The sequence below is a fragment of the Exiguobacterium antarcticum DSM 14480 genome, from assembly GCF_000685865.1.
Lineage (GTDB): Bacteria > Bacillota > Bacilli > Exiguobacteriales > Exiguobacteriaceae > Exiguobacterium_A > Exiguobacterium_A antarcticum.
This window is the reverse complement of the sequence record NZ_JMKS01000003.1, coordinates 1,210,191-1,266,661: the sequence shown is the minus strand read 5'-3', so window position 1 is coordinate 1,266,661 and position 56,471 is coordinate 1,210,191. Positions and strand designations below refer to the sequence as shown.

The window sequence follows — 56,471 nt, the reverse complement described above, 5'->3', positions numbered from 1 at the left end:
ATCGACCGGTCCGTATAGAGAAGGGAACCTTCCGCACCACGTGTCACGGCGAGTAACCGAATTGGATATTCCGCTAATAATTCAGCGGCCCCTTCGTCGAGATTGGTTTGCCCCGTCAAAAAAGTCAGCTCTTCTTCTGCCAGTTTGACGATTTGCGCATCTGGTAAGACAGAACGAATCGTCGAACGGGCGGCATCTAAATCAGCCCATAACGATTCCCGTAAATTGGGATCGTACGAGATGGGGACATTCTGTTCTTTAGCCATCTCGATCGCGCGACGCGTGGCTTTAACCGAATCACCGGAGATCAAGGAAATCGACCCGATGTGTAACAAGTCGGCCTCGTCAAAGGAAGCAGGTAAATCTTTTTCGTGAAAACTCATATCGGCGCGATACGAATTGATGAATTCAAATGATCGTTCACCATCCGTTGCATTCGTGACGAGCACAAGTCCTGTTTTGTTCGCCGAATCAAAGACAAGATGGTCCGTTTTGACCCCGTAATGATGCAGGGTATCTTTTAAGAAATGTCCCATCGAATCGTCACCGACAGATCCAAGGAAGTAACTGTCTGCACCGAGCCGCGCTAAACCAACGGCGACATTTGCCGGAGCGCCACCTGGATTTTTTTGAAAGGTCAGATTGTCCGCATCTAAGGGGATTAAATCAATCAAGGCTTCGCCTAAACTAAAGATTTTCATAAGAATCGCTCCTTTTCGAAATCAGGTCGGATCCGTTCGACATGAAGGGCCATATAGCCGACTTCAGAAATCGGAACCGTCGTCTGTAATTCTTGCTCGAGCCAGCTTGCCATTTTTTCAGCACACTGAAACGCGTCGGTGTATCGTGTTTTGACCGCTTCTAAAATGACGTCGTCCATGTCGTGTAACGTTTGTCCTTGTTCAATCCGTGCCAAGACAAGTTTCATGTGGGTAAAAAAACGATAGTAGGTCATCGAGGTCGTCTCGATGGTCTGACCAAAAAAAGCTTCAATCTGTTCACGGAGTTCATTTAATAAGGTAGCCGTCTGAAGAGCCGTTGCCATATTCGGATGACGCTGACGGGCATTGTACAGGTGCAGGGCAATGTTTGCGGCTTCTTCTTTTGGCAAAGAAACAGCAAGTTGATCTTCGATGTGGGAGACCGCCCACTCCCCAATCTGGTACTCAGCGGTATAAAGCAAACGGATTTCTTCCGCTAACCGGTTGTGGACGACTAACTCTTCTCGAGCCAGACGGACAGCATGGGCGAGGTGGTCGGTCAGACTGACATGAATGTAGTCATGAAACGGTGTTTTGAGTTCCCCTTCTGCATAGGAAATGATCTGCTCCGACAAATCGATGATGTCGAGTGGGGTCGTCGTCAAGATTTCTTTGAACTGCTCTGCATTTTCAAAAGAAGGAATAAACATTTTTTCGATTTTCATCGGATCAACGGGATCCTTTTTCTTTTTACCGAAAGCAATGCCTGCTCCCATGATGATTCGTTCCTGACCGTGTTCTTTCGTAACGATGGCGTTATTGTTGAGGACTTTATAGATGATCAGTCTGCCCACCTCCTTTCTCTTTTCATTATAATGGTAATCCATGAATTAAGAAAACCAACAAATGCGACCCGAAGAGGACGCTCGACGGGTCGCACCATATTCGATTAGGCAGCTAAATCGGTTTGTTTTTGTTTCCGAGCATCAAGACGCATCAAGATGACTGTCGCGACAAACGCGGTTGCTACAGCGATTGCAAAACCAACCAGATAGTTGATTAAATTCGAAGCACCAAGTGGAGCGACGATGGCGATCATCGGAATACCCGTCAGACCGTAGGCATTTGCTGCGACTTGCGTCAAGACGACGTAACCACCGCCGATGGCACCACCGATCGCGCCGCCGATAAATGGTTTACCAAGTCGAAGATTGACCCCATAGATGACCGGTTCCGTAATCCCGAGGAAAGCGGAAAAAGCAGATGGCAGGGCGAGTGCTTTTAACTTCACGTTTTTAGTCATGAAATAGACAGCAAGTCCGGCGCCACCTTGAGCGACGTTTGCCATCGACCAGATCGGGAGCAAGAAGTTTTTACCGATACTCTTATCCGCGAGTAGTCCGGCTTCAATCGCGTGGAAACTGTGGTGCATTCCTGTGATGACGATCGTCGAGTAGAGACCACCAAACAACAATCCAGCGAAAACGGAGAATTGTTCGTAGAAGAAGACAAGAATGAATGAGATCCCTTTTCCGAGCAACGTACCGACCGGACCGATGACGATCAACGCGAGGAAACCAGTCACAAGAATCGTGACGAACGGCGTCACGAGTAAGTCAAGCGTTTCAGGTGTCCGTTTGCGGACCTGTTGTTCGATTTTTGCCATGACCCAAACCGTCAGGAGAACAGGGAAGACCGTTCCTTGATACCCGATCAATTCGATGTTCATTCCAAGGAACTTCATCACTTCCGGTTCACTGTTTCCGAGTGTCCACGGGTTCAGCAACGACGGGTGCGTCATGATGCCACCGATGACGGCACCGAGGTACGGATTCGCTCCGAACTCGCGTGCTGCCGAGAAACCAATCAAAATAGGTAAGATGATAAACGCGGAAGACGAGAACATATCGAGCAATTGAACGATGGCGGAGTCACCGCTGACCCAACCAAATGCTTTGATCATTCCGAGTAGCCCCATTAACAGACCGGCAGCGACGATTGCCGGAATGAGCGGCACGAAGACATTGGATAACGCACGGGCAAGCCGGGCGAATGGATTTAATTTTTGAGCAGCCGCTTTTTTGACGTCGAGCGGTTCTTCACCGTCTACCTGGACGCCCGCAAGCGGAGCAAATTCAGCAAAAACCTTATTGACGGTCCCTGTCCCGAAGATGATCTGGTATTGACCGGAACTGGAAAAGGCACCACTGACGCCGTCTAAATCCTCGAGGGCTGCTTGATCGACTTTTGATTCATCATGTAAGACAAGACGAAGACGCGTCGCACAATGGGCTGCTGTAATGATGTTTTCTCGACCACCGACTAACTCCAACACACGTGCCGCTGTTTGTTTATAATCCATGCTGATTCCTCCTTCAGGAAAGGTGTGCAGAGAGGACAGGTCACAAAAAAAGGCAAGACCGAACAACACCTCTAGAAACGAGATGCTGAATCGGTCTTGCCAGCCGTACTGTCACAATCCGCACTATTTACTTGTTGCCCTCATCATAAGGAGAAAAGAAAGCGTTGTCAACCGTTAAATCGGTTCTTTTTGAATGGAAATATCGACTTCGACCCCAAAGTGATCGGAAACGACAGGGGCGAAGACACCGTCAAAGACGACACCGACCCGGTCTACGTCAATTTTTCGGTTCGACAGAACTAAATCAATCCGTAACCCTTTTTGATTTTCTTCCCAACCATCGATTTTTCCTTCGACGGTCTCGACGCCGACCGTTTCTTGTGCCAATAAAAAGACATCATGAAGTCCACGCTGCATCATATAATCGTACCCTGTCCCACGCTCGAGCGCATCATTATTGAAGTCCCCTAAAAACAAGGTCCATTCGAGGGGATCCATCCGCGCAATCAGATGATTGAATTGTTCGCTGAACGGTTCATCCGCATCTTCCCACCAACCGAGGTGACACGAGTTGAATGTAATCTGGGTGCCTGCGACATCGATCGTCGCCCGGACGATTTTTCGGGATTTCCAATCCATCGTATCTTGACTCCGGCTGATATAATACGTATCGGATTTTAAAATCGGATGTTTCGTCAGGATGGCGAGACCTTCCTCGTAGGCATCATATCCGATATGCGAAAAGTCCCAGACGAAGGAATAGTTCATCCCTTGCTCGAGCAGTGCCTGCTGAATCAAGTAGACGAAATTATCTTCTCGAACGTTATCGTAGAGAATCGGGGTATCCATCAGCTGACTGACTTCCTGTAAGGCAATCACATCGTAATCCTGTTGAATGATTTGCGTGACGATTTGATTCAATTTATCGAGTTGCTGTTCTTCTTGCCAAGAATGGCAATTTAACGTGAGTAATCGCATCTGTTGTTCCTCCTGATTTTCAATAAAGAAAGGTGAAACTCATGATGAGCTTCACCTTTTCTTATTTACCCTAATTGTTTTGGTTTATGCGCCGATTCGATCTTGGATATCAGATTTCAAGACATCCGCTTTTGGACCGTAAATGGCTTGCACGCCATTATTTTTCAGGATAAGACCCAGTGCACCATTTGATTTCCAATCGGACTCAGGTGCAACGAGGTTTGGATCTTTCACCGTGACACGCAAGCGTGTCATGCAGGCATCCACTTCCTCGATGTTTGCTTGACCACCCAGTAACCCGATGATGCGTGCTGCTTGTGATTGATCCGTCGTTGCAGCAGCTTCGTTCGAAGCTTGAGCACCGTCAGCCACAACTACGTCATCGAGGTAGTTTCCGTTACGCCCCGGTGTCGCATAGTTGAACTTTTTGATGACGAAACGGAACGTAAAGAAGTTCAAGAAGAAGAAGAAGATACAGACACCGATGAAGCGGATCAGGTCACCCATCAGACCGGCTTTCGCAATCAGCGGAATCCGTGTCAACAATTCGATTGCCCCGAATGCATGGATCCGAAGATGCATGACGTCAGCCAGCGCAAAGGCGACTCCCGTCAAGACAGCATAGACGACGTAAAGGACCGGTGCGATGAACATGAACATGAATTCGATCGGCTCTGTGACACCCGTCAAGAAGACAGCAAGACCAGCAGATAAGAAAACCGGTTTGTATGCTTTCTTTTTATCTTCGTCAACAGACATGTACATGGCAACCGCGACACCGATTAAAGAAGCAAGTGATGTGACGACTTGGCCTTCTTTGAAACGAGCTGGAACGACACTGTTGATTAAGTCATTGTAACCTTGTGTGTTGCCCGCTTGTTTTAAGTTGACGAGATCGGTGATCCAGGCAAGCCAGAGCGGGTCTTGACCAGCGACCGTCGAACCTTGTGCAGCACCAGTTAAAATTTTATACGTACCACCAAGTTCCGTGTAGTTCATTGGAACTGTCAACATATGGTGGAGACCAAACGGTAAGAGGAGACGCTCAAGCGTTCCGTAGACGAATGGTGCAAGGATGGGAGCTGTATCACGTGAAGTGGCGATCCAGCGTCCGAAGTCATTCAGTAACCCTTGAACGAACGGCCAGACGAGTGATAAGGCGAATGCTGCAACGACTGATCCACCGATGACGACAAACGGGACAAACCGTTTTCCGTTAAAGAAGGCGAGGGCATCCGGTAATTTACTGAAGTTATAGAACTTGTTAAACAGTACGGCTCCGAGGAAACCGGAAATGATCCCGACGAATACTCCCATATTCAGAGCGGGTGCACCAAGAACAGAAGTGAAATAATCTTTCACGATTAAGTCAGAACCAAGCAATGAAGTGACGGTTGCCTTTGGATCAGCAAGCATCGTTGAATTGACACCAAAGATCGCACCTGTGACACGGTTGACTAAGATGAAGGCGAGCAAAGCAGCAAAGGCTCCACCAGCCCGTTCTTTTGCCCACGATCCACCAATGGCGACCGCAAAGAGCACATGGAGGTTAGTGATGATGGCCCAACCTAAATCCTCAACGATTCTTGCAATCGTTTGCATCAATGCAAGATCACCGCCGTACATCCCGATCAGCTTCCCGATTGAAATCATGATTCCAGCAGCCGGCATGACTGCTATGACTACCATTAGTGCTTTTCCTAGCTTTTGCCAGAAATCAAATGAAATCTTATTTTTCATGTGTCTCACTCCTCTATGTAGCTATTATTTATCTAATTAGTGCAAACAATGTAAGCGATTAATGCAACCGCTTGCACTTAGAATTGTAAGCGATAACTTTTTAAAAAGCTAGTCCTTTTTTATGATTTATCTGAAATAATATTTCATATCATGAATAGTACGAAAGAGAGAGGTGTTGAAAAATAAAAATCGGGAATAAGTTAACAGGAACAAAAGCGGAGAAGGGTGTGCTTAGAAAAGGAGACGGAATCATGAGTGAAACGATAAGTCCGCTTGCGAATTATGGAGAACGGATTCGCACATTACGTGAGCGACAGGACATCGATCTCGAGCAGTTGGCTGAATTGACAGAGACGACACCGGAAATGATGGAACGGATTGAGCGGAGCATCGCCCATCCTTCATTCGCGATGATCGAACGGCTAGCAAAAACACTTAATGTCCCTTACGATCATTTACTGCGACATATTTGGCCCGCAAAGATGATCCGTCAGCAGGAAGAACGGACAAAAATCATTGATTTACCGTCTAGTTAACGAATCAAAAAATCCTCCTTTGCCATACCGGCAGAGGAGGATTTTTGAGGACTTAACGGTTGTCGATCGTTTCTGGATATAAGTCGTGATTGAAGAGGCGATGTTCTGCCATCTGCTCATATTTCGTATCAGGTTTTCCATAATTGTAATACGGATCAATTGAGATGCCGCCACGTGGTGTGAACTTACCCCATACTTCAAGATAACGGGGTTCCATCAGTTTGACGAGATCTTTTCCGATGACATTGATACAGTTTTCATGGAAGTCGCCATGATTACGGAAACTAAATAGATATAGTTTCAGTGATTTCGATTCGACCAATTTTTCGTCCGGGATATACGAGATGTAGATCGTCGCAAAATCCGGTTGGTTTGTAATCGGGCAAAGGCTAGTAAATTCAGGTGCATTGAATTTGACGAAATAATCGTTTTCCGGGTGACGGTTCGGGAACGCTTCAAGCACTTCCGGTTGGTATTCAAAAATGTACGGGACGGACTTTTGACCAAGTAAGGACAAATCGTTTAAATCTTCTGGACGCATAATTAATCTCCTTAGACGCCACGGTCGTTCGCGAAAACGAGGGCATGTAGTTGGGGTAAGACGCGGGCATGATTAAATCGTTCATCGTCTGCAACACGTTCCCATAAAGTTTTTAAGCCGGATAACATCCGTGGTGCAATCGTACCTTGTTCCGCCGGATCCGGATTACCGAGTGATAAATAAAGGGTCTTCAAAGCATAACGTTCGGAAATGGCAGCAGCAAAATCGAGATCGGACTCATCGAAGATCACGATTTTGACCGCACGCTGTTGCTCCGGTAAACGTTTAAAGAATACATCAAGACGATCATAATCAACCGTCATCCCACTCGAAGGGGGTTTTGGACTGATCGTGACGTCTTCGATATCGAGGACCCAGTTTTGCCAATACGAGCCTTGTGTTTCGACGGACATCGTGATGCCACGTGTCTTCAGGGCATCAACGAGTGTTCCGATTGACGCGTGCAGTAAGGGGTTACCGCCCGAAATCGTCACATGACCGTAAGAACCGAGAGCGTCGAGTCGTGTGAGGATCTCTTCTGCCGTCAGGAGATCAGGTTTTTCTGATCCGTCCCATGTAAAGGCAGAGTCACACCAAGCACAGGAATAATCGCAACCACCCGTTCGGACGAACATCGTTTTTTGACCAATCGATCGTCCTTCCCCCTGAAACGTCGGACCAAAGATTTCAAGGACTGGCATCTTTGGTGTTTTTTTTAGTTGAGTCATGACTCAAGCATCCATTCCCGGCGGACTTCGGCAAAAGCAGTGGGTGTTTCATACAACTTGACGAACTCGACACGCAGACCACGTTCGTCCGGGAGATGTTTTCCGAGTGTCTCGAAGATCCAAGCCGACATATTCTCAGCCGTCGTATTCATGTAAGGGAGAGACTCGTTCAAGTACCGGTGATCGAGTAACGGTTCAAGGTGTTCCTTAAAAATCTTTTTCAAGTCCCCAAAGTCGAGTGTCATCCCACGGTGATCCAAAAATCCGCTGATTCCAAGATCGACATGGTACGTGTGACCATGGAGGGCACGGCATTTTCCATCATAGTCATACAGATGGTGTGCTGCATCAAACGTCAATTTTTTGACGATCATGACACGTGATGTTGTATAGATAAGCGAGTCGCCCGTCGGACGCTCGACCGTTTCCGGTGCTTCATAGTTGAATTTCATGTATGTTGAACCTCCTCGATGTAGGCATCTAAGCCTTTTTTCCGTAATTCACAGGCTGGGCAATCGCCGCAACCATCCCCGATGATTCCGTTGTAACACGTCAATGTCCGCTCGCGGACAAAATCAAACGCGCCGAGTGAATCAGCTAATGCCCATGTTTCTTTTTTATCGAGCCACATGAGCGGAGTATGAATCACGAATGGATAATCCATCGCGAGGTTAAGTGTCACGTTTAGTGACTTGATGAAGGCATCACGGCAGTCCGGATAACCGGAGAAGTCGGTTTCACACACACCCGTAATGATATGGCGAATCCCACGTCCTTTTGCGAGGACAGCAGCGAAAGACAGGAATAGATGGTTCCGTCCATCTACAAACGTAGAGGGCAGTCCATCTTCGTTTGTCGTGATCGATTGTGAGTGGTCAGTCAAAGAATTACTCGTTAATTGACTGAGGAGCGAGAGGTCGAGCTCATGGTGTTTGACACCGAGTTCAGCTGCGATGGTGCGGGCGACATCAAGTTCTGCCGCATGACGTTGTCCATAGTTGAAGGTAACGACTTCGACTTCGGAATAATCCTTGATTGCCTGAAACAGACAAGTCGTCGAGTCTTGACCACCACTAAAGACGACAAGAGCACGTTCATTTTTCATAGTTTACACTTCCCATTCCTAGTTTTTGTGACGGAGGAGGTTACGAACTCCGGAGACATAGTCTCAACTATTCACACTAGCAGAAGCTGTCTGAAAAGTCGACTGACAATCAAGGGTTTTCTAAGACAAAAAACACCCTTGAACGAAAACCGTCCAAGGGTGGAGAAATCATAAAGGATAATGGTAATACCGTTCTTTGACAAGCAAGTCACGGATGTTGGAGTCTTCCGAGATGACTTTCATCAAACCACCTGTTTGTGAAGCGTGCGCGTGGAGAGCTTCGATTTTTTGATCGGTGTAAGCACTGACATCATGGATGAAAGAACCTTCGCCGAGCTCATCTTTTGTATTGTTGGCGAACGCAACCGCTAAAAATTCCGGACGGTCTGCCTCATCGATTGCCCGTAGTGCCCGAACGACAGCACGTGCTGTCGCTTCATGATCCGGATGGACAGCATATCCCGGATAAAAGGAAATCAAGCGAGTGGGACGAGTTTGCTCAATCAAACGACCGATGCGTTCCGCAAGCATCGCTTCATCTTCGAATTCGACCGTCTTGTCGCGTAATCCCCACATCTGCAAATCAGAAATCTTCATCTTTTCGGATGCAGCGATCAATTCACGTTTTCGGATCGTTGCCAGTTGTTCCCGATTGGTAAAGACGGGCCGTCCCATGTTGCGTCCCATTTCACCAAGTGTCAAACAGGCATATGTGACGGGGCCGCGGTTTTCAGCATGCTCGATAATCGTTCCAGCTGAGCTGAACGCTTCATCATCCGGATGAGGGAAGATGACGAGGAGATGATCCTGTTCATTATAAGCCATCATTCTACCTCCTCTGCGCCTTGCGCGAATGGTGTCGGGCTGAGTTCAAAGGCGATTGCGAGACGTCCTTCGATATCATGTCCCGCAATCAAGAGCTGATCACCTGCGAACTCATAATCGGTCAATCCTTCTCCGTACAGCCAACCGTGCGCGAGTTTCAACCCGATTCGGTACGGACCGTTTCCGGTGATCAATCCACGTTCATAGATGATTTCAGCATTACGGAAAAACATGCCGGCGCTGTGGAACGTCGGATCCTGGTGCGTCGCGTAAGCCCCGTTCGTCGTTTCGACGTGTACGTAAAGTGGTGTGTTGGCGTACTTGTCGATGTAGTCTTGAACAGCTGTTAAATCAAGTGCTTGCATAGTGTTTCCCCTTTCGTATACAGAAAGAAGTCCGCGAATGGTTGCGCGGACTTCTTGAGCGATTAAGACGTTACTGTACGATGAGCAGCGTGGTCAGTCGGACCGACATATTCATTCAAACGGAATGAATGACGAATCGCAGATGTGATAAACGATTTCGCTGTGCGGACCGCTTGTTCCACAGAAGCTCCTTTTGCGAGTTCAGCCGTAATCGCAGCAGAGTAGGTGCATCCTGCTCCGTGCGTGTACGGTGTCTCAATGCGCTCGTCCTCAATTAGGATAAACTCTTTTCCATCATAAAGCACGTCAACTGCTCGCGGATGATCAATCTTGCTGCCGCCTTTGACAAGTACATATTGTGCCCCTTTTTCATGAATCCGAGCAGCTGCTAGTTTCATCTCATCAATCGTCGAAGGAGTTTTCCCGAGACCGGATAATTGACCCGCTTCGAAGACATTCGGTGTCACGACTGTTGCGAGTGGTGTCAGGATGTCGCGTAGCGCGTTAGCCGTATCCGGGTTCAAGACTTCATCTTCCCCTTTACAGACCATGACCGGATCGATGACGATGTTTTGAACACCAGATGATTTGATTTTCTCGGCAACGACTTCAATGATTTCGACAGTCGGGAGCATACCCGTCTTCATCGCATCTACACCAATTCCTCCAAGGACCGTATGGATTTGTGTCCGGACGAGTTCGGCATCGATTGGGTAAACCGCATGGTGCCAAGCGTTGTCAGGATCTTGAGCAACGATGACGGTCAACGCATTCATTCCGTAGACTTCAAGTTCTTGGAACGTCTTTAAATCAGCTTGAATACCCGCGCCGCCACTCGTGTCAGAACCGGCAATCGTTAAGGCTTTACGTTTTGTCATGTGGAATTCCTCCTAAATAAAATCAGCATGTCTTCTTGCCATCAATCATAGCGAATTATGGACAAAGCGACAACTCCAGGAGCTTAATCGCTATGGAAAAATCCCCATCTAGTCGTGCTAGATGGGGAGTGGGTATTATTTAATGAAAAGGAAATCGAGGATGTAGTAAATGAGCGCCGCTACTGCCATTGAAATTGGAAGAGTGATGACCCATGTAATCAGCATCCGTTGTGCGGTACCCCATTTGACACCTTTTTTCCGGTGTGATGTACCAACACCAAGAATGGCGGAAGAAATGACGTGTGTCGTTGAGACGGGCAAGTGAATTGCTGTTGCACCAAAGATGATGGCAGCAGACGTTAAGTCGGCCGCAACCCCGTTGACAGGACGGATTTTCATGATCTGTCCACCGACGGTTTTAATGATACGCCATCCACCAACTGATGTCCCAAGACCCATCGCGATCGCACATGATAATTTAACCCAAAGTGCTACGTCGTGATCTGTTTGGTAACCGGATGAAATCAGAGCGAGCGTGATGATTCCCATTGCTTTTTGGGCATCGTTCGTTCCGTGTGTATAAGATTGAAGGGCTGCTGTCGCAATCTGCATATGACGGAAACGACGATTCGTCTTCGCCAGATTTCCCTTCTTAAAGACCACTTTAAAAATACCGTAAACGATAAAACCAAGCGTAAAGGCAAGAATTGGTGAAAGGATTAAAGCTTGAATAATTTTTAAAATTCCTTTTGCTTCGATACCACCAAAACCAACAGAAGCGATTGCAGCACCGGCGATTGAACCAATCAACGTATGCGAAGAACTGGACGGGATACCGAAGTACCAAGTCAAGAGATTCCAGGCGATGGCTGAGAGTAAAGCAGCGATGACGACATAACTACCGTGCTGAAGTGTTGACGGATCAACAATATCACTAGAAATTGTTTTGGCGACACCAGTAAACGTAATTGCACCTAAAAAGTTCATCGTCGCCGCAAGGATGATGGCGTGACGTGGTTTCAAAGCACGAGTCGACACCGAAGTCGCAATCGAGTTCGCTGTATCGTGGAAACCATTAATGAAATCGAAGCTAAGTGCGAGAATCACGATTATGGCGGTGATGATAAACAGACTATCCATCTCGTTAGCTCCTCACTTATGCGTTTTTCATGATGATCGTTTCAATGACGTTTGCTGCGTCTTGGCAGTAATCGGCAATTGACTCGAGCGACTCATAAATTTCTTTATATTGAATGATTTTAATGGGGTCGGTTTCAGTAGCAAACAAGGCTTTGATTGATTTACGACGTAAGTTATCACAAATCGTTTCTTGTTCTTTTACTTTAATGACATGTTCGCGCATCGGTTGAAGTTTACGTGCGACCAAAAGATCCATCGCTAACGCAAGTTCGTTGACAGCGAGATGAATTTCGTCAACAAATCGAATCATATGTTCATCTGCACGAACGATATTATAAATTTCGAAAATCGCTGAGCATTCTTCGAAGCCATCCAGAACGTCGTCGAGAGAGTTAGCAAGCGCTAATAGATCCTCACGGTCAATCGGTGTGATGAATGCATTGTTCAAGTCGATGATCAGTTGGTGCATCAAGTCATCACCAGCAGTTTCAAAGTCTTTTACTTTATGGGCGAATTCTTTGACATCTGCAATTCCATTAATTTTAAAGTCGACAAAAAATTGTGACGTTTGTTGCAGGTGTCCTGCAATCTCGGATAATTTCATTGCGAATGGATCTTGTTTTTTATTGAACATTTCTTCTGCCTCCATATTAAGAACGAGAATAGTGAAGTGACTTCACGAGTTCGATTGTATCAGACGCTATTGTAAAAGAATACAACTATACCCGGTCTTTACGAAATCTTAATAAATCTTAATATTAATCAGATTGATGATTTAACAAAAGATTCAAATTCGTGAAAATAATGTGGTTTTTCTTATTTTTACAGAGGGAAAACGTGTTTTCACTTGGGTTTGAGAAGGGAATAGAAGAAAAGCAGGAAAAAAGAACAGAAAAAGCGAATAATTAGTAAAGTAAAGAACAGGCAAGTCAGTTAGAATGATGTAGTGGAAAGAGGAGGACGTTTTGTATGCTCGTTCAAAGTTTATGTATTCCTAAGCACCAATGTGTCAAAGTTTCGGAGACGGCAACGCTTCGAGAAGCTTTACAGACTTTAGAAGAGACCGGATACCGGTGTGTCCCTGTCCTTGACCAAACGGGTCAACAGTTTAAAGGGAACATCTATAAAATGCACATTTATCGTCACGGGATGAATGGTGGAAGTCTGGACGACAATGTCATGACATTAATCAAAAACACCTCTAAGTTCATCTATACGGGCAGCAACTTCTTTGAGGTATTCTTCTCGATCAAAGAACTTCCGTACATCGCGGTCTTAAATGATGACGGACAATTTTTCGGGATCTTACCGCACGGGAAAATGCTTGGGATGCTCGAAGAAGCATGGAACCGTGATTCAGGTAGCTACGTGTTAACGGTCGCGCTGAGTGAACAAAAAGGTGCACTCGAGAAAATCGCGAAAATCGTTAATAAGTATTCGACAGTCGCGAGTTTAATGACACTCGATGCGAAAAGTAGTGTCATGCGCCGTGTTTTGATCACGTTACCAACAGACTGTGATGAGAAAACGAAAAAGAAGATCGTCAAGAAGTTAAATGAAAAAGGACTCCGTGTCGTAGCTGTTGAAGACTTGGCAGTTCGTGTATAATCAGTAATACATTCAAAAGGGCCAGTGTCGACTGGTCCTTTTTTTGTTGGGAGGAAGAGAAATGAAAATTTTAATGGTCGGTGCAGGTTCGATGAGTGAATCGTTAGTCAAGGGATGGATTGATTCCGGAATTTCTCCACAATCCATCACGATGACCAATCGGGCAGATCGGTCGCGTCTTGTCACGTTAGCTGATCAATATGGAGTTCAGACGACGACGGATGAACAGATTGAACAGTATGATGTCGTCGTGTTAGCGATGCAACCAGAGGGTGTCCTTGGTTACGTCAGTCAGAAAACATGGACAAATCAATTGGTGATATCGGTTGCAGCCCACATTACACCGCTAGAAATCGAGACGGTTACAAACTGTGGAGCCGTTTCTGCCATGCCCAATACGCCCGTTGCGTTTCGAACAGGTATGACTGGACTTTGGTTTGGTGAACAGTTATCCGAATCCCACCGACAACAGACGATCGAGTTGTTTGAGCGGGTCGGCGAAACCGTCGAAACCAATCACACGACCATGCCATATTTGATGGCAGCAGCAGGATGCAGCCCGGCTTTTTTCTATGAAATCGTTGGAGCGATGACACCAGTCCTGACGGGAGCCGGTTTTGATGAACAGGCGGCACGTCGGATCATTGCCCAAGCGATGAAAGGATCGGCAGAACTGCTTCTGCACGAAGACCGACCAACGGCGGCATTAATTGAAGATGTAGCGGCTCCGGGAGGTCCGACCGATCGCGGGGTGCACGTTTTACGTGAGCATCACATATCGCAGGCGATGTATGCGGCATTGATGGAAAGTGCACGTGAGGAAAGCTGAGCAAACATATTTCAAACGTCCACATGAACAAAGAATCATGTGGGCTTTTTGTTGTCTAGACCTCGGTTACGGTCAAACCAATGGGGTTCAAGAAGTGCTGTTTCACGTGAAACATCGATTTAACCTTGCATTATCAGTGAAGAATTCGTATATTTAAAAAAGAAACCGTCCAGACGGTACAGTAAAATAGAAAGGAGAAAGATGATGGTCAGTGCAAAAGCGTTAGAAACAAGACGTCGGATCACGGATGCGACGGTTCAAATCATGTTGACCCGGGGTTTTCCACAACTGACGCTCGAAGAAGTGGCGAAACAGGCGAATGTATCAAAAGGTGGACTGTTGTATCATTTCGCTTCGAAAGAGGAACTGTTGATGGGTGTGATTGAAGAACAAGAAGCACGCCAGTTTCAGCAGTACCAAACGTACCGCGAACAAGGTCTCGGTCAAATGGAAGCATTCGTCATGTTACAAGCGCAACACGAGGAAGAATTTTGTTTAGACATTGATACCGTCTTGTTTTTATTGTCTCTTCTAAAGGAAAACGCAGCATTCGTAGAAGAACGAAAAAAACAAGTCCATCAATTTTTCAATCAGTTGATTGAAAACATGGATCCGGTCGAAGCGATGATGATTCGTTTTACGTTAGATGGCTTAAAGATGTCGGAACACTTTCAGTTCGGACAACCAGCACCAGACCTTCGACACGCCTTGATTGAACGTTTACTTCGACAAGCGCGTACGATTGATCAGGCAGCAAAAAAACAGAATTAAATTGAAAAAGAAGAGAGAGAAGGCGAATCCTTACCATGAAGCGTATCATTCAATTTTCAGTCAATAACAAGTTTGCACTTTGGTTGCTGACGATTATCATCACAGTTGCCGGAATTTATGCCGGAACGACGATGAAACTCGAGACGTTACCAGACATCACGACACCAACTGTCTCGGTGACGACGATTTATCCAGGTGCGACACCAGAACAAGTCTTGGATGAAGTCAGTCGTGAACTCGAAAGTAAAGTCGAGAATCTAAGTGGTGTCGACACAGTTCGTTCGTCATCTTTCCAAAATGCATCGAATCTTCAAATCGACTACAGTTTCAGTACCGATATGGATGAGGCGGAACAAAAAGTCAAAGAAGCTTTAGCGAACGTCGAGTTACCGGAAGGGGCGCAAGAACCACAAGTGTCTCGCATCTCCTTTGATGCGTTTCCTGTCATCGGATTTGCTGTGTCAGACGAAAAACGTTCCCTGTCTGAGTTAACGAAATTGGTTGAAAATGAACTGCAACCGAAGCTCGAAGGAATTGACGGCGCACAGACGGTGCAAATCGCCGGGCAAGAGATCCGTCGCATCGAGATTCAGTTCGATGACGAAAAATTACAGCAGTATGGATTGACGGAAGATAACGTCAAGCAACTGATTCAAGCCAACGATTCACGATTGGCATTAGGACTATATGAGTTAGGGGATACAGAACAAGCGGTTGTCCTAGACGGAAAAGCGACGACGGTCAACGAATTGAAAAACCTTCGTCTGCCGTATACACCGCAACAATCGCCTACATCAGGTCAGGTACCTCCTGGAGCGACAGAAACACCAACACAAGCACCAAACGCGGCAACGACGAATCCTGCCGCTTCAACACCAAGTACGCCGACACAAGTGCCGACTGTCAAATTGTCACAGCTCGCGACAATCGAGGATAAAGGAATCGAAGAATCGATTTCCCGTTCGAATGGAGAACGTTCGATTGGTGTCCAGGTGACGAAAGCGCAGGACGCAAATACGGTCGAAGTCGTGAGCGCGGTAAAAGAAACGATCCAAACATTTGAAAAAGAAAATGATTCGGTCCAAGCATCCGTGACCTTGGACCAAGGAAAACCGATTGAAGAATCAGTTTCGACGATGATTAGCAAAGCGTTGATTGGTGCCTTATTTGCGGTCATCATCATCTTATTGTTCTTGCGTAACATCAAATCAACGGTGATTGCTGTCATCTCCATTCCGTTGTCACTCTTGATGGCCATTCTTGTCCTGAAACAGTTGGACATCTCACTCAACATCATGACGTTAGGTGCGATGACTGTTGCGATTGGTCGTGTCGTCGATGACTCGATCGTCGTCATTGAAAACATCTATCGCCGATTGACCGATCCGTCTGAGCCGTTAAAAGGCAAGGCACTGATCATCGACGCGACACGTGAAGTGTTCATTCCTGTTGCCTCGTCGACAATCGTCACGATTGCCGTGTTCTTACCACTGGGCTTCGTCACAGGATTTGTCGGTGAACTGTTCCTTCCGTTTGCCTTAACGGTCGTCTTCGCGCTGTTTGCGTCCTTAATCGTTGCTGTGACGGTAGTTCCGATGTTTGCCGATTCATTATTCAAACGCGGTAAAGCACCGAAACCAGAAAAAGAGGATGGAGGCAAATTAGCGAATTGGTATCGAGGTGTTCTCAACTGGTCGTTAAACCATAAGATTGTCGTGTTTGGTCTCGCAGTCTTATTGCTGATGGGTAGTTTTGCGCTCGTTCCTGCAATCGGAGTCAACTTCTTGAATCAAGAGAGTGAAAAAACGTTTTATGTCACCTATAATCCGAAGCCAGGCCAAACGTTAGAAGATTCATTACAAGCAGCTGATCAAGCGGAAGCTTACTTCGATCAACAAAGCAATGTCGATAATCTTCAGTTCACGGTTGGTGGGGAAAACCCGTTAAATCCGGGAAATACAAAACAAGCCGTTTTCATCGCCCAGTATGATCCGGATACAGCAGATTTTGCGGATGTGAAACAACAAGCGATTAAACAATTGAACAAAGAGATTCCGACTGGAGAATGGAAAGAGCAAGACTTTAGTGGCGGCGCCGCTTCGTCCGGTGTCTCGTATTCGATCTATGCCAACTCGATTGAAGATTTACAAACGATGACACCGAAGTTCGTCAAAGCAATTGAAGGCGAATCCAAATATGTTCGGAAAGTCACGACCGATTTAAAAGAGTCATATACCCAGTACACGTTTGAAGTCGATCAACAAAAAGCGGCGGAATTCGGGGTCTCGACTGCTCAGTTGGCTCAAGGAATCGCTAACGTGCAAGGAGAAGAAAAACCACTTTCTACTATAAAAGTAGACGGGAAAGAGTTAGACGTCATCGTTCCAAACGAACAAACGACGTATGATTCAATCAATGATTTACAAAAAACCGATGTCACGACGCCACTTGGTGTCCGAAAACTGTCGGATTTCGTCTCGGTCAAAAAAGGAACGACACCTGACTCGCTCAGTGAGCGGGACGGCAAACTCGTCGCGACCGTCACAGCCGAACTAAAAACCGATAAAGCAACAGAAGCGTCAGAAGCCATCGATCAAACGGTCAAAAAAATCGATCTTCCAACAGGCGTGTCGTATGAAGCAGGTGGGGTGACGGAGCAGATCCAGAAATCCTTCACACAACTCGGACTTGCGATGGCAGCAGCAGTTGCAATCGTCTATCTGGTCTTAGTCGTGACATTTGGTGGAGCATTGACACCGCTCGTCATCTTGTTCTCGCTTCCGTTTGCGATCATCGGTGGATTACTTGCCCTCTTGATCACAGGCGAAACGATTTCCGTTTCTTCCTTGATCGGTGCATTGATGCTGATCGGTATCGTCGTAACGAATGCGATCGTGCTGATTGACCGCGTCATTCATAAAGAAAAGGAAGGTCTTGCTACACGTGAAGCATTACTTGACGCGGCAGGGACACGACTTCGTCCGATCTTAATGACAGCTCTTGCGACGATTGGCGCCTTATCACCTCTGGCACTCGGACTTGAAGGAGGAGCGTTGATTTCGAAAGGACTAGGTGTGACCGTCATTGGTGGATTAACGAGTTCAACGTTATTGACACTGTTGATCGTACCGATCGTTTACGAATTCTTCGCACGTTTTCGGAAAAAGAAGTCAATTGATTAAGTAGAATGAAAAGAAGGACAACGAAACAGGAATCATAAAATGGCTTCAGATTGCCGTTTTATGACCTGTTTTTTTATTTTTCAGAAAAATATTACTTGGTATGTCTACAATGCATTAGGAAAGTCCTTACCACGAACAGCTTCTGCACAATACGGGGTAACGAAACGGACAGCACCGACCGCTGGGGATCTTGTATTTTTCACACACGGCAGTGGGATTCAGCATGTCGGAATCGCTGTTGACGGATCAACGATGATCAATGCCAACTCGTATTATGGACAAGTCGTCAAGGAATCTTTCCGGAGCGGGTATGGGGGTTCATGTTACGTCGCTGCCGGATCGTTGTAAAAACTGTACGCTCAAAAACCCGCTCTTGACGCATTTGCGAGACAAGAAGCGGGTTTCGTTTGTTATTTCACACAAAGTATAGAGGCGGTCGTCCCATTTTTGAGTGTAGTCGGGATTTCCGTTTGAGGATGTTGCTGCCAACTATCACTGATGGCGATCGAAAAGGCATGCCGCCCGATTGTCTCGTAAGGAACAGCGACCGTCGTCAGATTCAGGACGACAGCCAGGTCACTGCCATCAAATCCGATTACGGCTAAATCCTCCGGTATCCGGTATCCTTGTTCACGAAGTTCTAAAATGATGCCGGCAGCGACATGATCACTTGCCGTCAAAATGGCTGTTGGACGCTGAGACTGATTCAGCCAGGCTCTTGCTACGTGTGCACCGTCCTCGATCGTCAATGCCTGTTCATAAATCCACTCCGGTCGTGCGTCGTCGCTCACGGTATCTTGATAGGCTTGTTTTCGGGCCAAACTATTCGTACTGTCCGGTCGTCCGAGACAGATACCGATTTCTGTATGGTGAAGAGACTGTAATGCCTTCAATCCTTTTTGGAATGCCGTATAGTGGTTGATGTAGACGGAAGAAGCGTGGGGATGGTATTCACAAAAAACAATCGGACCATATTGTTCGTACTGGAGAATCTCGTCCACGGACAGACTGTGTGAGACGATAATCAATCCGTCAACCTCACGTTGGGCCAGCGCCTTTAGAACGGTATGTTCATGTGACTCGACATAGTTCGTCTGCCAGGTCAAAAACCGATATCCTTCTTCAAAGGCACATCGCGCAATCCCTTGCAAGATGGCGGCATGATAAGGATGATCGACGAAAGGCAACATGACCCCGATCGTATGGGTTTGACCGGTCGACAGATGGACGGCCGTTTGATTTCGGATATAACCGAGTTTCTGAATGGCAGCCTGCACGGCCTGGCGTTTGTCATCCGCGACATACGGATGATCATTTAAGACACGCGAGACCGTCGTCACTGAAACATGTGCTTCACGTGCCAAGTCACGAATGTTCGTCATGAAAAGTTCCCCCTAAAGATCGTTGGATAATTGTTGGTGGATTTGAATCCAATTTTGTTTTGTGATGGTTTCTTCAAGTCGCGTGGACCGTTCGATTTGTTCTGCAATTTTTTGAAGAAGCATGACTTGTTCTGTTGGCAACAAATCTGGATATTGATCAATTAACGTATGTTTGCAGAGATAATAACCGGTCGGTGTATAAAGTTGTTCAATTGCTAACTCAAAGGCCACATTGTTTTTCACAAGACGCTGTAAGGATTTTTGAAATGACATGATTAGACCTCCCTTGTAGTGTATATCAAGACCTTAATCTATGGAACGCGTTTCACGGCAAGGAAAAAGTGAACGCCACGTCGAAAGTAAGTAAAATTCGGACTGGAATTGACCAATGGAAAAAAGAGGTCTATGATTGTTTCGAATCAAGATAAAGAGGGGCGAACGTAAAATGGAATCGACAGACTCGAAGCTGGCATTAAAAATGCTCGTTGTTCTATCTCGTACGATGCACGCAGTAACGGAACAAGTGAAGGTCGACATCAAGACACATCAGTTGAACTCATCCGAATTTGGTGTTCTTGAATTGTTGTACCACAAGGGAGATACACCGCTTCAACAAATCGGTGATAAAATCTTATTAACAAGCGGCAGTGTGACATATGTCGTCGATAAATTAGAAAATCGTGGGCTTCTCGCGCGGCGCTCCTGTCCGACGGATCGCCGAGTGACCTTTGGGACATTGACGGAAGCAGGACAAACGTTAATGGAAGAAACGTTCCCGAAACATGAAGCGTTTTTGACAGATTTATTCAGTGATCTTTCGATTCCAGAAAAAGAACAGTTGATTGAGCTACTGAAACGGGTGGGTCATAGAGCCGATCACTATACACATGTGGAAAAAACCTAATCGTCAATGATTAGGTTTTTTTTTGAGCTTATAGTCAAGGTGATTCGGTTCGGGGGCAGTTTCTTTTTGATTCTTTGAAATCAAACTAATTGACAAACGAAAACCCTGTTGGTATATTTACTTACAGAAATTACTTTAGATAAAAAGGGGAAATAAAAATGACTAAATTACTTTATGTAACTGTAAACCCGAAATCGACAGAACACTCGTTTAGCCTTCAGGCTGGTGAAGCTTTCCTTGAGAGCTACAAAGCTGCTAACCCGAATGCTGAAGTACAAGTTCTTGATCTTTATAATGAAGACGTCCAAGAAATCGATACAGACGTATTAAGCGCATGGGGCAAATTCGCAACAGGCGAAGCGCTTTCGGAAGTTGAAATCGCGAAAGTCGGGACGATGACGAAACACCTTGAGCAGTACATGGAAGCAGACGAATATGTATTCGTTACGCCAATGTGGAACTTCTCATTCCCGGCACGTCTCAAAATGTACATCGACAGCGTTCTTCTTGCGGGTAAGACATTTGCTTACACAGCAGAAGGTCCTAAAGGATTGATGGAAGGCAAAAAAGCACTCCACATCCAAGCAACAGGCGGTGTCTACACAGGGTCAGGTCTTAACTTCGGTGATGACTACCTCCGTCAAGCACTTGCTTTCACAGGTGTAACGGATTACAACTCATTGTTCATCGAAGGTATGGCAATGAACCCTGAAAAAGCAGAAGAAATCAAAGAAGAAGCAATCGCGAAAGCAAAAGAACTTGGTCATTCGTTCTCAACGGTCAACGCATAAGAAAATGAAAAATCCTGCTTTCCATTATGGAGAGCAGGATTTTTTTCGTCAAAGATGCGATTTTTTTCGGAAGACAAGCAACACGAACAGCAACAAGTCTTTTAACTTTTCGAATCCACGTGGATGACTGGAGATTCGGTAGAGCCATTCCAGTTTGAGTGTCCGAAACAGCTTTGGTGCTCGTTTACTATGACCGGACCAGACATCAAAGGCACCACCAACACCGATGAAGAGACCGTGATCGACTTGATCATACACGGATGCAATCCATTGTTCCTGTTTGGGTGCCCCAAGTGCAACCAGGATTAGATCCGCTTGAGCAGCTTTAAGGGCTGTTGCCGCTTCTGCTTCTTTTCCGAATCCATGAAATGTCCCGACGAACTGAATGTCCGGGAAGCGGATGGCTAGTTGTTTGATCAATGATTTCATGACTTCCGGGCGTCCCCCAAGTAAAAATACACGTTTTTGCAGTGTATCCGCCGTGCGCAACAGCTCTCGGGCGGTTTCGATACCGGGTAACGTGGCCGTCAAGGGTTCGCCCATTCGTTTGCTTGCCGCCGTCACGCCAATCCCGTCAGGCGTAATGAACGTCGCCTGTCGCAATATGCGATTGTAAGCGGGGTCACGTAACGAACGTAAGACAAGTTCCGGGTTGGCCGTCACTAGAAAGGCTTTTTCATTATTGTGTAAAAGGGTTTTAATATGGGTATACCATGTCGACGGTGTTGCGTTGACAAAAGGTAAACCAAATAACTGGATTGTTTGAATCATCTTTATTCCACCTCATTACCCATCATAGCAGAATCAAGCGGAAGGAACAGAGGCTTGAGACTGAAAAAGGAGCGAGTCACATGCACCCAGCCTGGCAAGAAATCTTAAAAGAAGAGAAAGAAAAAGAATATTTCCAGCGATTATGGGACTTCGTCAAAACGGCGTATCACGAGACGACGGTTTACCCGCCGAAGGAACGGATTTTTCATGCGTTCGACGCGGTGGCACCGGAAGATGTCCGCTGTGTGATTTTAGGACAAGACCCTTATCACGGACCGAATCAGGCAAACGGACTAAGTTTTTCTGTGAATGACGGAATCGCGATTCCGCCTTCCTTACGTAACATGTATAAAGAACTCGTATCTGACCTCGGGTGTCCGGCACCGACGACAGGGAATCTTGAAGCGTGGTCAAAACAAGGTGTCTTTTTACTGAATACCTCTTTGACCGTGGAAACGGGGAAAGCGGGGTCACATGCAAAAAAAGGATGGGAATTCTTTACCGATCGTGTCATTGAAGTATTAGGGAAACAAGACCAACCGATCGTCTTCATCCTCTGGGGAAATCATGCGAAAAGTAAAAAAAGTTTAATTGATACGACACGTCATCTTGTACTCGAATCCGTTCACCCCAGCCCACTTTCAGCGAGTCGCGGATTTTTCGGAAGCCGACCGTATTCGCAAACCAATGACTGGTTAAAACAGCAAGGGAGATCTCCCATCGACTGGTGTATTTCTTGAAACACAAAAAGAGACTGACTTTTAAGTCGGTCTCTTTTTGCCGTTCCAGAAACTTAATCCATCATGAATTTTTCGACGACGAGGGCAATCCCATCTTCGTCATTCGAAGCCGTCATGTACTGCGCTTTTTCTTTGACGGTGTCGGCGGCATTCGCCATCGCAACACCTAGTCCGGCCCACTCGATCATCGATAAATCATTATTGCCGTCACCACACGCGATGACATCAGCACGTTTGATTCCGAGGCGGTTTGCGAGCAGTTCAAGGCTTGTCCCTTTTGTGACGCCGGCTTCTGTGAATTCTAAGAAAAATGGTTTTGACCGGGCAACAGCAAGTTCCCCTGCGAGTTCGAGCTGAAGTTTTTGTTCGACTTCCGCTAAACGGTTTTCTTCCGCTAGCATCAAACATTTTACGACCGGTTCTGTGACCGCGGCCTTGAAATCCGGTACCGGAATGACTTCCATCCCTGTGATTTCCCCTTCGAGCGTCGTATACGGGTTAGGCGTTTCCGTATAAATTTCATGCCCGACGTACGTATGGATATGAATGTTTTCCCGTTTACTTAAATCGTATAAACGATGTACCGTTTCCGGAAGAAGGGTACTGGAGAAGAGGGCTTCATTTGTTTTGCAGTCGATGATGGAAGCACCGTTAAAACTTAAGATATAACTGCCATAACGAGCGAGTTCGAGTTCTTTTGCCAGATCGACCATCGCGTAAGTCGGGCGACCGCTGGCAAGAACAACTTTTTTTCCACGACGCTGGGCATCGAGCAGTGCTTGTTTCGTTTTCGGAGAAATCGTGTGGTCACTCGTCAACAACGTATCGTCAAGATCAAGTACGATCATTTCATAAGCCATGAATATAAACCCCTTTCGAATATCTGTTACATCTTAACAAGTTGGCTCCTCTTCCACAATATACTCTCCTTGGAAAGAGTGTGATAAAGTTTGAGGAGAGCACGTATGGAAAGGATTTAAGTCTGATGAAATATTTTGTTATTTTCTTATCGACCCTATATTTAGCGGGATGTGGTCTTACCTTGCCTCACCCTGCGTCGTTACTCGAACACCCGGCTTTGCCCGAATGGGAAAAGTCGTTAAAAACAAAAATCGATGAAGATCTTCCGGCACAGGCGGAAATCGTTGCCCCTCGTAATCAATCGATTTCGAGATTATATGAATTGATTGATTTAAATCGGGATGGACGCGAAGAAGCGGTCACCTTTTACCGGATGCAGGATCAGGGAACGTTTCAAATCAAGCTGTTGGTCCATGAACGGATGAAGAAGAAGTGGGTGTTACGAGTCAGTCAGCCGATCGCGACCGGTCGATCGATCGATCAACTTCATGTCCTCACCGATCCAACGAAAACACGTAATCAATTGATGATTGGCGTGACGAGTCTGGAAAAAAATACAGTATATCTGTTAAAGGATTTGATGAAGTCGTCGATTGACGTCACTAAAATCGATACATACGATCGATTGACGATTGCCGACTTGAATCAAGACCAACGTCAGGATATGGTCTTGCTAAAAAAAGGCCAATCCACGGAGCTGGTTTATTATGAAGAGGCCTTGACGCCTGCTGTCCGACAAACAACGTTACTTCCGATACGGGAAGGCGATTTATTTGCGGATCATGATCTATTTGAAATCGATACGATCAATGCTGCGAAGAAAAAGGGTCTACTGGTGTCGTTTACACGTGATGCGACGATGCATTTGCTCGTGTTTCAGCTCGATCAAACGAAACTCACCCCAGTCGATTTTGCGGGAACATCAGAAATCATCGAACCGATGTATACATTTCCGAAAGATGTAGATCAAGATGGCATCGTAGAATTTGCCCATCAATACACACCAAAGGGCAGTATCGGACGGTCGATGGAAGAAAAACCACAAATCACAGCCTACTACGCATGGAATGGTGCAAGCGTACAACCGTTTCTCGAAAGTGGTTTTGAACTTCGCGAAGAACAGTACATTGATCTCGAATACAATTTCGTCATGCGATTCCCCGCTAATTGGGCGACACGTGAGACGATTGAGAAAAAAGACAATCGAGTGCGTTTCATTAATCGCGAGACTGGAACGATTGATTTTGAACTCGAAATCATTCCAAAAAATCAATACATCGCCAGTCATCAAAAGAAAAAAATCAAAGAAGGCATTGATTACGTCTATGTCATCACTGCCAACCAATCCTATGAAAAGTACGCAACGAATGTAGCACTTGTGGAATAAAGTAAAAGCAGGAGGAAAACAAGATGACAAAAATATTAGTGGCTGAGGATGAACATGCGATTCGTAGTTTCATCGTCATTAATTTAAAACGCGCCGGGTATGAAGTGATTGAAGCGGAAAACGGACGTGAAGCATTAGAACAGTTCGCACAACAGACATTCGATATCTTATTACTCGACATCATGATGCCGGAAGTCGACGGGTTTGCGGTTTGTGAACAAGCACGCTCCCAAGATGAAGTCGTCGGAATCATCATGCTGACGGCACGGACGCGGGAAGAGGATAAAGTCATGGGACTCAGTGTTGGGGCTGATGATTACATCGCAAAGCCGTTTAGTCCAGCCGAACTGCTGGCACGTATTCAATCGTTATTGCGGCGAGTCGAGACGTTGCGTCGCCGCAAACAACCCCGTGAGTTGCTTTCTGGTCCGTTTCGCATCGATCTTGGAGCGAAACGGGTTCAAAAAGCTGGCGTTGATGTGGAAGTTACACCGACGGAATATGATTTATTGTGTCACTTCATCAAAAATGAAGATCAAGTCATGTCGCGTGACGAATTATTAGATGCCGTCTGGGGTGAAAATTATTTTGGTGATCGCAAGACGGTTGATGTCAACATCCGTCGTCTTCGTCAAAAAATCGAAGAAAACCCGGCTGAACCTCAATTTATCGAAACGTTGTGGGGACACGGTTATAAATGGCGTAATGAAAAATGAAACGACAGATTTTGATGCGGTTCATGACGATTATTACCGTGACCGTCTTGCTTGTAATCGGTATTTTATCGTTCGTGACGTATAACTACTATTATGTGACAGCGACAGACGTCTTGAAACGACATGCGAATGCGAGTGCAGTTTTATTTGCGAACAGTGGTCTTGCGTATGACTTTCAAGATTCAGAAGCAACGATTCATGATGTGCTTGATTCATATGCCTATACAGATGCTGAAATCGAAGTCTTAGATGCTAAAGGAATTCCACGCTACTCGTCAACCGGATTCGTCTCGAAGCGGAATATGACGAAACAAGAAGTCAGTCGTTTATTGGCAGGAAACACGATTACGAAACGGTATGATGATCCGGCAACGGAGGAACATTTGCTCGAAGTGACGGAACCCGTCGTGTCGTTTGGACAGACGACCGGGGCACTTCGTTATACGACATCGCTTGCTAAAATTGATCAACGCGTCGTTGAAATCTGTTTAGCGATTCTATTGTTGGGTGTCGTCATCTGGGGGCTGGCGTATATCTATTCGTCCCGTCTCGTTTCGTCCATCGTTCGTCCGATTCAAGAAGTCATCGGTGCGTCCGATCAAATCGCGAAGCAACATTATGATGTCAAAGTCAATGAAGAGTACACGTTTGAATTAGGCGAACTCGCCCGGACCATCAACTACATGGGGCAACAAATCAAACAACAGGAAACGCTGAAGGACGAGTTCATTTCGGGAATCTCGCATGAATTGCGAACGCCGCTCACTTCGATCAAGGGCTGGAGTGAAACATTACTGGCAGAACCAGAACGTTTACCGGAAGAGGCTTCGCTCGGAATGGGCATCATCCACTCGGAGACGGAGCGTTTGATTTCGCTCGTCGAACAGTTACTCGATTTTTCGAAACTCGAAACAAGTCGTTTGGTTTTGTATCGGCAGGAAGTGAACATCACCGAAGTCATTGAAACGGTGACAGCCCAGTTACGTCAGAAGCTGGAGGAAAAAAACATCCGGATCGTCCGCAAGCTCCCGGCTCAGGTCGTCGGATTATACGATGAGAACCGCTTGAAACAAGTCTTTTTGAACTTACTGGATAATGCAATCCGTTTTTCACCAATCGGCGGTGAGATTACGATTCGTCTCGTCCGCTCGGAACGGGTCTTGTTCTTGTCCTTTAGTGACGAAGGACCCGGTATTCCAAAAAATCATCTCCGGCACGTAACGGAGAAGTTTTATCAGGTCCAAAAAGGAAAAGGAGGGACGGGGTTAGGGCTTGCCATCTGCCGTGAACTCGTCGAAGCGCATGAAGGAAAGTTATTCATCGACAACCAGCCGGAAGGAGGCGCAATCGCGACCATCCTTTTGCCGGTCACAAAAGCATAACGAGAAAGTCAAATGAGAAGCGCTTTCCAAACCGAACTGGTAAAGTAAAATGAGAATAAGGATTTACTGTAAGGCAAAACGAATGGAGGAATCAGTCATGGCACTTGGCGTATCGAATGGAACATTAAGTCCGCTCACTGGAAAACCAAACGCGGTATCGACACAGACGGATAAAGAAGCGTTGAAAATGGCACCTTTACCGTTCAAAGGAACTTTAGCAGAATCGAAGTTTCAAATCATGCGAATTCTTCAAAGTCTTGATCGGGTAACGGTCGTCAAAGAAGATTCCGATTACATTCATGCTGTCTTCTCAAGTAAAGTGTTTCGTTTTAAAGATGACGTCGAATTTTATTTTGACCAGGCATCTCAGACAGTCCATTTCCGGTCCGCTTCGCGCGTCGGTTATTCAGACTGGGGTGTCAACCGGAAACGGATGGAAGAGGTTGCAGCACGCTATAAGGAGGCTTCACGATGAAAAGTTATCAGTTGGTCGTTATTGGTGGCGGAGCAGCGGGGATGACGATTGCAGCGGGAGCGGCCAGTCTTGGTGCGCACGTCGCGTTGATTGAACGACATACACATTTAGGTGGAGACTGTTTACATTATGGTTGTGTCCCGTCGAAGGCCTTGATCGAAGCGGCACACGATGTACATGTCATGAATCAGACAGCGGCGAAATATAACATCACGTTGAACGGCGACGCCGTGTATGCGAAAACGAAAGCGAGTGTCGACCGGGCACGTAACATCATTCAATCCCATGATGGCACAAAACGATTTGAGGATTTAGGTGTCGATGTCTACATCGGGGAAGCCAGTTTTTTGAGTGCCAATGAAGTGGAAGTGGCAGGAGAACTCGTCGTCGGCGAGAAATTTGTCATCTCAACAGGTTCGCAGCCGATCATTCCACCGATTGACGGACTCGACACGATTTCATATTTGACGAACGAAACGATTTTCGAGCAGACGGAGCGACCAGAACGATTACTTGTCATCGGTGGTGGCGCGATTGGTCTCGAACTGTCTCAAGCCTATGCCCATCTCGGAACAGAAGTCACGGTCATCGAAGGAGCAACAGCGCTGATGTCGAAAGAAGACAAAGGCATGGTCGAAGTATTGCAACGGCAAATCGAGCAGGAATTGACGTTACACTTGAATACGACGGTCACAAGTGTCCGAAAAGCAGCGAGTGGGATTGAAGTGACAGTCAAAACAGGAGACGAATCACGTGTCATTGAAACGGATGCCGTCCTCGTCGCTGTCGGACGGAAACCACGGATCGAAGCGTTACGTCTCGACCGCGCGGGTGTTCGCGTCGAAAAAGGATATGTCCAAGTCGATGCGTCGCTTCGAACGAACCAACGCCACATCTTTGCCGTCGGCGATACGATCCAATCGTTACCGTTTACACATGTTGCCGGTCTTGAAGGGAAAACGGTTGTCACGAACGCCTTGTTCGGTTTACGCACAAAACCGGATTACCGAGCGGTACCATGGGTGACGTTCACGACACCAGAACTTTTCCACCTCGGATTGACAGAAGAGGAAGCGCGCCAGAAATATGATGATATCAAAGTCTATCAAACGGGTCTTGATGAAGTCGATCGGTTTGTCATCAATGGTCGGACCGAAGGACGTGTCAAACTGATTGCCGATAAACGTGGGAAATTGATTGGTGCCCACGCAATCGGTGAACAGGCGGGAGAATGGATGCAGGAAGTCGTGTATGCGATGGCGCGCAAAGATAAAGTCGGACAACTGTCACGTGTCGTCCATCCGTACCCGATTCGTGGAGCGGCCGTCCAACGTGCAGCGGATCTGTACTGGCGTGAACGCTTGTTTGATGGTCCATTACCAAAATGGTTAAAACGATACTTTGATTGGAAACAAGGAGAATGATGCATGCAGCAGTCTGCTAAAAAACGTAATTTCGTCCCAGTCGTCATCATCTTGACGCTTGTCATCAACCTGTTGGTCGCACTGTTATTTTTTGCGCCGCCCTTACAGGTCGGTGATGGGTTCGATTGGACACTATTGCCTTTTCTGAACGCAATCTTCAATAGCTTTACGTTTATGTTACTTCTCGGAGCATGGATTTCAATCCGCCGGGGAAATCGGGTCAACCATCGCCGTTTCATCGGCGGTGCGATGACGACGACGACCTTGTTCCTGATATCGTACGTGACATATCATGCGGTCAGTGAATCGACCAAATTCGGAGGAGAAGGGTTTGTCCGTCCCTTGTATTTCGTTATCCTGATTTCGCATATCATCTTAGCAGCGGTCATCGTTCCACTCGTCTTGATGTCGCTTGCCCATGCGCTGAATCAGAATTTCGAAAAACATAAGAAGTGGACACGCTTTACGATGCCGCTTTGGTTGTATGTCAGTCTGACTGGTGTCATCGTCTATGTGATGATCCGTCCGTATTATTAAATAAAAACAGGTCCATTCCGAACGCTTCGGAATGGACCTGTTTAAGTATATAAGCTGAGTGATCGGTACCTGAACCTATAGTTAGTTGTGGTAGGAGTGGACTGTCAAGGTGTGGCATTCTGATCCTCTAATACGTTTTGTGCTTTAATATCGATCAACGGACGAATCAAGACTTCGACACGCCGGTTTTGGCTCCGGCCGCGCTCTGTCTGGTTCGAGGAAATCGGCTGATACTCTCCGTATCCACTTACCGTAAAGCGTTTTGGTGCCAGTTGAGGATTACGTTGGAGTGCCCGCATGAAGCTGATTGCCCGTTCGGCACTGAGCTCCCAGTTCGATGGATACTGCGCCGTATTGATCGGAATGTTATCGGTATGACCAGAAACCTGAATTTGACGCTGGCCCGCTTTGACGAGTAGTGTGCTCATGCCTTGAGCGATTTGAATCGCATCTCCCTTTACGTCGGCTTGGGCAGGGGAGAAAAGAGCCCGATCCCGAATCGTGAACACCAGGCCCTCGTTCGTGACTTCGACTTTGATGTCTTTTTCAAGCTTCTGTTTTTTGATGTAGTCATTCGCTTCTTCTTTGATTTTTTCGAGCTCCGCAATCTCATAGCTCTGAGCTTTCGTGCGCGCATCCGTCTTTTTCGAATCCTCTTCTTCCTGTGAGCTCGACAAGGAACTGTTCGTAATCATGCCGGACCCGCCGTTGAAGACGGAACTAAACGATTGAGACATCGCTTTAAGTTTTACGGCATCAACGTTACTTGATGCAAAAAGAACGATGAACAGAGCGAGTAGTAAGGTAAGTAAATCCGCATAAGGGATTAACCAGCCTTCGGAAATGTGTTCGTCATGCGGCTTCTTTTTCCGTTTCATACGTCGCACGCTCCTTCGGTGTCAGATAGACAAGTAATTTATCCTCCAGGTTTTTAGGAGATTCTCCGTTCTGGATGGATAAAATACCTTCAATCATCATTTCATACAGTTGAATTTCACTGGCTGACTTTTGCTTTAACTTGGTCGCAAACGGAAACCACAAGACGTATCCGGTAAAAATCCCGAATAGCGTCGCGATGAATGCACCGGAAATCGCATGACCTAATTTTTCGATGTCCGATAGATCAGACAAGGCCGCAACAAGTCCGATGACGGCTCCAAGGACGCCGAGCGTCGGAGCATATGTACCCGCTTGCGTGAAGATGTTTGCGTTCGCATGGTGACGTTCGGTCATGTTTTCAAGATCACGGGTCATGACGTCTTCGACATATTCTGACGGTTGACCGTCGATGACCATCATGACGCCGCGTCGCATGAAGGCATTGTCGACTTCTTCGAGCGCTGTTTCAAGCGACAGCAAACCTTCTTTTCGGGCTTGCGTCGAGAGTGTTAAAAACTGTTGGAGTAACGTTTGTTTTGTCATCAGTTGTTGCTCAAAGAAGATGACTTTAAACAAAGCAGGGATGATCTTTAAACGTTCCTTTGGAAAGGAAATCATGATTGCTGCCGCAGTACCGGCAAAAATAATGACGAGCGCCGCCGGGTTCAGCAACGCGATAGGAGAAGCTCCTTTTAAAAACATTCCTCCGACCAGGGTGATGAGCCCTAGTATAATACCAATAATCGACACGATATCCATTTCAGTTGTGCCACCTTTCCCCATGTTGTCTGATCGTGAACGAAAAATAAAAAGAGCAGAAGAGGCGTCTTCTGCTCGGAAATCCAAAAACCGAGAATCACGCGCCGTTTTCGTCGATAAGCAATTGAATGCTTTCGTTTCGTTCGTCACGCTCTATATCGGTTAATACATCGTATTTTTTTAATGCAATATACAATTCATTTAGAATTGATTGATCTACATGTAGCGATAATAATTCCTCGAATTGATAATACAACTGTGCGGGCATCCATTGTGATTGGCGTTCTAGCCTTCGCCAGACGTCCTCAATCGTATGGTCAGCCGTCCTAGGGTCCACTGTTTCCTTCAACCTCCTTTTCTGATTAAACGTCGACTTTTATCTATTTTACCAAAAAAAAACGAAAACGTTTAGCGGATTGCAGATTTAAATAGAACAAATGTTTTTGAGGGAGTATGATAGATGCGATTGGGTCATTTCATCTAGGAGGAGTATGAATATGTTTTCACATAAAAGACGGTCGCGATTAGCCATGTTCGGGCGGTTTGGAGAAGTGGTGTATCATCAATTATTTGATAAACCAGCTCGATTTATTGCGATGGGTTTTACATTAACGATTTTATTGGGCGGCTTTTTATTGTGGTTACCAATCGCTCAACAGGCAGGTCAAGATGTCTCGTTTATTGATTGTCTGTTTGTCGCGACGTCTGCCGGTACAGTAACTGGTTTGTCGCCGATCAACATCGCGGAAGCCTATAATCTGTTGGGGCAGATTATTCTGATGCTGTTGATTCAGATTGGTGGACTGGGCTTCATGACGATTGCACTTGTTCTGTTGAGTGTGACAGGACGAAAAATCGGAATTCGTCAACGGATCATCATACAAGAGATGTTTAATCTCGATAGTCCGGGCGGCACGATTCGTCTTGTCCGCAACATCATTTTGACGACGGTCGTCGTTGAATTGATTGGGATGTTATTGATTGCCCTCGACTTGTTCATTCAATACAAGTACACGCTCGGAAAATCATTATATTATGGATTGTTCCATGCAGTCTCAGCATTCAATAATGCTGGTTTTGCCTTATGGGGCGATAATCTGATGGGGTTCCAGCAGGATACGACGTTCATCTTGACGATTGCAGCGTTATTGATGATTGGTGGACTGGGTTTTACGGTCATCGCCGATTTGTCTGCGAAACGCAGCTTTAAAAAAATTTCACTTCACTCGAAATTGATGGTCTTGTCATTGCTTGTCATCAACGGTCTTGGTGTCATCGCGATGATGATTTATGAGTGGCTCTCGCATCTTGGTTCACTCCATGAAGCCTCTTTTTCTGAGGCTTTGCACATCGTATTTTTCCAAGTCGTCACGACGCGTACCGCAGGTTTTCAGACGATTGATTTGACGACGATGGTCCCGCTTTCGATTGGATTGATGATGGTCCTGATGTACATCGGGGCGGGTTCCGCTTCGACCGGGTCCGGTATCAAGGTGACGACCGCGGCCGTCATCTTGAAAAACGTCTGGACCTATCTGCGTGGACAACGAGAGACAGTCTTGATGCGACGGACGGTTCGGCCGCAGGCAGTTCAAAAAGCGTATGCGATTGCTGTCTTCAGTCTCTTGTTCATTGCCTTGATTACGACGTTACTCGCATTGTCGCAACCCAACATCTCGTTCGTAGGATTATTTTTTGAGACTGTCTCGGCATTTGGGACAGTAGGGTTGTCGTTGAACGTGACGGCAGAGCTGAATGGTGTGGGGAAGGGGTTAATCATGTTCATGATGTTACTCGGACGCGTTGGCTCGTTGACGATTCTTTTCACCTTTGCTGCGCAACATGACCGGACGATTCGTTATCCAAAAGAAAATATGTTGATTGGCTGATTCTCAGGAACAGCATAAAAAAATGTCGTTTGATCCCGTTGCTTAGCGGAATCGAACGACATTTTTTAGGAAGGCAAGGAGAGACGCTCCGTAATCGGTCGGAGAACAACCCGGTAATCACGCATACGGTCGTCGCGTGTAATCGTGTTGTCTTCTGTGATCGACCACTTCGAACCATGTAACGTATTAAGGGCGGTTGCAATATCGAAGAATGAATGATCTCGATTGCCATTGGCGAGATACAGACCAGGTCTCTCTGATGTGATGAGTGTATATAGCGTACCCGCCGTGTCTTCCAAGAAAGCGCAGGAAGGATACCAGTTTGTACTGGCAGGAATCTCTCCTGACGCAGCATGACGTTCTAAGTAGTCGATCATATTATTCGAACCTGCCGCTTGTCCGATTTGCCAACCAATCCGGACGATGTAGGCATCCGGATTGACAGCTTGGATGAGTCGTTCACATGTCCGTTTGTAAAAACCGTACTCATCTTCTGCTTCAGGGGCGATGGAAGGGTCGTGAGGACCCTGTTGATGATCAGCATAGACAGATGCCGTACTTGTGAAAAGGAACGGGATGTTTCGTTCGAACGACAGACGTGCAAGCGTCTCGGCGAATTCAGCCGATCCCATGCCGATATGAAGTAACAGGTCCGGTTGAACCCGGTCGATGAACGCTTCCATGAGGGCAAGGTCCGTCGTCGAGACGACGGAGCGATCCCATGCCGTCACGTCATAGCCGTGTGTCCGGAAGACATCTGCTACGACGGGAGCGACCGTTCCGTTCATGCCAGTAATCAAAACATTCATGTCGTCTCCTCCATCTGTGGGTGGTTTTTTTTATAATAGGTGACTAGCCGAGGAATGAGTTCTGCTAAATCAGGACAGATGATACCGGTCCCATCGAGATCGCGTAACGTATTACTTGTGTCATACCGTACCGGATGCACAAAATAATCAAGCGTCTGTCGTTGCATCTGCAGTCGCTTAGTGACACGCGGCGTCAAGACCGATGTGACGAGACGAAACGGGACGACACCACGCGGATACGAACCGTAGTAGACGACATGCAACATCTCGTAGATGGCTCGGGCACCATGGGGGAATGGATCCGTCAGATGATACGTCTTCTGAATGCCTGACGGGGCATGACTGAGATAGGTGGTCGCATTGACGACATAATCATAAGGAACCAGATTGACGAGTGCGTTCGCACGTCCTGCATAGGGTAACGGCGAAAATTTGTTCAGCAGTCGTAAGGCGTTTAGGACGAAGTAAACGCCATCCCATTTAGGTGTTTCCCCCGTCTGGGAATGCCCGACGACGATACCGGGACGGATGATCGTATAGGGCAATGTCCCGACTTCTTTTCGGAACCGGACCTCTGCGAGATATTTTGTTTCTTCATACGCATTTTTAAAGGCCGTATGATGGGTCAGTTCGTTTTCGAACACGGTTCCCGTCCGTAGACCAGACACATAGGCGGTACTGAAATAAACGTATCGTTCTAAGTGAGTGAAGGTATGGGCGAGCCGTGTCACGTTAGATGTGCCGATGACGTTGATGCGAAAAGCCGTATCGTAGGAAGTCGCTAAATCATACAGTGCCGCAAGGTGAAATACGTGGGTGACACGAAACGCCAACTCTTGCCGAATCTCGTTTGGCAAACCCAGTCCGTCCTTTGTAATATCACCTTCGATTAAGATCAGTTGCTCATCCTGTAAGGCAGTCGTTTTTAAAAAGTGTTTTTTTTGAGCGACGGCGCTTGTATGCTCATGTTTGAGATGAAGCAAATAAAAACACTCAATCTGTTCCGGAACAAGCGCCAGTCGTTCGATGAGCTTCGTGGCCAAAAATCCAGGGAAACCGGTCATAAGATAAGTTCGTTTCATTATTTTTCAAAATCCTTTCGTGGATCAAGTTCCAACACGATTGTGAACGTGGATCCGTGATTTAGTTCTGATTCGACGGAGATGGCGCCACCATGGGATTCGATGATTTCCTTACAAATCGCAAGACCTAAGCCCGTCCCGCCAATCTTCCGGACGTCCGAGTTATCGACCCGGTAAAATTTCGTGAACAGTTTATCAAAAGCATTTTGAGGAATTCCAAGTCCATAATCCCTTACGTTCAAAATCGCTTGATCCGCCGATTGTTCGAGTCGAACATCGATATGGTCTGATGAAGGTGAATACTTGATCGCATTCGATAACAAGTTGATGATGACTTGTTTGACCTTATCCTCGTCTGCGAAGATCAGGATCGGATCATCGTTCAGATGAACATGAATTGTATGGGTCTCGGCCGTCTCACCAAAGTGTTCAATCGTTTCGAGCAGAAGCTGGCGCAATGAAAACGGTTTGAAGGCATATTCCTCTTTGCCACCTTCCATACGTTGGATGTCTAAAAAATCATTCAGTAGGGTGGTCAGTCGTTTGGCTTCGTCATGAACGATTTGGATATACCGTTTTGTCTTCTCCGGTGTTGGTTGTCGATAACGTAACAGTTCCATGAAACCGAGGATCGAGGAAAGGGGGGTACGCAATTCGTGCGACACGGTACTGACCAATTCATCTTTGACTTGATCCATTTTTTGTTCTTCGGTCCGATCGCGGAAGACGAATAAAAAACCATGTCGGGAAAAACGACTTTTTTCCTTTTTGATGGACGTCGCATAAAACTCAAAATAATGATTACTGGACTCATCCGGTTGTTGTAACGTGAAACGGAAGGAAATTTCAGAATGTTTTCCTGCAAATAATTCTTCGACTTGCTGCAGCATGGCATAACGGGTCGCTAAGTCTAAACTTGGTATCATACTGATCCGTTCTTGAATCTTACTTGGAGCGATACCGGGGACATCAAGCAGTTTGCGTGCCTTGACATTCATATAGATGAAACTGCCGTCTTCTTCCGTCAATAAGAAACCTTCGTTCGAAGCTTGAAGAATCGACTGGGTGATATCCCGTTGCCGCATGATGGCATTTTTTTCACGCTCTAACATTTTTTCGATTTTTTTTCGTTCACTGATGTCGCGGACGACGGCGACACGCATGCGTGTTTTATCGTACGTGATTTCACGTGGGAATACTTCGATTTCGACGGATGTTTCATCTGCCCGTCGTCCGATGACTTCGTAAGGTTCTTCGTAATGGGCAGTGATTCTTCGAATGACGGACTCTTGAAACTCAGGTTGGATAAAGTCGAGGATCCGGTGACCTTTCATCAGCTCAAGTTTAGTCCGGAAAATGATCTCGGCTGCCCGGTTAGCATCAAGAATGATGCCGTTATCGTGGAAAATGACAGCTTCCAGAACGGATTCCGCAATCAATCGGAACCGACGTTCACTTTTGGCGAGGTGTGTCTCGACTTGTTTTTGAGCACTGATATCCGTGATGAATAAGAAGAAGCCACCTTCCGCAAGCCGGGTCATGTAGAGGCGCCCATGAAAATGAGAACCATCTTTTCGATGATACGTCCATTCATTTTCCGTATCTCGTCCATGTAACAGAAGAATATCCTCGTCTGTCAGATTTTTTAAATTCAATTGTTCGAGATGTTGTTTTCGAAGTTGGAACTCGTTCCGATCGTGTAAGGAGATTGGCGTCATTTTATGGAGAAGCTCCGGATTATCAAATCCGAACATCGTGCTCGCCGTTTCATTTAAGGCAGTGATGAGAAAGTTGGAATCCGTCACGAGAAGACTCGCATCGAGCGTTGAACTCAACAGTTGGTTGAGATCAAGGGACTTGATGGTCACTAAAAAGAAATCCGTCTGTTCGACTGGAGAAATCGTTAGGGTATAGGGTGGTGCGACGAGTTCGGTACGGTCAGAAATCGGGAAAGTTGTTTCGTCGACTCCGAAAAATGAACTTAAGGAATCGTCAGTGGATGAGGTCATGAATTGTTTATGGAATGCAGGATTCGCAAAGTCGATCACACCTCGTCGATCAACTAACACGACAGGTTCTTCGAGAGCGCGTAACGTTGCATGGATGACTTTGCTGGAAGAAGGAGATGAATGTTCTGCCATGAGCTGCCTCCTTAAAAAAGATAAGCGATAGGTTTGTTCGCATCAAAAAGTCACTAGCGATAGAGACGTATTCTCTATATATTCTCCGTCGATTGACGACGTTCCTTTTGAATGAACCAGACAAGCGCAAATTTAGTATGATGAGGTCAAGGCAATAAACATATTCGGTTTGCTGTACATAAGTCACATGAAATCAATTTACAGACAGGAGAGGGAAAGGGAAATGATGCAGAAACGGACGAAACGAAGAATGATCGCCTTGCTGTTTGCAGGGAGCGGAGCAGTTGGCGCTTATTTTTTTTCGAGTTCTTGGGAACCTTTAATCTTGATTATCAGTATAGTAGGGTGTACACTCTTTTTAATCCTTTCCTTCCTGACACCGTCGCTTGCGAATCGCTTGGACCGGATGGAAGGGCGCGAGTTTGAGGAATGGTTAGTCGAGCTTTTTGAAACAGCCGGGTATCGTGTCGAGTTGACACCGGCCTCACGAGATTTCGGAGCAGATTTGTTGATTGAAGACGCACAAGGGTATAGGATTGCGATTCAAGCGAAACGATACGGGTCAGCCGTTGGTCTTGAAGCGGTTCAACAAGTGGCAGCCGCCGTCCCGTTTTACGAAATGGACGAGGGGTGGGTCGTGACGAACTCGACTTATACGGAAGCCGCTTATCGCTTAGCTGAACCGAACCGGATTCGCTTGATTGATCGAAACGAATTACTGGAATTTGCCCATGAGAGTGGCTTTCGCTAACATTGTCGAATGATTGTCGACAAAAGGGGGTTGTCAATTTGTTCAAACGGTGTAATAATCATTTTCGTTAACGAAATATCAGTCAGATAAAGAAAATCAATTTATTCGGAATGTCTAAATATACTGGGGACGAACTACCAGCACTTTTTAGCAGTGAGAGGAGAATTTCTGTTGCGCAAAGTTGTCTATGTGCAGGGTTGCGTTTTTTCGCAAGGTCATGCCGCGATTTATGATGAGTCCCACCAAATGATTGGTGCGGTTCAACACGACGAAACAGGTCGTGTCCAAGTAATGAATGGTGAAGGTAGAGGGGTAGCGTTTGGTAAGTTCATCCCGACATGTAAGAAATGGGTCGTGATGAACCACGATGGTCAAGAAGTAGGTCAAATGCGTGAGAAATTTTCACTCTTCTCGAAGAAATGTGAGTATAACGTGTATGAACGTGGCACGTATACCATTTCCTTCGACCTGACAAAAGGAAAATTCTCAGTACGGAGTTCAGCGGGAGAAGTCGTCGCAGAATTGCTGCAAGACGGCGATGAATACCGTCTCGTCAAAGATGCGGACAAACTTTCGATGTACGAACTGCTCTCTGTCTTAAAAAGTCTAACGAATACCGTCAACTATAAATCGCTGACAGCGGTTTAATCCCAAAAAAAGATGCCCTTCCGTGAGACGGAAGGGCATCTTTTTTGATTAAGTCTGCAAGACTTGCTGGAGGCGTTGCTTCGCTTCGTGCGTCAGATGCGAGATACGGCGTGCGTAGAGGCAGAGCTGAAGCACGTGGACCGTTTCAGGGCGATATGCGTTGATTCGTTCTAACGACCGTCTCAGGCGTTTTTCCGTCAATTCAATCGGACCGCTTGTTTCCGAATGTTGGGTATAGACGAGATAAAAATCAAGCGGACTGATCAAGTCATCTTCATCGATGTTTGGGTTCTTAAAGACAATCGTCAATAATTCCCGTGTTTCTTCTAATGAAAAGAGATGCTTCAAATCATCGAGTAAGTAAATGATAGCTGCTTGATTGATGGAATACTTCTTACCACGGTGCGGAACACCGATGATGTCACGGACTTCACGTTTCGTCCAGTTTTGAATCGTTGTTGCCGACATATGTTCCCCGATCAAGGCGTTGGCAAGATGAACGATCTCATTGATGGACAAACCATTTTTAGTGGAATCAAATTGTTTAAGGCGGGTTATTACTTTCGGAAGCTCGGTTTCTTCTTCCGAAACGAGCGGACCGATTCCTTTACCTTCTTTTAAACGAAGTAGGCAGCTGGATAACGTTTGAACTGCTTGAGCATCATACATTCAGAATACTTCCTCTCTAGAACGTCATTTGACCTTATGTTAACAAATGAAGGTTCGAAAGAGCAAACGCCAATCGAACACAGTACAATAGAAGTAGCAGAAAAAGGGGGATTCGCATGGAGTGGATTGCTGCAATTGGAACAGTCGTCATCGTTGGAATCGTCTTAATGCTACTGGAATGGATCGGGCGAAAAAGACAGGCACAACCAGAAACGATTCGAAAATGGATTCATATCGCGGTCGGACATTGGGTCTTTTTGGCACTAGCTTGGATCAATCATTGGTATATCGCGATTGTCCCACTACTCTTTTTTATAATTGTTAATCTTGTGACCTTAAAACGAGGGACCGGGCAAATGAATCAGGTCGAACGGATTTCCTACGGGACAGTCTATTACCCGGCATCACTAGCAGTATTAGTCTTCCTGTTTTTCGAACAGGAACCGATGGCTCTTGTCGCGGGGAGTATGGTTCTTGCCTGGGGAGATGGATTAGCCGCACTCGTCGGGAAAAAAATCGGAAAGACATTTTATACCCGTGGACAAATCCAGCGCTCATTTGAAGGGAGCATCGCGATGTTTCTCGCGTCATTCCTCGTCCTGACCGTGACGTTCTTATTTTATGAATTACCGTCTTGGCTCGCCGTCAGCTACGGATTTTTACTTGCCAACATCGCAACGTTGATCGAAGCCGTTTCGTACCGTGATACCGATAACTTGCTGATTCCGTTGACGATTGGTGCTCTCGTCGCGTTCGCTCTTTAAGTCATCTGCGGTGCAGCAGACGATTGACCCAGTACCGTGACCGGATGGATAGATACAGTGGGATGGCGCGTAAACCGCCGTGACGGAACGTCAGGTCACGACAAATGTCAGTGAAAATCTTGTGGTACATCCGTTCGTCGGATTGATCGTAGATGGCTGCCCACATACTGTGTTCGACCATCAAGGAAAGAAGTGAATCAAGCTGAGCTGTAGTCACTTCGTCCGGTTCACCGTCAAGTCTCTTACAGAAGAGGTCATACCGCATTTCGGTATTGTTGGCGGCAATCGCGTGAAACACCATGTCATGTCGATGTTCAGGAATTTCAATGAGTAACGCATAGAGAGATTCCAAGACATACTCGTCATGACCTGGCATCGACTGCATCATATCGATGGTCATCAGTGTCCCTTCTCCGCCAGGTCCGATTTTTTTCAAATACTGCAGAGCGTGATGCGCAGCCTCACCATGAAATTCACGGTCGTAATAATGAACGGCAAGGTGGCGGTGAACAATCGGTTCGTCAGGGAAAAGCTTGAGGGCAGTCAAAAAATGTTGTTCCGCCTCGTGCTGAAATTGCTCTACTTCGCTCATTAAACCAAGAAGCAGGTGGGCCCGAACATGATCTCCCGTCTTGTCACGTGCTTGGTCGATTTGTTGACGTGCTGCTGAAAATTTTTTTGCATGAAACAAATCATAAGCAAGTGCGATGCCCGGAAGGGGATGAGTCGGTGATACATTCTGAAGGTATTGAATTTTTTCATGCAGTCGATCCACTTCGATTTCAGAAGTCAGATGATTCAAGAGGTCAAGTTCCGCAAACGGAATCGTGATGTCGTTTGATTGTGCGTGTAACGTATGTGTCATATCTAATCCACCTTATGTCTTGTTATCTTTTCATCATATAGGATATCTGAGACAAGAAACAGTCCGTTGCTTCGCGCAACGGACTGTTTCTTGTCTGCATGTTATGACATTAAGCGTGCAAGTGTAGGACATCCTCAACCGATTTATACGTGTAACCTAAGTCGCGTGCAACGGCTTCGTACGTGACGAATCCTTGTGCGACATTCAACCCTTTTTCGAGGGACGTATTCTCGGCAAGTGCACGGTGTGTTCCTTTGTTTGCAAGTTCAAGCACATAAGGAAGCGTTGCATTCGTCAAGGCGAGTGTCGATGTGCGGGGAACCGCACCCGGCATGTTGGCGACGGCATAATGGACGACACCGAATTTTTCGTACGTCGGATCGTCATGTGTTGAGATCCGGTCGACCGTTTCGAAAATTCCACCTTGGTCAATCGCAACGTCGACGATGACCGAACCTGGTTTCATTCGTTCGACCATCTCAGCCGTGACGAGTTTTGGCGCTTTCGCTCCAGGAATCAAGACAGCACCGACGACAAGATCACTTTCAGCGACTGCTTCTGCAATCGTATACGGATTTGAAATCAATGTGTTGATTGAATTGCCGAAGATGTCATCGAGTTGACGGAGACGTTCCGGACTCACATCGATGATCGTAACATCGGCACCAAGACCGACAGCCAGTTTCGCTGCGTTTGTTCCGACGACTCCACCACCGATGACCGTGACCTTACCGCGACGGACACCTGGTACGCCAGCTAACAGAATGCCCATGCCGCCGTGTGGTTTTTCAAGGAACTGGGCCCCGATTTGTGACGCCATCCGACCAGCCACTTCGCTCATCGGCGTCAGTAGTGGTAACGTCCGGTTCTTTTCGACCGTTTCGTACGCAATCGCTGTGATTTTTGAATCGACGAGTGCCCGTGTCAATTCAGGTTCTGCTGCGAGATGCAAGTACGTGAACAATGTGAGTTCCGGGCGGAAGTATTGGTATTCAGAAGCCACTGGCTCTTTGACCTTTAATGCCAGTTCAGCAGTTGCCCAGACTTCAGCCGCTGTCTCGATGATTTGCGCACCGGCTTGCATATATTCCTCGTTCGTAAAGCCGCTTCCCATACCAGCTGCTGTTTCGATGATGACCGTATGCCCTTGACCCGTTAAAGCCGCTACCCCAGCAGGCGTTAACGCGACACGGTTCTCATTATTCTTAATTTCCTTTAATACTCCGATGATCATAAATGCGATCCCCTTTCGCGAATAAACAAACAATGTATCACTTCCCCTTCAGTATACGAGAAATGAAAGCGTACGACTTTATCGGCGATTTCAAAAATACAAGCAATCCTTTGTGAAAAATCACAAAGGATAACGGTCTGCTTTTAGATACAAGTAAAGGAGTGCCCGTTCCGGCAGGGACTCCATCCGGATGCCGGCCTCTTCTTCAATCCGGCGCATCCGATACAGGATCGTATTTGGGTGGACGTGCAGATGGGAAGCCACCTGCTTGACGTTCCCGTCGTAGTGTAAAAACCACTCTAATGTTTCACATAAAGAAGCCGCATGTTTCCCGTCATATGCACGGAGACGTTCGATTTCTTCGAGACGGACGGTTCGTCGGCGCAAGCGCTCGGAAAAGATCGGCAACAGTTGGAATAAGCCAAGTCGTTCATACCGGGTCACCGCATCCAACTCAAAGGGAAAGGCATCCTTCAACCGCAAGACGATTCCAGTTTCTTCGTAACGCTCGGGAATCGACTGAACACCGGTAAAGACCTCACTACTCGCGGAAATAAAATTCGTATAACCGAAACGTTCCGCAAGCATTTGGCGAAAGGAGTGGATGAAGGCATCAAATTGAAGCCGTTCGTGTTGGACGTCTTGATCGTTTGTGCTGATCCACAAAATGAAATCTGTTTCATCATACGCATAGAGGAGCGGTCGAACCGTTTGCTGAATCGTCAACAAATAACGAAGACGATCAGCAAGACGCGGCGTGATGGCTTCCGAAAAACGAATCACCATCAAACGACTGATGCCGGGTGGTGCCAGGTGGAGTTTCGAGAAGGTTTTTAAGATTTCTGATTCTGGCATTTCTTCATGAAGCAATTCAAAAAAGAATTGTTCTGATTTTTCTTCTTGGCGTTTTTTTTGCATATCGATTGCAAGCAACTGCCGTTGGGCAAGTAAGGCGCCTGTCTTTAAATCAGCTAATTCTTTTGTGGAAAAAGGAGTGCTTCGAGCGATTGACCAAATGTAGCCGAGAATTTCAGCATCTTGTTTAATCGCAATCGCCACACGGTCATTCAGACCAACACCGGTCCGAGCTGAAATGATGAGGGGTTCATCTTGTGCAGCCAGATTTTGAATGACTTCATCTTTCCAAAGCTGATCGATGACCGACTCTGGAACCCGTCGACCGATGATGGTTGCGATCCGGGCGGGATCCGTATCGACCGTATGTGTACTGTAGGCGAGCAGACGATGATTTCGATCTTCAATCGTAATCGGTGCATTGAGTGCAATGCCGATGGCCTCTGCTAAATCATCAAGCGAATGATATGTCGCTTCTAGCATAAAAGCATTCCTTCTTTCTCTCTAAAACATCTGATGTAGTTAGTATATCTTTGTTTGTGTGAAATCACAAAAATTTTCGATACGGATTGTAAGAATAAACAAACTTGTGATAAGGTGAGCGACAGAGTAGAGGTTAAGAGAGAGAGGATCAAAAAACATGGATGTGTTACAACTGATTTCATCATGGATTTGGGGGATTCCCAGTATGGTCTTGTTGGTCGGGACAGGACTGTACTTTACGATTCGTTTACGTGGATTACAATTTCGGCGGTTAAAACAAGCGTTTCAACTTGCTTTGACCAAGTCAGAACAAGGAGAAGGAGAAATCAGTAGCTTTCAAATGTTGATGACATCGCTTGCTGCGACGATCGGAAACGGGAACATTGCGGGAATCGCCGTTGCCTTGACGATGGGAGGGCCGGGGGCCGTCTTTTGGATGTGGATCATCGGACTGATCGGAATGGCGACGAAGTATGCGGAAAGTTTACTGGCGATCATTTATCGCGATCGAAATGATCGTGGTGAAGTCGTCAGTGGACCGATGTATTACATCGAAAAAGGACTTGGAAAAGGATTCAAACCGTTAGCGGTTGCCTTTGCTATTTTCGGCTTAATCGCATCGTTTGGTGTCGGGAACACGGTTCAGGCGAATGCGATGTCGACCGTATTGAATCAAACCTTCCAAGTGCCATTACTCGTCTTCGGGATCGTATTAGCGATTGCGGTCTATTTTTCGATCCGTGGTGGTCTAGAACGTGTCAGCGCCATCTCAACGGTTTTTGTACCAGTGATGAGTCTGCTTTACATCTGTGCGGCATTATTGATTCTGTTCATTCAGGCGGATCAAATTCTACCGGCACTTGGATTGATCGTTCAATATGCGTTTGAACCGCTTGCGCCGGCGGGGGCGTTCACGGGTATTTCCATCATGGTTGCGATGCAAGTCGGAGTCGCGCGCGGAATCTTCACGAACGAAGCCGGTCTTGGGACGGCTGCCCTGATTGCGGGATCGGCTAAGAGTGAACGTCCTGCGGAACAAGGATTGATTTCGATGACCAGTACGTTCATCGTGACGATCATCGTCTGTACGATGACGGCGCTTGTTTTGATGACGACCGGATTTTGGGATCCTTCCGGCGGGGAGTTGTCAGGTGTAGTCCATGATGCGTCCTTATCGGGTGCTGCGTTGACATCGGCAGCATTTACGAGTGTCCTCGGTGCCAGTGGAGCCTGGATTGTTGCATTTTCGGTATTTTTCTTTGGGTATTCGACGATTATCGGATGGTACGTCTACGGAGAAAAATGTTTGGAGTATTTGAGTGGTGCTACACGGTTTAACGAAACGTACCGGATCATCTTTGCGGTTGCTGCCTGTTACGGTGCGATTGCAAATCTTGAGCCGCTTTGGCTGGTTGCAGACATCGCCAACGGGCTGATGATGATTCCGAATTTAATTGGTATGTTGTTGCTTTCGAAAGTCGTCATTGATCATACAAAACTGTATGAGGCAGGTACGATTCGAAACGTAGCGTAAAAAAAGGAGGCTGGGACATAACTTAGTTGCGTATACGCCATCACGCTTCTCTCACGCGCTTTCCTCAGGCTAGAAACAAGGCCCGGCGATCTGCCCATTCGGACAGATCGCCGGGCCTTGTTTGTCTCTGACAGCGCAAGTCACCTTGCGCTTTTTCCTGTAGGAGTCGCGTAAACGCGTGATTTCGTCTTAAAAAAATGTCACGGAAACATGAATGCGGCTGACTCATAAGTCAGACCAAAATCAATCGTTCTAACGGTCATTTCGATGCAAATTCTTATTGTTCACGAAGAAAAAGGGAGGTGGATTTCCGGATCAAACACCGAAAATCCACCTCCCTTCATTCCTTTTAATCGAGAGATGTCCTCACGTTTGAGTCAGTCCCATTCGTTTTTGTAGGGAATGTTTTTTTTCTGACACGCGCTAGGTGGCGAGGTTAGTTAAGGTTTTGTCGAGCGTTTTCTACTATAGACGACCAACGTCATCAAAAAGACGAGACTGAGCGTCACGAGTACGATCAGCGAAGCCGTATTGAAATGAAGTACTTCAAGGAGCACGCTTAAGGCGACGGTCAAATAGAAGATCCCCAAATATTTTTTGACGAATGGACTTTCAAAATGAGCTAATTGTTTCGCACCGATCGGCGCACCGAGTAATGCCCCGATGATCAACATGATGCCAACGACAAGGTCAACATCGGTACTTGCAACCGTATAGTTGACGAGTCCGGACAGGACGATTAATAAAGCCGAGGCGATACTTGTCCCGACCGCACGTTTGAGTTCATACCCGGCAATCCCGACGAGCAACGGCGTGATGATGAATCCACCACTGACTCCGAGTAAAGACGAGATGAATCCAGCAAATAAACCGATGAAGCCGAGGGCGAGGTAACGATTTTTCCAACCGGTCTGTATACCATCAGTGGACTTCGGATGTAAAAACTTGTTGGCGAAGTATAACAACAATCCGATGTAAACCACTGAAATGACGAGATGCGCCCCATTGACTTCTTCTAATTGAAGGACGATGGGGGTAGCAATCGTCGAACCGATGATACCGACTAAACCGACAACCAGACTGTCACGCCAAACGACATTTTTCAAACGAAGATGGGATAACGTCCCCGACACTGTTGAGCCTAATGTCAGCATCAAACTCGTCGCGATGGCGACACTTGGTGCAAAACCAAGAATTAACAATAACGGAGTCAGAATGATTCCACCGCCGATTCCAAAAAAACCAGAGATGATGCCAATGAAAAATCCGAGAGGTAAAAAATAATAAAAGTCCATCTATGCCATTCCTTTCACGATCTATAATACGGTAAGTATGGCAATCTACCTGCAAAATGTAAAAGGGAACGGCTCCTTCAAGGGGGTTGAAGGAGCCGTCGAGGGGATTATTCTTTGGATGCAGCCACTTCCGTCGCTGTATCGATGCCGGTATTGGCTTTAACGAGAATCCGTTCGAAGTTACCGGCAACCTCGTCGGATTTTGTAACAAGCGTCCCGATGATCGCACCTAGAAAACCAAGTGGAATCGAGACGATTCCTGGATTCGCCAGTGGGAATAGGGCTTCCCCGACGAACAAGGCTGAACCGTCGACTGCCCAGATATTAGGACTGAGCGCAACGAGAATCAGAGAAGAAAAAAGTCCGACGATCATTCCGGTGACGGCTCCGCCAGTACTGAAACGGCGCCAGAAAATCGTAAGGAGAATGACCGGCAAATTGGCACTTGCCGCAACAGCAAAGGCAAGCGACACCAAAAAGGCGACGTTCATGGATTGGGCAAACAGTGCCAAGACCATCGAAACGAGCGCGACGGCAATCGAGGCCAACCGAGCAGCCGTCATCTGTTCTTTTTCCGTCGCCTGTCCTTTACGTAAGATGTGACTGTAGAAGTCATGGGCAAAGGCGGAAGCGGCAGACAAAACCAGTCCGGCAACTACGGCGAGAATCGTCGCAAAGGCGACGGCAGCTACGAAGGCAAAGAGTAAGTCGCCGCCGAGTGCTTGAGCAAGCAAGGGGGCTGCCATGTTTCCAGCAGCGTTTGCGGCAATGATATCTTCCGAACCGACAAACGCGGCAGCTCCAAAACCAAGGAAAATCGTTAAGATATAAAACGCACCGATGATCCATGTTGCATAAACAACGGATTTACGGGCAGTTGGTGCATCCTTGACGGTGAAAAAACGAATTAAGATATGTGGCAGTCCGGCTGTTCCGAGGACAAGCGCCAAGTTCAAGGAAATCGTATCGAGCGGTAACTTAAACTTATTACCTGGATTTAAGAACGAATCGCCGAGTGGTGTCGCTTGTTTGACTTCAGAAAACATCTTCATGATTGAAAAATCAAACTTCGCAAATACCATAAAGGAGATGACGGCTGTTCCGGCCATCAAGAGCACGGCTTTGATAATTTGCACCCACGACGTCGCGGTCATGCCACCGAAGACGACGTAGACCGTCATCAGGATACCGACGATGATGACACTCGTTGTGTACGGGATACCTAGCAACAGCTCGATCAAGGCACCGGCTCCGACAAGCTGGGCAATCATATAGAAAATCGAGATGACAATCGAGTTCATCGCGGCGATACCACGGACTTTTGAAGCGTTAAAGCGAGCAGCAATCATATCCGCCATTGTATATTTCCCTAAATTCCGCAACGGTTCTGCGACGAGATACAGCACGACGAGATAAGCAACGAGGAAACCAATCGAATAAAAAAATCCATCAAATCCGGCTAAGGCAATCATGCCGGCAATTCCTAAAAAGGAAGCAGCCGACATGTAATCACCAGCGATGGCCATTCCATTTTGGGCTCCGGTCAGCCCGCCGTCCGCTGTATAAAAGTCGTTGGCTGTTTTGGTTTTACGGGCAGCAAAATATGTAATGACGAGTGTCAAACCGACAATCGCTACAAAAAGGACGACAGCTGTATAATTCATCGTGACTCCTCCTTGATCTGTTCGACCAATCGATCAAACGAACGGGCTTTTTTGTTATAGAGGGTACAGAACGTCCATGTCATGATGAATTGAAGGAAAGCAAATAACCAAGCACCCGTGATATCTCCGATCAACGGTTGATTTAAAAATGTAAAATAGCTTGTCATGATGGGAAGGGCAAAATAAAAAATAAGACAAAACAGAATCGCAGGAAGGATAAAGCTGTTTTTTTCGTGCATCAGTTGTCTAAATGAAGCACTTTCGACAATCGTCTGTGCGGAGCGTGTCGTCTCCGTCTTCGTCGATTCCGATACTTGGTGCATAGGGACGCCTCCTTTAAAAATGAATTTAAATTCATTATAAAGACAGTCTTGTTGGAAAATCTATCCTAATTTAATGAAGGTAAAATCTGAAATTATACTAGTATTGGTCTTACCAATTTAATGTAAGCGTTTCCAATGTTGAACAAAGTGTGAACGGTATTTTTATATAATAATCAGTTGCGAAAATGATTCAAAAGTCCTGTGTCTGAAAGGACTCGAAAATCTGACAGAAAAAGAAGAATCAAAAAGCGACAGATCTCTTGATGGATGAAAGAGGTCTGTCGCTTTGGCGGATAAGTTATTTATTATTGTGTTCGATGTCTTGTTCAATCTCACGGAGTACTTTTGAACGACGGGCAAGGGCACGTCGTTTAATGATTTCTTCGACCCCACGGCTGACTCCCCAGATGGCGAGTAAAATCAGGAACAGGAAGACAAGTCGAATCGGTCGTTCCAAAAAAGTGGACCATTCTTTACCGATTAAGGAAAAGATAATGACGACAATCAATCGACCTGCTCCGGCAGCAATCAAGTACGTCCGAAGCGATAGCTGAATCATCGCCGAAATGGATGTAATGATGAATGCCGGCATGAACGGGAGTGAAAAGAAGAAACCGAGTGAAATCGGACTCATATGCCGGACACGTTCAATCCAGTGTTGTGCGCCTTTATGTTGCTCAAGCCACCGTGTGACGGGACGGCGAAATAAATAACGAATACAAGCGAAAACGACAAGTGAACCAAGCATACTTCCGACCCACGAGACGAGTACACCCATCCAAAAACCATATGTCGCTGCGTTAGCAGAAATGATCAAGACTAACGGAAGGAATGGAAACAAGGATTCAAGAAACGGGGCGATTAATCCAGTCGAAGCTCCACCTGGAAGATCCTGAAGAAACGTAATCATCTGTTCGATCCACTGACGGACGGTTTGGAGCATTCGGAATCCTCCTTACAAAATAAACTACTATTTTCTATTTTAACTCTTTCGTCGTCAGAAAGGGAGAGGCTTTATGTAATCGTTATTGATAACATAGCAATTGTGCAATTCAAATGAAGTTGGTATCATACTTAAATGGGTGCGTTTTGCAGGCGTTCCCAGCTAGCTAATAGCTATGACGCTTCGTTCGCCAACGTTCGTTTTACTGCAAAAAACTGACATGGGGGCCAATGAGGATTATGAAACCTTATCGCGTACTATTATTTTATAAGTATGTTCCAATCGACAATGCGGAACAAGTAACAAAGGAGCACCTTGCGTATTGCAAAGAGCTCGGCATCAAAGGAAGAATCTTGATCGCACCGGAAGGCATCAACGGAACGTTGTCCGGAACAGTCGAGCAGACAGAACAGTACATGCAAGACTTGCTTGCGGACCCACGGTTTAGTGACATCGAGTTCAAAATCGATGAGGTCGACGAGCATGCCTTCAAAAAAATCTTTGTCCGTTACAAGAGTGAGCTCGTGACATGGCGTTTTGAAGATGAATTCAACGTGCCGGAAGAACACGCGACGTATCTTGAACCTGCAGAGTGGAAAAACATGATGCAAAACGAAGATGTGGTCATTCTCGATGTTCGAAACAACTATGAATACGATCTCGGTCATTTTAAAAATGCGGTCAAAGTAGATGTTGATGCATCACGTGAATTTCCACAATGGCTCGACGAAAATGAACACCTGTTTGAAGGGAAAAAAGTCCTGACGTATTGCACGGGCGGCGTCCGTTGTGAAAAATTCACGGCTTATTTCCGGAAACGTCAAAGTAGTGATGACATCTTCCATCTGAAAGGTGGCGTCGTCATGTATGGGAAAGACGAAGCAACGCGTGGAGAAGATTGGGAAGGCGAACTGTATGTATTTGATGAGCGCATCCAAGTACCTGTCAATGAAGTCAATCCAACGGTCGTCTCGACGTGTTACTACTGTGGAAAAGATGAAACACGGTATGTGAACTGTGCAAATCCAGAATGTAATCGTCAACACTTCTGTTGTGAAGAGTGTGAACCTAAAGTCATGCGCTCTTGCTCAGATGAATGCCGGGAACACCCACGGAATCGTTACGTAAAAGAACAGACGGAAGAACTCGTCAACTAAGTGGTACGTCATCAAAACAGACTGTCCGGACCCGATCGGGTCCAGGCAGTCTGTTTGTCGTTTAGGAAGAAAATAAGAACCGGAGTATGTCCGGCATTCGTTTTGCCCACTCCGTTTCATGATGGATGGCGTCCGGGATGACTTCATATCGTGCCGTTTCTACTTTTCGCCGGACAGCCTGAGCGAGCACGTCATTTGTGTGTAAGTAGTCGATTTCGGTCATCGGTCCGCTGATTTCTTTTGTTCCGACATCCATATAACAACGATGTTGCTCCGACAAATTTGGACTACGTTCGATGAATTCAAGAAGGGAGGAAAAATTAGCCCATCCTGCAGTCGAGAGAGCCGCGACACGTGTGATGATTTCCGGATAGGCGAACAAACCATAAAGCGAAATGACCCCGCCCATCGAACTGCCGATCATGGTCGTATCCGTCGGAACAGTAGCATAGTGTTCATCGATATAAGGTTTTAGTTCGTGAACGATCCAGTCCATGTATCGTTTGCCATGCCCTCCGATTGTTGTCCGGTGTGAAGGATAAGCGGTGCGCATCAATAAGGCTTCATCGGTCCAAGGTGCATATTCGTCGTAGCGGTCCATCGCGTCATCCGGGCTATCGATGGCGACGATCATCGCATGGAGCTTCACGGCGTGCAGGGCATGATGTACTTCCCAACCTTTTCCGAACGAAGCGGTTTCACCACTGAAGACATTTTGCCCATCGTGCATATAGATGACCGGAAGTGCTTCGTCAGCCGGCAACTCTGTCGGGCGATAAATCCGAATCGTCCGTGGGAGCTCAAGTGTCGGGAGTGTACGTTCAATTTCAATGATTGACAAGGTGTTCACGACCTTTCAGAGATTCGCGTAATGTGCAGTACAGTTTCGACCATTGTGTTTTCCACCTACATAAAGAGCATGATCGGCCTGACGGAGTGATTCTTCAAAAGAACGTTCATAGGGCTGGTTGACCGTATCGACACCAAGACTGATCGTAATCGATAGACGGTGTCCCTCGACGACGAAAGGCCGATCAAGGACAGCATGCCGAACTTGTTCTGCTAAGTCAATCGCTTGATTTTGTGGACAATGATGAATCAATAAGACAAATTCTTCACCACCGTAACGGGCAGCAAACATCGCCGGTTGTTTTTGCTGTAAGGATAAGATGCGCCGGCCGAGTTCACGTAAGACCAAATCCCCAACTTTATGACCATACGTATCATTTACATATTTAAAATGATCGATGTCGAACAAGATGATCGACAACGGATAATGGTCAGCAGCAAATTGATGCGCCCCTTCTTCATAAAAAGCCCGGCTGTTAGCGAGTTCCGTTAAAGCATCCGTCCGGCTTTCAGCATACAGTTGATACGTTTCCTGTGAACGATGCAACACACGGCAAAAGATACGGAGCAGGCGTGCTAGTTCATCGGCGTTCGTTTCATCATACGCATCTGCTACTTGATGGAACAAAACGATGGAGACATCAACATCCTCGCTTGTGATGGAAGGAATCGCAAGCATCGAGTGACGGTCGACCGGTAAGGCAATCTGGATATCCTTTCCCCAGTCAAATCGTAGACCATGGATGATTGGGGTCTGCAGTTGTTCCGCGGATAACGAGTGAAACAATGGAAGGACATCGATGATGGTTTTTGTCCGGATATTATAGATGACCTGTTTACGTTGTTGCTGAATCGAGATCCATCCTTCTGAAAAATCAAGTAAGTGGGGTAAATCAAGTAGTAACGAGTCGATGGCCTCGCGTTCAAAACGGGAAATCAGCAGATGTTCTTTGGCGTCATCAAACCGTTTGGCATTTTCCATTGCTTCAAGTGTCATGCCACGCTGTTGCAGTAATCGTTTGAATAAAAATAGGATCAGTGTCGAGACAGAGGCAGCGATGAGGGGGTTCTCATCATAAAACCAGATGCCAAGAAAGGCACTCAGCATACTGATACCGTAGACAAGTGTCTGTAGGCGAACGAGGCGAGTCCAGTCGTATCTTAAGAAGAGAACGCGGTTGACGAAACGGCACTGCACGTAAGAGACGGTCAGGACGGTCGCCAAATAGCCTGAAAATGGAACTAAGGCTTCCGAGTAGGTAAAACCGGTTCCAATCGGTCCGCCGAGAGCTAAGTAAACGAGTGATGGACAAGCGAGATAGAACAAATCAAACAAGACATTAATCGGATACAAATATAAAAAGCGTTTTAAGCGAATTTCTTGTTTGTGCGAGAAAAATTGAAAGATTAGAATGCCAATCTGACTGAGAAGGATTGATGGCAATAAGCCATAGTTGAGGAAGATGAATAAGATGATCCCTTCTTGAAATGTATAATAAATGCCGCCGCGACGGACATTATCGAATTGAAACAAGATGATCAGTGCCAGTAGATAGGCCGCATTTCCGAACGAGAGCGGAAAGTCGAGAAGTGTCGGGTACATCCATAAAGTGAAGGTAAGGATAATCACGACGAGACACAAGACAAGCCAACCAGTGCGCGCCACTTTTTGATAGTAGACCATAGGGCGTCCCCTCCTTTAGCAGTCCTTTCCTACTTATACCCGTTTTGTGGAAAATATGATGATAGATTTACAAAAAAAATAAGGTTGAGAGAATGAGAGGGATTGCGTATAATGTGAAAGATATCAACAATCGATGACGAAGAAAGTAACGGGATGATTTGATCAGCCAGCGAATCAGGGAATGGTGGAAGCCTGAATGAAACAAAAACCGTGAAGCGCACTTCCGAGATGCTATCCGAATCAATCTGATCAGGCGTAGCCGGGGGATCCCCGTTATCACCAGTTAAAGTGGGTGTCACATGTTTGACACCAAGAAGAGTGGTACCGCGGTCATTCCGTCTCTTTGCGTGTTGCGCAAAGGGCGTTTTTTATTGGAAAAAATAAACTGTTGGAGGGAACGAAATGAGTTATAAGCAACAATATGCCAAAGTATTACATGACGTGATTGGTGATGCGTTATCGCAAGAAGAGATTGAACAATTGATTGAACAACCAAAACACGAAGATCATGGGGATTTAGCTTTCCCTTGTTTCCAACTCGCTAAAGCGTTCCGCAAAGCACCGATGATGATTGCGACGGAGTTGGCTGAAAAAATCGATAATCCATTGTTCTCAAACGTCCAAGCAGCAGGACCATACGTCAACGTCTTCTTAAATCGGGAAATCGTCTCACGGGAGATCGTCAAACGTGTCTTGGAAGAAAAACAAGCGTACGGATCAAGCGAGCCGACCGGAAAAACGATTGTCACCGACTTCTCATCACCGAACATTGCGAAACCTTTCTCGATGGGTCATTTACGTTCGACGGTCATCGGGAATGCCTTAAATCAGATTTCACGGAAAAAAGGATACGACGTCGTCGGCATCAACCATCTGGGGGACTGGGGAACACAGTTTGGTAAGCTGATGGTCGCTTACAACATGTGGGGCAAAGAAGAAGACGTCCGCGCTGAGCCGATCAAGGAACTGCTTAAATTGTACGTCCGTTTCCACGAAGAAGCAGAAGAGAACCCGGCTCTAGAAGACGAAGGGCGTGCTTGGTTCAAAAAACTCGAACAGGGTGACGAACAAGCGACGGCACTTTGGACATGGTTCCGTGAAGTGTCGCTCGTCGAGTTCAACCGCGTCTATCAAATGCTTGGTGTCAGCTTCGACAGTTTGAACGGAGAAGCGTTCTATAACGATAAGATGCAACACGTCATTGATCTGCTCGAAGAAAAAGAATTGTTAGTTGAATCGGAAGGCGCAATGGTCGTCGATCTCGAAGCAGAAGGGATGCCTCCGGCCTTGATCAAGAAGAAAGACGGTGCGACGTTATATGCGACACGTGATTTGGCGGCTGCGGTCTACCGTCTTGAGACATACGGTTTCGAGCAAGCCTTTTATGTTGTTGGTGGGGAACAAGCACTTCACTTCAAACAGCTGTTTGCGGTCTTGAAAAAACTTGGGTTTGAAAATGTGTATGGCATGCACCATGTGCCGTTTGGTCTGATCATGAAAGATGGCAAAAAAATGTCGACACGTAAGGGACGGATTGTCCTCCTGGAAGAAGTGTTACAAGATGCGATCAATGTTGCGAAGCAAAACATCGCCGAGAAAAATCCAAACTTGGCGAATGCCGAACAGACGGCACGCGAAGTCGGTGTCGGCGCCGTCATTTTCCATGATTTAAAAAATGAGCGGATGAACAACATCGAATTTGATTTAGAACAAATGCTTAAATTTGAAGGAGAAACGGGTCCGTATGTCCAATATACGAATGCGCGGGCAAATTCCTTACTTCGTAAAGGGGAATACGATGGATCGGCGTTTGTCGGAAGTGCGGATGATTACTCGTGGGGCGTCGTATCGATGCTGAACCAGTTCTCAACTGTGATCGACCGGGCGTTTACACGTCGCGAACCGTCAATCATCAGCCGGTATGTGCTTGATTTAGCTCAAAGCTTCAACAAATATTATGGACAAGTCCGTGTCCTAGAAGAAGATGCAGAAAAACAATCTCGCCTTGCACTCGTGAAATCGGTTACGATTGTATTGATGGAAGGATTACGCCTGCTTGGTGTCGGTGCTCCAGAAGAAATGTAATATAAATCAGATTAAAGATGGGGTTATTATATGAACAAAGAGACAATGGAACGGTTACAGCACGCATCTACACAAATGAATCAGGAAGACTTGGCTGAATCAGTTGCCTTCATCGCTGACTTCCACGGAAAAGTTGCCGCATGGCTTCCCGGTGAATCGGTCGATTTCGTGTTTGATTTCGTCACAGCACCAGGAGCGGATCAAATCGCTCCAATCGGTGGGGATGCACTCGAAACAAAAGGAAATTTTGAATTCTTCATGGTGAAAAAGCAGACACGTAAAAAATTAGGTGAACTGCTGGCATTATGGAAAGCACCACGGACAAAAGAGACGCTCAACCAAATCGATGCGATTGGTCTGAAGAAATGGTTGGCACGGAACGAGTTCCGCTCAGAAGATAAACCATGGGATTACTTGAACCGTCTGCATGTCTTGTTGTTCCTTGATCAAATGACAACAGTCATCGATGATCATCAATTGACGACGTTGTATGAGCAACTCGTCCGGAAAACGCCTGTACCGACAAGCTTCGTTCGTCGCCAAGGTGAAGTGCGCCGTGTCGTGAATCAGTTTGCCGATAAAACGGAGTTCACGCAAGTGGATTTAGTCCGTGCTTCACTCGTTCGCCACCTGTAAGAGTCGGTGAGATACGAAACACACAACAACCCCCTGTTCTGTTCACGTGATGTGAGTAGAGCAGGGGGTTGTTCGTCTAGAGACTTATCTCGTTTGATGGAACGTGATGGTTTCGGCCGTCGTATCATAAAGCAGCCATTCCCGCTCGACGAGAACCGGTCCGACATTGATGGCATAGTATCCACGCTTGGTGGAAATCGGAACACCCAGTTGAATTTTCAGCCGTTTTCCGTCTTTGAACAGTCCGCGGACATGACTGTGACCGAAAAACAACAGACGCTCTTTATAGGGAGACGTATCTGGTGTTAAATCGTAACTCCACTTCAATTGGTCACCATGAAGGAACAAGGCAGACTCGGTTTGTTTGAGGCGGTCTGAGGAACGGAGTTGGTCAAGCGTACTTGACGCCCCGACCGGAATCAGCGACAGCAACCGTTCTTCTTGATTACCGAGTAATGTCTCAAAAAATAATAACTTTAAAAAATCTGGATCGAGCGTCACGATCTGTTCGGTTTCTTCGAACGTGTATCGTTTCGCCCGTTTTTTCCCGATATGGCATTCATGAACATCCCCCAGTGAAAAAACGATGGCTTGAGGAGCGGTCTGTTGAATCGCCGTCAATACGGCGCGGGTATCGGGTAATGAACTGTGCAAATCCGTAATGAGTGCATACTGCATGAGGCATCACTCCCTTGTAATAAGAGTATACCCTGCGTCTGCTACATCTCATCCTATTTCCAATTAAGCCGGATCGACCGTGACACCACGCTCAGCGAAAACGACTTTGGCTACTTCAAGAGCATTCAAGACGCGT

Annotated in this window: 59 protein-coding genes and 1 other annotated feature (2 of these 60 cut by a window edge); of the genes, 23 read left to right on the top strand and 36 right to left on the bottom strand. The window is 46.5% G+C overall.

Features of this window, described 5'->3' with window-relative positions; translation table 11 throughout:
- The 5 genes from P404_RS0107370 to P404_RS0107350 form a co-directional block, all read right to left on the bottom strand.
- On the bottom strand, positions 1-701 hold the 5' portion of the coding sequence (locus tag P404_RS0107370; protein WP_014971625.1) for a carbohydrate kinase family protein. 235 nt of this gene lie to the left of the window's left edge; only the first 701 of its 936 coding nucleotides appear in the window; its start codon is at positions 699-701; its stop codon lies beyond the left edge, outside the window.
- The gene (locus P404_RS0107365; protein ID WP_014971624.1) at positions 698-1,555 is read right to left on the bottom strand and encodes a PRD domain-containing protein; all 858 of its coding nucleotides are present in this window, start codon (positions 1,553-1,555) and stop codon (positions 698-700) included. The genes P404_RS0107370 and P404_RS0107365 overlap by 4 nt, the downstream gene beginning before the upstream one ends.
- Before the next feature lie 95 nt (positions 1,556-1,650).
- Complete coding sequence (locus tag P404_RS0107360; protein ID WP_026830417.1) at positions 1,651-3,063, bottom strand: sucrose-specific PTS transporter subunit IIBC; 1,413 nt, start codon at positions 3,061-3,063, stop codon at positions 1,651-1,653.
- A gap of 174 nt (positions 3,064-3,237) precedes the next feature.
- On the bottom strand, positions 3,238-4,041 hold the full coding sequence (locus P404_RS0107355) for an endonuclease/exonuclease/phosphatase family protein (RefSeq protein ID WP_014971622.1): 804 nt from the start codon (positions 4,039-4,041) through the stop codon (positions 3,238-3,240).
- An 84-nt stretch (positions 4,042-4,125) separates the two neighbouring features.
- Complete coding sequence (locus tag P404_RS0107350) at positions 4,126-5,781, bottom strand: PTS transporter subunit IIBC (RefSeq protein ID WP_026830416.1); 1,656 nt, start codon at positions 5,779-5,781, stop codon at positions 4,126-4,128.
- A 251-nt stretch (positions 5,782-6,032) separates the two neighbouring features.
- On the opposite strand from P404_RS0107350, the gene P404_RS0107345 reads away from it, so the two are divergent.
- Positions 6,033-6,317: a helix-turn-helix domain-containing protein gene (locus P404_RS0107345; protein WP_014971620.1), complete on the top strand. Its 285-nt coding sequence runs from the start codon at positions 6,033-6,035 to the stop codon at positions 6,315-6,317.
- A 52-nt stretch (positions 6,318-6,369) separates the two neighbouring features.
- Here the strand turns inward: P404_RS0107345 and queF are convergent, their stop codons facing one another.
- The 9 genes from queF to P404_RS0107300 all read right to left on the bottom strand — a co-directional run bounded on the left by queF (position 6,370) and on the right by P404_RS0107300 (position 12,533).
- Positions 6,370-6,858, bottom strand: a complete 489-nt coding sequence (gene queF / locus P404_RS0107340) for a preQ(1) synthase (protein ID WP_014971619.1) — start codon at positions 6,856-6,858, stop codon at positions 6,370-6,372.
- A gap of 11 nt (positions 6,859-6,869) precedes the next feature.
- A complete protein-coding gene (gene queE, locus P404_RS0107335) occupies positions 6,870-7,586 on the bottom strand; it encodes a 7-carboxy-7-deazaguanine synthase QueE (protein WP_026830415.1) in 717 nt (238 codons plus the stop codon).
- Positions 7,583-8,038: a 6-carboxytetrahydropterin synthase QueD gene (gene queD / locus P404_RS0107330; RefSeq protein WP_014971617.1), complete on the bottom strand. Its 456-nt coding sequence runs from the start codon at positions 8,036-8,038 to the stop codon at positions 7,583-7,585. The genes queE and queD overlap by 4 nt, the downstream gene beginning before the upstream one ends.
- The gene (gene queC / locus P404_RS0107325) at positions 8,035-8,691 is read right to left on the bottom strand and encodes a 7-cyano-7-deazaguanine synthase QueC (protein WP_014971616.1); all 657 of its coding nucleotides are present in this window, start codon (positions 8,689-8,691) and stop codon (positions 8,035-8,037) included. The genes queD and queC overlap by 4 nt, the downstream gene beginning before the upstream one ends.
- A 168-nt stretch (positions 8,692-8,859) precedes the next feature.
- A complete protein-coding gene (bshB2, locus tag P404_RS0107320; protein WP_034774097.1) occupies positions 8,860-9,516 on the bottom strand; it encodes a bacillithiol biosynthesis deacetylase BshB2 in 657 nt (218 codons plus the stop codon).
- Positions 9,516-9,881: a YojF family protein gene (locus tag P404_RS0107315; RefSeq protein ID WP_014971614.1), complete on the bottom strand. Its 366-nt coding sequence runs from the start codon at positions 9,879-9,881 to the stop codon at positions 9,516-9,518. Before P404_RS0107315 ends, bshB2 begins: the two co-directional genes overlap by 1 nt.
- 62 nt (positions 9,882-9,943) lie before the next feature.
- Complete coding sequence (locus P404_RS0107310; protein WP_014971613.1) at positions 9,944-10,759, bottom strand: bifunctional hydroxymethylpyrimidine kinase/phosphomethylpyrimidine kinase; 816 nt, start codon at positions 10,757-10,759, stop codon at positions 9,944-9,946.
- A gap of 135 nt (positions 10,760-10,894) precedes the next feature.
- Complete coding sequence (locus P404_RS0107305) at positions 10,895-11,899, bottom strand: inorganic phosphate transporter (RefSeq protein WP_014971612.1); 1,005 nt, start codon at positions 11,897-11,899, stop codon at positions 10,895-10,897.
- Positions 11,900-11,915: 16 nt separating this feature from the next.
- The gene (locus P404_RS0107300) at positions 11,916-12,533 is read right to left on the bottom strand and encodes a DUF47 domain-containing protein (protein ID WP_026830413.1); all 618 of its coding nucleotides are present in this window, start codon (positions 12,531-12,533) and stop codon (positions 11,916-11,918) included.
- Positions 12,534-12,868: 335 nt separating this feature from the next.
- Here P404_RS0107300 and cbpA point away from each other — a divergent pair, with 335 nt between their 5' ends.
- From cbpA to P404_RS17430, 5 genes are all read left to right on the top strand, one after another.
- Positions 12,869-13,507: a cyclic di-AMP binding protein CbpA gene (cbpA, locus tag P404_RS0107295; protein WP_014971609.1), complete on the top strand. Its 639-nt coding sequence runs from the start codon at positions 12,869-12,871 to the stop codon at positions 13,505-13,507.
- A 61-nt stretch (positions 13,508-13,568) separates the two neighbouring features.
- Positions 13,569-14,336: a pyrroline-5-carboxylate reductase family protein gene (locus tag P404_RS0107290; RefSeq protein ID WP_026830412.1), complete on the top strand. Its 768-nt coding sequence runs from the start codon at positions 13,569-13,571 to the stop codon at positions 14,334-14,336.
- 204 nt (positions 14,337-14,540) lie between these two features.
- On the top strand, positions 14,541-15,107 hold the full coding sequence (locus P404_RS0107285) for a TetR/AcrR family transcriptional regulator (protein ID WP_026830411.1): 567 nt from the start codon (positions 14,541-14,543) through the stop codon (positions 15,105-15,107).
- Between the two features lie 35 nt (positions 15,108-15,142).
- On the top strand, positions 15,143-18,289 hold the full coding sequence (locus tag P404_RS0107280) for an efflux RND transporter permease subunit (RefSeq protein WP_026830410.1): 3,147 nt from the start codon (positions 15,143-15,145) through the stop codon (positions 18,287-18,289).
- Between the two features lie 60 nt (positions 18,290-18,349).
- Positions 18,350-18,637, top strand: coding sequence for a C40 family peptidase (locus P404_RS17430; protein WP_236624349.1), 288 nt, complete (start codon positions 18,350-18,352; stop codon positions 18,635-18,637).
- Positions 18,638-18,699: 62 nt separating this feature from the next.
- Here the strand turns inward: P404_RS17430 and P404_RS17425 are convergent, their stop codons facing one another.
- Positions 18,700-19,671 carry a LacI family DNA-binding transcriptional regulator gene (locus P404_RS17425; RefSeq protein WP_051590470.1) on the bottom strand — a complete coding sequence of 324 codons (972 nt, stop codon included), beginning with the start codon at positions 19,669-19,671 and terminating at the stop codon, positions 18,700-18,702.
- 12 nt (positions 19,672-19,683) lie between these two features.
- A complete protein-coding gene (locus P404_RS0107265; RefSeq protein WP_014971605.1) occupies positions 19,684-19,944 on the bottom strand; it encodes a hypothetical protein in 261 nt (86 codons plus the stop codon).
- Positions 19,945-20,116: 172 nt separating this feature from the next.
- Here P404_RS0107265 and P404_RS0107260 point away from each other — a divergent pair, with 172 nt between their 5' ends.
- A complete protein-coding gene (locus P404_RS0107260; protein WP_014971604.1) occupies positions 20,117-20,575 on the top strand; it encodes a MarR family winged helix-turn-helix transcriptional regulator in 459 nt (152 codons plus the stop codon).
- 158 nt (positions 20,576-20,733) lie between these two features.
- A complete protein-coding gene (locus P404_RS0107255; RefSeq protein ID WP_014971603.1) occupies positions 20,734-21,366 on the top strand; it encodes an NAD(P)H-dependent oxidoreductase in 633 nt (210 codons plus the stop codon).
- Positions 21,367-21,414: 48 nt separating this feature from the next.
- On the opposite strand, the gene P404_RS0107250 is transcribed toward P404_RS0107255, so the two are convergent.
- On the bottom strand, positions 21,415-22,137 hold the full coding sequence (locus P404_RS0107250; protein WP_014971602.1) for a WecB/TagA/CpsF family glycosyltransferase: 723 nt from the start codon (positions 22,135-22,137) through the stop codon (positions 21,415-21,417).
- Positions 22,138-22,217: 80 nt separating this feature from the next.
- Between P404_RS0107250 and P404_RS0107245 the strand changes: the two genes are divergently transcribed.
- Positions 22,218-22,877, top strand: a complete 660-nt coding sequence (locus tag P404_RS0107245) for a uracil-DNA glycosylase (RefSeq protein WP_026830408.1) — start codon at positions 22,218-22,220, stop codon at positions 22,875-22,877.
- A 53-nt stretch (positions 22,878-22,930) separates the two neighbouring features.
- On the opposite strand, the gene P404_RS0107240 is transcribed toward P404_RS0107245, so the two are convergent.
- Positions 22,931-23,737, bottom strand: coding sequence for a Cof-type HAD-IIB family hydrolase (locus P404_RS0107240; RefSeq protein ID WP_014971600.1), 807 nt, complete (start codon positions 23,735-23,737; stop codon positions 22,931-22,933).
- Between the two features lie 125 nt (positions 23,738-23,862).
- Here P404_RS0107240 and P404_RS0107235 point away from each other — a divergent pair, with 125 nt between their 5' ends.
- The 6 genes from P404_RS0107235 to P404_RS0107210 all read left to right on the top strand — a co-directional run bounded on the left by P404_RS0107235 (position 23,863) and on the right by P404_RS0107210 (position 29,659).
- Positions 23,863-25,125, top strand: coding sequence for a hypothetical protein (locus tag P404_RS0107235; RefSeq protein ID WP_236624348.1), 1,263 nt, complete (start codon positions 23,863-23,865; stop codon positions 25,123-25,125).
- Positions 25,126-25,148: 23 nt separating this feature from the next.
- Complete coding sequence (locus P404_RS0107230) at positions 25,149-25,841, top strand: response regulator transcription factor (RefSeq protein WP_026830406.1); 693 nt, start codon at positions 25,149-25,151, stop codon at positions 25,839-25,841.
- Positions 25,838-27,223: a sensor histidine kinase gene (locus P404_RS0107225; RefSeq protein WP_014971597.1), complete on the top strand. Its 1,386-nt coding sequence runs from the start codon at positions 25,838-25,840 to the stop codon at positions 27,221-27,223. Before P404_RS0107230 ends, P404_RS0107225 begins: the two co-directional genes overlap by 4 nt.
- 97 nt (positions 27,224-27,320) lie before the next feature.
- Positions 27,321-27,698 carry a DUF1499 domain-containing protein gene (locus P404_RS0107220; protein ID WP_026830405.1) on the top strand — a complete coding sequence of 126 codons (378 nt, stop codon included), beginning with the start codon at positions 27,321-27,323 and terminating at the stop codon, positions 27,696-27,698.
- Entirely contained in the window at positions 27,695-29,122 is a 1,428-nt protein-coding gene (locus P404_RS0107215; protein WP_014971595.1) for a dihydrolipoyl dehydrogenase family protein, read from the top strand. The genes P404_RS0107220 and P404_RS0107215 overlap by 4 nt, the downstream gene beginning before the upstream one ends.
- Positions 29,123-29,125: 3 nt before the next feature.
- Positions 29,126-29,659, top strand: a complete 534-nt coding sequence (locus P404_RS0107210; RefSeq protein ID WP_014971594.1) for a DUF420 domain-containing protein — start codon at positions 29,126-29,128, stop codon at positions 29,657-29,659.
- Between the two features lie 104 nt (positions 29,660-29,763).
- Here the strand turns inward: P404_RS0107210 and P404_RS0107205 are convergent, their stop codons facing one another.
- The 3 genes from P404_RS0107205 to P404_RS0107195 form a co-directional block, all read right to left on the bottom strand.
- Entirely contained in the window at positions 29,764-30,537 is a 774-nt protein-coding gene (locus tag P404_RS0107205) for a flagellar motor protein MotB (RefSeq protein ID WP_014971593.1), read from the bottom strand.
- Positions 30,512-31,297 (bottom strand): flagellar motor stator protein MotA, encoded by a 786-nt coding sequence (gene motA / locus P404_RS0107200; RefSeq protein ID WP_014971592.1) that lies wholly within the window; start codon positions 31,295-31,297, stop codon positions 30,512-30,514. Before motA ends, P404_RS0107205 begins: the two co-directional genes overlap by 26 nt.
- Positions 31,298-31,394: 97 nt before the next feature.
- The gene (locus P404_RS0107195; protein ID WP_014971591.1) at positions 31,395-31,634 is read right to left on the bottom strand and encodes a hypothetical protein; all 240 of its coding nucleotides are present in this window, start codon (positions 31,632-31,634) and stop codon (positions 31,395-31,397) included.
- A 160-nt stretch (positions 31,635-31,794) separates the two neighbouring features.
- Between P404_RS0107195 and P404_RS0107190 the strand changes: the two genes are divergently transcribed.
- The gene (locus P404_RS0107190) at positions 31,795-33,186 is read left to right on the top strand and encodes a TrkH family potassium uptake protein (protein ID WP_014971590.1); all 1,392 of its coding nucleotides are present in this window, start codon (positions 31,795-31,797) and stop codon (positions 33,184-33,186) included.
- A gap of 65 nt (positions 33,187-33,251) precedes the next feature.
- Here the strand turns inward: P404_RS0107190 and P404_RS0107185 are convergent, their stop codons facing one another.
- The 3 genes from P404_RS0107185 to P404_RS0107175 are packed head-to-tail and all read right to left on the bottom strand — an operon-like array spanning position 33,252 to position 37,218.
- Positions 33,252-33,995 (bottom strand): sugar nucleotide-binding protein, encoded by a 744-nt coding sequence (locus tag P404_RS0107185; RefSeq protein ID WP_026830402.1) that lies wholly within the window; start codon positions 33,993-33,995, stop codon positions 33,252-33,254.
- Positions 33,992-35,077, bottom strand: a complete 1,086-nt coding sequence (locus P404_RS0107180; protein ID WP_026830401.1) for an SDR family oxidoreductase — start codon at positions 35,075-35,077, stop codon at positions 33,992-33,994. The genes P404_RS0107185 and P404_RS0107180 overlap by 4 nt, the downstream gene beginning before the upstream one ends.
- A complete protein-coding gene (locus P404_RS0107175) occupies positions 35,077-37,218 on the bottom strand; it encodes a PAS domain-containing sensor histidine kinase (RefSeq protein WP_026830400.1) in 2,142 nt (713 codons plus the stop codon). Before P404_RS0107175 ends, P404_RS0107180 begins: the two co-directional genes overlap by 1 nt.
- Before the next feature lie 223 nt (positions 37,219-37,441).
- Between P404_RS0107175 and P404_RS0107170 the strand changes: the two genes are divergently transcribed.
- Positions 37,442-37,969 (top strand): restriction endonuclease, encoded by a 528-nt coding sequence (locus tag P404_RS0107170; protein WP_051590469.1) that lies wholly within the window; start codon positions 37,442-37,444, stop codon positions 37,967-37,969.
- A gap of 171 nt (positions 37,970-38,140) precedes the next feature.
- The gene (locus P404_RS0107165) at positions 38,141-38,617 is read left to right on the top strand and encodes an LURP-one-related family protein (protein ID WP_014971585.1); all 477 of its coding nucleotides are present in this window, start codon (positions 38,141-38,143) and stop codon (positions 38,615-38,617) included.
- A 48-nt stretch (positions 38,618-38,665) separates the two neighbouring features.
- Here P404_RS0107165 and P404_RS0107160 read toward each other — a convergent pair whose 3' ends face one another.
- Positions 38,666-39,286: a DUF1836 domain-containing protein gene (locus P404_RS0107160; RefSeq protein ID WP_014971584.1), complete on the bottom strand. Its 621-nt coding sequence runs from the start codon at positions 39,284-39,286 to the stop codon at positions 38,666-38,668.
- Positions 39,287-39,402: 116 nt separating this feature from the next.
- Between P404_RS0107160 and P404_RS0107155 the strand changes: the two genes are divergently transcribed.
- Positions 39,403-40,050: a diacylglycerol/polyprenol kinase family protein gene (locus P404_RS0107155; RefSeq protein WP_014971583.1), complete on the top strand. Its 648-nt coding sequence runs from the start codon at positions 39,403-39,405 to the stop codon at positions 40,048-40,050.
- Between the two features lies 1 nt (position 40,051).
- Here P404_RS0107155 and P404_RS0107150 read toward each other — a convergent pair whose 3' ends face one another.
- The 3 genes from P404_RS0107150 to P404_RS0107140 form a co-directional block, all read right to left on the bottom strand.
- Positions 40,052-40,915 (bottom strand): tetratricopeptide repeat protein, encoded by an 864-nt coding sequence (locus P404_RS0107150; RefSeq protein ID WP_026830398.1) that lies wholly within the window; start codon positions 40,913-40,915, stop codon positions 40,052-40,054.
- A gap of 109 nt (positions 40,916-41,024) precedes the next feature.
- Positions 41,025-42,149: an alanine dehydrogenase gene (gene ald, locus P404_RS0107145; RefSeq protein ID WP_014971581.1), complete on the bottom strand. Its 1,125-nt coding sequence runs from the start codon at positions 42,147-42,149 to the stop codon at positions 41,025-41,027.
- A 120-nt stretch (positions 42,150-42,269) separates the two neighbouring features.
- Complete coding sequence (locus P404_RS0107140; protein ID WP_014971580.1) at positions 42,270-43,487, bottom strand: PucR family transcriptional regulator; 1,218 nt, start codon at positions 43,485-43,487, stop codon at positions 42,270-42,272.
- A 157-nt stretch (positions 43,488-43,644) separates the two neighbouring features.
- On the opposite strand from P404_RS0107140, the gene P404_RS0107135 reads away from it, so the two are divergent.
- Positions 43,645-45,021 (top strand): alanine/glycine:cation symporter family protein, encoded by a 1,377-nt coding sequence (locus P404_RS0107135; protein ID WP_026830397.1) that lies wholly within the window; start codon positions 43,645-43,647, stop codon positions 45,019-45,021.
- A gap of 440 nt (positions 45,022-45,461) precedes the next feature.
- On the opposite strand, the gene P404_RS0107130 is transcribed toward P404_RS0107135, so the two are convergent.
- The 4 genes from P404_RS0107130 to P404_RS0107115 all read right to left on the bottom strand — a co-directional run bounded on the left by P404_RS0107130 (position 45,462) and on the right by P404_RS0107115 (position 49,246).
- On the bottom strand, positions 45,462-46,316 hold the full coding sequence (locus P404_RS0107130) for a sulfite exporter TauE/SafE family protein (protein WP_026830396.1): 855 nt from the start codon (positions 46,314-46,316) through the stop codon (positions 45,462-45,464).
- 107 nt (positions 46,317-46,423) lie between these two features.
- Positions 46,424-47,980, bottom strand: coding sequence for a solute symporter family protein (locus P404_RS0107125; RefSeq protein ID WP_026830395.1), 1,557 nt, complete (start codon positions 47,978-47,980; stop codon positions 46,424-46,426).
- Positions 47,977-48,303 carry a DUF485 domain-containing protein gene (locus tag P404_RS0107120; protein ID WP_014971577.1) on the bottom strand — a complete coding sequence of 109 codons (327 nt, stop codon included), beginning with the start codon at positions 48,301-48,303 and terminating at the stop codon, positions 47,977-47,979. The genes P404_RS0107125 and P404_RS0107120 overlap by 4 nt, the downstream gene beginning before the upstream one ends.
- A gap of 298 nt (positions 48,304-48,601) precedes the next feature.
- Positions 48,602-49,246 carry a TVP38/TMEM64 family protein gene (locus P404_RS0107115; protein ID WP_014971576.1) on the bottom strand — a complete coding sequence of 215 codons (645 nt, stop codon included), beginning with the start codon at positions 49,244-49,246 and terminating at the stop codon, positions 48,602-48,604.
- Positions 49,247-49,485: 239 nt separating this feature from the next.
- Here P404_RS0107115 and trhO point away from each other — a divergent pair, with 239 nt between their 5' ends.
- Complete coding sequence (gene trhO / locus P404_RS0107110; RefSeq protein ID WP_034774092.1) at positions 49,486-50,403, top strand: oxygen-dependent tRNA uridine(34) hydroxylase TrhO; 918 nt, start codon at positions 49,486-49,488, stop codon at positions 50,401-50,403.
- A gap of 61 nt (positions 50,404-50,464) precedes the next feature.
- Here the strand turns inward: trhO and P404_RS0107105 are convergent, their stop codons facing one another.
- Together P404_RS0107105 and P404_RS0107100 are read right to left on the bottom strand one after the other, a co-directional pair.
- Positions 50,465-51,253, bottom strand: a complete 789-nt coding sequence (locus tag P404_RS0107105) for an alpha/beta hydrolase (RefSeq protein ID WP_236624347.1) — start codon at positions 51,251-51,253, stop codon at positions 50,465-50,467.
- 6 nt (positions 51,254-51,259) lie between these two features.
- The gene (locus P404_RS0107100; protein ID WP_014971573.1) at positions 51,260-52,936 is read right to left on the bottom strand and encodes a GGDEF domain-containing protein; all 1,677 of its coding nucleotides are present in this window, start codon (positions 52,934-52,936) and stop codon (positions 51,260-51,262) included.
- A 124-nt stretch (positions 52,937-53,060) separates the two neighbouring features.
- Positions 53,061-53,282 (top strand) — a binding site (T-box leader).
- A 56-nt stretch (positions 53,283-53,338) separates the two neighbouring features.
- Between P404_RS0107100 and argS the strand changes: the two genes are divergently transcribed.
- Both argS and P404_RS0107090 read left to right on the top strand, forming a co-directional pair.
- The gene (gene argS, locus P404_RS0107095; protein WP_026830393.1) at positions 53,339-55,021 is read left to right on the top strand and encodes an arginine--tRNA ligase; all 1,683 of its coding nucleotides are present in this window, start codon (positions 53,339-53,341) and stop codon (positions 55,019-55,021) included.
- Between the two features lie 30 nt (positions 55,022-55,051).
- Positions 55,052-55,657 carry a hypothetical protein gene (locus P404_RS0107090; RefSeq protein ID WP_014971571.1) on the top strand — a complete coding sequence of 202 codons (606 nt, stop codon included), beginning with the start codon at positions 55,052-55,054 and terminating at the stop codon, positions 55,655-55,657.
- Positions 55,658-55,741: 84 nt separating this feature from the next.
- Here P404_RS0107090 and P404_RS0107085 read toward each other — a convergent pair whose 3' ends face one another.
- Positions 55,742-56,335, bottom strand: coding sequence for a metallophosphoesterase family protein (locus P404_RS0107085; protein WP_026830392.1), 594 nt, complete (start codon positions 56,333-56,335; stop codon positions 55,742-55,744).
- Between the two features lie 63 nt (positions 56,336-56,398).
- Positions 56,399-56,471, bottom strand: the 3' portion of a protein-coding gene (locus tag P404_RS0107080) for a carboxymuconolactone decarboxylase family protein (RefSeq protein WP_014971569.1). 341 nt of this gene lie beyond the right edge of the window; 73 of the gene's 414 nt are visible here — the last part of the coding sequence; the start codon falls outside the window, past its right edge; it ends in the stop codon at positions 56,399-56,401.

What these genes read in the sequence shown, in the direction of transcription:
- P404_RS0107360 (WP_026830417.1), bottom strand. Translation starts at nt 3,063, where the DNA reads ATGGATTATAAACAAACAGCGGCACGTGTGTTGGAGTTAGTCGGTGGT.
- P404_RS0107355 (WP_014971622.1), bottom strand. Translation starts at nt 4,041, where the DNA reads ATGCGATTACTCACGTTAAATTGCCATTCTTGGCAAGAAGAACAGCAA.
- P404_RS0107350 (WP_026830416.1), bottom strand. Translation starts at nt 5,781, where the DNA reads ATGAAAAATAAGATTTCATTTGATTTCTGGCAAAAGCTAGGAAAAGCA.
- P404_RS0107345 (WP_014971620.1), top strand. Translation starts at nt 6,033, where the DNA reads ATGAGTGAAACGATAAGTCCGCTTGCGAATTATGGAGAACGGATTCGC.
- queF (WP_014971619.1), bottom strand. Translation starts at nt 6,858, where the DNA reads ATGCGTCCAGAAGATTTAAACGATTTGTCCTTACTTGGTCAAAAGTCC.
- queE (WP_026830415.1), bottom strand. Translation starts at nt 7,586, where the DNA reads ATGACTCAACTAAAAAAAACACCAAAGATGCCAGTCCTTGAAATCTTT.
- queD (WP_014971617.1), bottom strand. Translation starts at nt 8,038, where the DNA reads ATGAAATTCAACTATGAAGCACCGGAAACGGTCGAGCGTCCGACGGGC.
- queC (WP_014971616.1), bottom strand. Translation starts at nt 8,691, where the DNA reads ATGAAAAATGAACGTGCTCTTGTCGTCTTTAGTGGTGGTCAAGACTCG.
- bshB2 (WP_034774097.1), bottom strand. Translation starts at nt 9,516, where the DNA reads ATGGCTTATAATGAACAGGATCATCTCCTCGTCATCTTCCCTCATCCG.
- P404_RS0107315 (WP_014971614.1), bottom strand. Translation starts at nt 9,881, where the DNA reads ATGCAAGCACTTGATTTAACAGCTGTTCAAGACTACATCGACAAGTAC.
- P404_RS0107310 (WP_014971613.1), bottom strand. Translation starts at nt 10,759, where the DNA reads ATGACAAAACGTAAAGCCTTAACGATTGCCGGTTCTGACACGAGTGGC.
- P404_RS0107305 (WP_014971612.1), bottom strand. Translation starts at nt 11,899, where the DNA reads ATGGATAGTCTGTTTATCATCACCGCCATAATCGTGATTCTCGCACTT.
- P404_RS0107300 (WP_026830413.1), bottom strand. Translation starts at nt 12,533, where the DNA reads ATGTTCAATAAAAAACAAGATCCATTCGCAATGAAATTATCCGAGATT.
- cbpA (WP_014971609.1), top strand. Translation starts at nt 12,869, where the DNA reads ATGCTCGTTCAAAGTTTATGTATTCCTAAGCACCAATGTGTCAAAGTT.
- P404_RS0107290 (WP_026830412.1), top strand. Translation starts at nt 13,569, where the DNA reads ATGAAAATTTTAATGGTCGGTGCAGGTTCGATGAGTGAATCGTTAGTC.
- P404_RS0107285 (WP_026830411.1), top strand. Translation starts at nt 14,541, where the DNA reads ATGGTCAGTGCAAAAGCGTTAGAAACAAGACGTCGGATCACGGATGCG.
- P404_RS0107280 (WP_026830410.1), top strand. Translation starts at nt 15,143, where the DNA reads ATGAAGCGTATCATTCAATTTTCAGTCAATAACAAGTTTGCACTTTGG.
- P404_RS17430 (WP_236624349.1), top strand. Translation starts at nt 18,350, where the DNA reads ATGACCTGTTTTTTTATTTTTCAGAAAAATATTACTTGGTATGTCTAC.
- P404_RS17425 (WP_051590470.1), bottom strand. Translation starts at nt 19,671, where the DNA reads ATGACGAACATTCGTGACTTGGCACGTGAAGCACATGTTTCAGTGACG.
- P404_RS0107265 (WP_014971605.1), bottom strand. Translation starts at nt 19,944, where the DNA reads ATGTCATTTCAAAAATCCTTACAGCGTCTTGTGAAAAACAATGTGGCC.
- P404_RS0107260 (WP_014971604.1), top strand. Translation starts at nt 20,117, where the DNA reads ATGGAATCGACAGACTCGAAGCTGGCATTAAAAATGCTCGTTGTTCTA.
- P404_RS0107255 (WP_014971603.1), top strand. Translation starts at nt 20,734, where the DNA reads ATGACTAAATTACTTTATGTAACTGTAAACCCGAAATCGACAGAACAC.
- P404_RS0107250 (WP_014971602.1), bottom strand. Translation starts at nt 22,137, where the DNA reads ATGATTCAAACAATCCAGTTATTTGGTTTACCTTTTGTCAACGCAACA.
- P404_RS0107245 (WP_026830408.1), top strand. Translation starts at nt 22,218, where the DNA reads ATGCACCCAGCCTGGCAAGAAATCTTAAAAGAAGAGAAAGAAAAAGAA.
- P404_RS0107240 (WP_014971600.1), bottom strand. Translation starts at nt 23,737, where the DNA reads ATGGCTTATGAAATGATCGTACTTGATCTTGACGATACGTTGTTGACG.
- P404_RS0107235 (WP_236624348.1), top strand. Translation starts at nt 23,863, where the DNA reads ATGAAATATTTTGTTATTTTCTTATCGACCCTATATTTAGCGGGATGT.
- P404_RS0107230 (WP_026830406.1), top strand. Translation starts at nt 25,149, where the DNA reads ATGACAAAAATATTAGTGGCTGAGGATGAACATGCGATTCGTAGTTTC.
- P404_RS0107225 (WP_014971597.1), top strand. Translation starts at nt 25,838, where the DNA reads ATGAAACGACAGATTTTGATGCGGTTCATGACGATTATTACCGTGACC.
- P404_RS0107220 (WP_026830405.1), top strand. Translation starts at nt 27,321, where the DNA reads ATGGCACTTGGCGTATCGAATGGAACATTAAGTCCGCTCACTGGAAAA.
- P404_RS0107215 (WP_014971595.1), top strand. Translation starts at nt 27,695, where the DNA reads ATGAAAAGTTATCAGTTGGTCGTTATTGGTGGCGGAGCAGCGGGGATG.
- P404_RS0107210 (WP_014971594.1), top strand. Translation starts at nt 29,126, where the DNA reads ATGCAGCAGTCTGCTAAAAAACGTAATTTCGTCCCAGTCGTCATCATC.
- P404_RS0107205 (WP_014971593.1), bottom strand. Translation starts at nt 30,537, where the DNA reads ATGAAACGGAAAAAGAAGCCGCATGACGAACACATTTCCGAAGGCTGG.
- motA (WP_014971592.1), bottom strand. Translation starts at nt 31,297, where the DNA reads ATGGATATCGTGTCGATTATTGGTATTATACTAGGGCTCATCACCCTG.
- P404_RS0107190 (WP_014971590.1), top strand. Translation starts at nt 31,795, where the DNA reads ATGTTTTCACATAAAAGACGGTCGCGATTAGCCATGTTCGGGCGGTTT.
- P404_RS0107185 (WP_026830402.1), bottom strand. Translation starts at nt 33,995, where the DNA reads ATGAATGTTTTGATTACTGGCATGAACGGAACGGTCGCTCCCGTCGTA.
- P404_RS0107180 (WP_026830401.1), bottom strand. Translation starts at nt 35,077, where the DNA reads ATGAAACGAACTTATCTTATGACCGGTTTCCCTGGATTTTTGGCCACG.
- P404_RS0107175 (WP_026830400.1), bottom strand. Translation starts at nt 37,218, where the DNA reads ATGGCAGAACATTCATCTCCTTCTTCCAGCAAAGTCATCCATGCAACG.
- P404_RS0107170 (WP_051590469.1), top strand. Translation starts at nt 37,442, where the DNA reads ATGATGCAGAAACGGACGAAACGAAGAATGATCGCCTTGCTGTTTGCA.
- P404_RS0107160 (WP_014971584.1), bottom strand. Translation starts at nt 39,286, where the DNA reads ATGTATGATGCTCAAGCAGTTCAAACGTTATCCAGCTGCCTACTTCGT.
- P404_RS0107155 (WP_014971583.1), top strand. Translation starts at nt 39,403, where the DNA reads ATGGAGTGGATTGCTGCAATTGGAACAGTCGTCATCGTTGGAATCGTC.
- P404_RS0107150 (WP_026830398.1), bottom strand. Translation starts at nt 40,915, where the DNA reads ATGACACATACGTTACACGCACAATCAAACGACATCACGATTCCGTTT.
- ald (WP_014971581.1), bottom strand. Translation starts at nt 42,149, where the DNA reads ATGATCATCGGAGTATTAAAGGAAATTAAGAATAATGAGAACCGTGTC.
- P404_RS0107140 (WP_014971580.1), bottom strand. Translation starts at nt 43,487, where the DNA reads ATGCTAGAAGCGACATATCATTCGCTTGATGATTTAGCAGAGGCCATC.
- P404_RS0107135 (WP_026830397.1), top strand. Translation starts at nt 43,645, where the DNA reads ATGGATGTGTTACAACTGATTTCATCATGGATTTGGGGGATTCCCAGT.
- P404_RS0107130 (WP_026830396.1), bottom strand. Translation starts at nt 46,316, where the DNA reads ATGGACTTTTATTATTTTTTACCTCTCGGATTTTTCATTGGCATCATC.
- P404_RS0107125 (WP_026830395.1), bottom strand. Translation starts at nt 47,980, where the DNA reads ATGAATTATACAGCTGTCGTCCTTTTTGTAGCGATTGTCGGTTTGACA.
- P404_RS0107120 (WP_014971577.1), bottom strand. Translation starts at nt 48,303, where the DNA reads ATGCACCAAGTATCGGAATCGACGAAGACGGAGACGACACGCTCCGCA.
- P404_RS0107115 (WP_014971576.1), bottom strand. Translation starts at nt 49,246, where the DNA reads ATGCTCCAAACCGTCCGTCAGTGGATCGAACAGATGATTACGTTTCTT.
- trhO (WP_034774092.1), top strand. Translation starts at nt 49,486, where the DNA reads ATGAAACCTTATCGCGTACTATTATTTTATAAGTATGTTCCAATCGAC.
- P404_RS0107100 (WP_014971573.1), bottom strand. Translation starts at nt 52,936, where the DNA reads ATGGTCTACTATCAAAAAGTGGCGCGCACTGGTTGGCTTGTCTTGTGT.
- argS (WP_026830393.1), top strand. Translation starts at nt 53,339, where the DNA reads ATGAGTTATAAGCAACAATATGCCAAAGTATTACATGACGTGATTGGT.
- P404_RS0107090 (WP_014971571.1), top strand. Translation starts at nt 55,052, where the DNA reads ATGAACAAAGAGACAATGGAACGGTTACAGCACGCATCTACACAAATG.
- P404_RS0107085 (WP_026830392.1), bottom strand. Translation starts at nt 56,335, where the DNA reads ATGCAGTATGCACTCATTACGGATTTGCACAGTTCATTACCCGATACC.